The 57,671-nt window shown below is 31.0% G+C and carries 54 protein-coding genes and 1 other RNA gene (2 of these 55 cut by a window edge); 32 read left to right on the top strand and 23 right to left on the bottom strand.

Annotated features, from left to right (window positions below; translation table 11 throughout):
- The 3 genes in view from GN138_RS00540 to GN138_RS00530 are tightly spaced (at most 11 nt apart) and all read left to right on the top strand, a layout consistent with a single transcriptional unit that may run on beyond the window.
- A protein-coding gene (locus GN138_RS00540; RefSeq protein WP_157361367.1) for a peptidase domain-containing ABC transporter crosses the window boundary here: on the top strand, positions 1-948 show its 3' portion. Its footprint begins 711 nt before the window's first position; 948 of the gene's 1,659 nt are visible here — the last part of the coding sequence; the start codon falls outside the window, past its left edge; it ends in the stop codon at positions 946-948.
- 11 nt (positions 949-959) lie between these two features.
- Positions 960-2,309 (top strand): HlyD family secretion protein, encoded by a 1,350-nt coding sequence (locus tag GN138_RS00535; protein ID WP_157361366.1) that lies wholly within the window; start codon positions 960-962, stop codon positions 2,307-2,309.
- Positions 2,310-2,312: 3 nt separating this feature from the next.
- Complete coding sequence (locus GN138_RS00530) at positions 2,313-3,716, top strand: TolC family protein (RefSeq protein ID WP_157361365.1); 1,404 nt, start codon at positions 2,313-2,315, stop codon at positions 3,714-3,716.
- Positions 3,717-3,786: 70 nt separating this feature from the next.
- Here GN138_RS00530 and fabV read toward each other — a convergent pair whose 3' ends face one another.
- The 5 genes from fabV to GN138_RS00505 all read right to left on the bottom strand — a co-directional run bounded on the left by fabV (position 3,787) and on the right by GN138_RS00505 (position 9,710).
- Complete coding sequence (gene fabV / locus GN138_RS00525; protein ID WP_157361364.1) at positions 3,787-4,986, bottom strand: enoyl-ACP reductase FabV; 1,200 nt, start codon at positions 4,984-4,986, stop codon at positions 3,787-3,789.
- Positions 4,987-4,997: 11 nt separating this feature from the next.
- Positions 4,998-6,398 (bottom strand): dihydrolipoyl dehydrogenase, encoded by a 1,401-nt coding sequence (gene lpdA / locus GN138_RS00520; protein WP_157361363.1) that lies wholly within the window; start codon positions 6,396-6,398, stop codon positions 4,998-5,000.
- Positions 6,399-6,497: 99 nt separating this feature from the next.
- A complete protein-coding gene (locus tag GN138_RS00515; protein ID WP_157361362.1) occupies positions 6,498-8,102 on the bottom strand; it encodes a S41 family peptidase in 1,605 nt (534 codons plus the stop codon).
- Positions 8,103-8,395: 293 nt separating this feature from the next.
- Positions 8,396-9,166, bottom strand: coding sequence for a LuxR C-terminal-related transcriptional regulator (locus GN138_RS00510; protein WP_157361361.1), 771 nt, complete (start codon positions 9,164-9,166; stop codon positions 8,396-8,398).
- 85 nt (positions 9,167-9,251) lie between these two features.
- On the bottom strand, positions 9,252-9,710 hold the full coding sequence (locus GN138_RS00505) for an Lrp/AsnC family transcriptional regulator (protein ID WP_157361360.1): 459 nt from the start codon (positions 9,708-9,710) through the stop codon (positions 9,252-9,254).
- A 158-nt stretch (positions 9,711-9,868) separates the two neighbouring features.
- Between GN138_RS00505 and GN138_RS00500 the strand changes: the two genes are divergently transcribed.
- Positions 9,869-11,068, top strand: coding sequence for an aminotransferase class I/II-fold pyridoxal phosphate-dependent enzyme (locus GN138_RS00500; RefSeq protein ID WP_157361359.1), 1,200 nt, complete (start codon positions 9,869-9,871; stop codon positions 11,066-11,068).
- Between the two features lie 56 nt (positions 11,069-11,124).
- On the opposite strand, the gene GN138_RS00495 is transcribed toward GN138_RS00500, so the two are convergent.
- Positions 11,125-11,562 (bottom strand): hypothetical protein, encoded by a 438-nt coding sequence (locus GN138_RS00495; RefSeq protein ID WP_157361358.1) that lies wholly within the window; start codon positions 11,560-11,562, stop codon positions 11,125-11,127.
- 189 nt (positions 11,563-11,751) lie between these two features.
- On the opposite strand from GN138_RS00495, the gene nhaC reads away from it, so the two are divergent.
- From nhaC to GN138_RS00460, 8 genes are all read left to right on the top strand, one after another.
- A complete protein-coding gene (nhaC, locus tag GN138_RS00490; protein WP_157361357.1) occupies positions 11,752-13,239 on the top strand; it encodes a Na+/H+ antiporter NhaC in 1,488 nt (495 codons plus the stop codon).
- A 213-nt stretch (positions 13,240-13,452) separates the two neighbouring features.
- Entirely contained in the window at positions 13,453-14,097 is a 645-nt protein-coding gene (locus GN138_RS00485; protein ID WP_157361356.1) for a peroxiredoxin, read from the top strand.
- A 61-nt stretch (positions 14,098-14,158) separates the two neighbouring features.
- Positions 14,159-14,467, top strand: coding sequence for a thioredoxin family protein (locus GN138_RS00480; protein ID WP_157361355.1), 309 nt, complete (start codon positions 14,159-14,161; stop codon positions 14,465-14,467).
- A 2-nt stretch (positions 14,468-14,469) separates the two neighbouring features.
- Positions 14,470-14,727 carry a DUF6952 family protein gene (locus tag GN138_RS00475; RefSeq protein WP_020897037.1) on the top strand — a complete coding sequence of 86 codons (258 nt, stop codon included), beginning with the start codon at positions 14,470-14,472 and terminating at the stop codon, positions 14,725-14,727.
- A 166-nt stretch (positions 14,728-14,893) separates the two neighbouring features.
- On the top strand, positions 14,894-16,003 hold the full coding sequence (locus GN138_RS00470; protein WP_157361354.1) for a polysaccharide lyase family 7 protein: 1,110 nt from the start codon (positions 14,894-14,896) through the stop codon (positions 16,001-16,003).
- 146 nt (positions 16,004-16,149) lie between these two features.
- Positions 16,150-17,145, top strand: a complete 996-nt coding sequence (locus tag GN138_RS00465) for an alpha/beta fold hydrolase (protein ID WP_157361353.1) — start codon at positions 16,150-16,152, stop codon at positions 17,143-17,145.
- Between the two features lie 191 nt (positions 17,146-17,336).
- Entirely contained in the window at positions 17,337-17,660 is a 324-nt protein-coding gene (locus tag GN138_RS16280; protein WP_317162687.1) for a hypothetical protein, read from the top strand.
- A complete protein-coding gene (locus tag GN138_RS00460) occupies positions 17,636-18,244 on the top strand; it encodes an NAD(P)/FAD-dependent oxidoreductase (RefSeq protein ID WP_317162686.1) in 609 nt (202 codons plus the stop codon). The genes GN138_RS16280 and GN138_RS00460 overlap by 25 nt, the downstream gene beginning before the upstream one ends.
- 109 nt (positions 18,245-18,353) lie before the next feature.
- Here GN138_RS00460 and GN138_RS00455 read toward each other — a convergent pair whose 3' ends face one another.
- Both GN138_RS00455 and katG read right to left on the bottom strand, forming a co-directional pair.
- Positions 18,354-18,827, bottom strand: a complete 474-nt coding sequence (locus GN138_RS00455; protein WP_157361352.1) for an ankyrin repeat domain-containing protein — start codon at positions 18,825-18,827, stop codon at positions 18,354-18,356.
- Positions 18,828-18,898: 71 nt separating this feature from the next.
- On the bottom strand, positions 18,899-21,028 hold the full coding sequence (katG, locus tag GN138_RS00450; protein WP_231743036.1) for a catalase/peroxidase HPI: 2,130 nt from the start codon (positions 21,026-21,028) through the stop codon (positions 18,899-18,901).
- A gap of 311 nt (positions 21,029-21,339) precedes the next feature.
- Here katG and GN138_RS00445 point away from each other — a divergent pair, with 311 nt between their 5' ends.
- A complete protein-coding gene (locus GN138_RS00445) occupies positions 21,340-21,582 on the top strand; it encodes a putative signal transducing protein (protein WP_157361350.1) in 243 nt (80 codons plus the stop codon).
- Positions 21,583-21,754: 172 nt separating this feature from the next.
- Entirely contained in the window at positions 21,755-22,030 is a 276-nt protein-coding gene (locus GN138_RS00440; protein ID WP_157361349.1) for a hypothetical protein, read from the top strand.
- A gap of 78 nt (positions 22,031-22,108) precedes the next feature.
- On the opposite strand, the gene GN138_RS00435 is transcribed toward GN138_RS00440, so the two are convergent.
- The gene (locus GN138_RS00435) at positions 22,109-23,734 is read right to left on the bottom strand and encodes an ABC-F family ATP-binding cassette domain-containing protein (protein ID WP_157361348.1); all 1,626 of its coding nucleotides are present in this window, start codon (positions 23,732-23,734) and stop codon (positions 22,109-22,111) included.
- A gap of 342 nt (positions 23,735-24,076) precedes the next feature.
- Here GN138_RS00435 and GN138_RS00430 point away from each other — a divergent pair, with 342 nt between their 5' ends.
- On the top strand, positions 24,077-25,537 hold the full coding sequence (locus GN138_RS00430; protein WP_157361347.1) for a TlpA family protein disulfide reductase: 1,461 nt from the start codon (positions 24,077-24,079) through the stop codon (positions 25,535-25,537).
- A gap of 26 nt (positions 25,538-25,563) precedes the next feature.
- On the opposite strand, the gene fsa is transcribed toward GN138_RS00430, so the two are convergent.
- The 5 genes from fsa to ffs form a co-directional block, all read right to left on the bottom strand.
- Positions 25,564-26,217, bottom strand: a complete 654-nt coding sequence (gene fsa, locus GN138_RS00425; protein ID WP_157361346.1) for a fructose-6-phosphate aldolase — start codon at positions 26,215-26,217, stop codon at positions 25,564-25,566.
- A gap of 100 nt (positions 26,218-26,317) precedes the next feature.
- Entirely contained in the window at positions 26,318-26,686 is a 369-nt protein-coding gene (locus tag GN138_RS00420) for a hypothetical protein (RefSeq protein WP_157361345.1), read from the bottom strand.
- 95 nt (positions 26,687-26,781) lie between these two features.
- Positions 26,782-27,216 (bottom strand): hypothetical protein, encoded by a 435-nt coding sequence (locus tag GN138_RS00415; RefSeq protein WP_157361344.1) that lies wholly within the window; start codon positions 27,214-27,216, stop codon positions 26,782-26,784.
- Positions 27,217-27,245: 29 nt separating this feature from the next.
- Positions 27,246-28,049, bottom strand: coding sequence for an SDR family oxidoreductase (locus tag GN138_RS00410; RefSeq protein WP_157361343.1), 804 nt, complete (start codon positions 28,047-28,049; stop codon positions 27,246-27,248).
- 134 nt (positions 28,050-28,183) lie between these two features.
- Positions 28,184-28,282: signal recognition particle sRNA small type (gene ffs / locus GN138_RS00405), an RNA gene on the bottom strand.
- 99 nt (positions 28,283-28,381) lie between these two features.
- Here ffs and GN138_RS00400 point away from each other — a divergent pair.
- The 5 genes from GN138_RS00400 to GN138_RS00380 all read left to right on the top strand — a co-directional run bounded on the left by GN138_RS00400 (position 28,382) and on the right by GN138_RS00380 (position 33,105).
- A complete protein-coding gene (locus GN138_RS00400) occupies positions 28,382-29,410 on the top strand; it encodes a glutaminyl-peptide cyclotransferase (protein WP_157361342.1) in 1,029 nt (342 codons plus the stop codon).
- A 29-nt stretch (positions 29,411-29,439) separates the two neighbouring features.
- Positions 29,440-29,826: an acyl-CoA thioesterase gene (locus tag GN138_RS00395; RefSeq protein ID WP_157361341.1), complete on the top strand. Its 387-nt coding sequence runs from the start codon at positions 29,440-29,442 to the stop codon at positions 29,824-29,826.
- Between the two features lie 140 nt (positions 29,827-29,966).
- A complete protein-coding gene (locus tag GN138_RS00390) occupies positions 29,967-30,737 on the top strand; it encodes a hypothetical protein (protein WP_157361340.1) in 771 nt (256 codons plus the stop codon).
- A gap of 72 nt (positions 30,738-30,809) precedes the next feature.
- Positions 30,810-32,381, top strand: a complete 1,572-nt coding sequence (locus GN138_RS00385) for a hypothetical protein (protein ID WP_157361339.1) — start codon at positions 30,810-30,812, stop codon at positions 32,379-32,381.
- A 274-nt stretch (positions 32,382-32,655) separates the two neighbouring features.
- Positions 32,656-33,105, top strand: a complete 450-nt coding sequence (locus GN138_RS00380; protein WP_157361338.1) for a hypothetical protein — start codon at positions 32,656-32,658, stop codon at positions 33,103-33,105.
- A 96-nt stretch (positions 33,106-33,201) separates the two neighbouring features.
- Here GN138_RS00380 and GN138_RS00375 read toward each other — a convergent pair whose 3' ends face one another.
- A complete protein-coding gene (locus GN138_RS00375; protein WP_157361337.1) occupies positions 33,202-34,476 on the bottom strand; it encodes a serine hydroxymethyltransferase in 1,275 nt (424 codons plus the stop codon).
- 110 nt (positions 34,477-34,586) lie between these two features.
- Here GN138_RS00375 and fahA point away from each other — a divergent pair, with 110 nt between their 5' ends.
- The gene (gene fahA / locus GN138_RS00370; protein ID WP_157362619.1) at positions 34,587-35,882 is read left to right on the top strand and encodes a fumarylacetoacetase; all 1,296 of its coding nucleotides are present in this window, start codon (positions 34,587-34,589) and stop codon (positions 35,880-35,882) included.
- 274 nt (positions 35,883-36,156) lie between these two features.
- On the opposite strand, the gene GN138_RS00365 is transcribed toward fahA, so the two are convergent.
- On the bottom strand, positions 36,157-37,851 hold the full coding sequence (locus tag GN138_RS00365) for an RluA family pseudouridine synthase (protein ID WP_231743008.1): 1,695 nt from the start codon (positions 37,849-37,851) through the stop codon (positions 36,157-36,159).
- A gap of 122 nt (positions 37,852-37,973) precedes the next feature.
- Here GN138_RS00365 and GN138_RS00360 point away from each other — a divergent pair, with 122 nt between their 5' ends.
- Positions 37,974-39,158 (top strand): hypothetical protein, encoded by a 1,185-nt coding sequence (locus GN138_RS00360; protein ID WP_157361336.1) that lies wholly within the window; start codon positions 37,974-37,976, stop codon positions 39,156-39,158.
- 54 nt (positions 39,159-39,212) lie between these two features.
- Here GN138_RS00360 and GN138_RS00355 read toward each other — a convergent pair whose 3' ends face one another.
- Genes GN138_RS00355 through GN138_RS00340 form a run of 4 tightly spaced genes read right to left on the bottom strand, consistent with a single transcriptional unit; the run spans position 39,213 to position 43,460 of the window.
- Positions 39,213-39,734, bottom strand: coding sequence for a hypothetical protein (locus GN138_RS00355; RefSeq protein WP_157361335.1), 522 nt, complete (start codon positions 39,732-39,734; stop codon positions 39,213-39,215).
- A 3-nt stretch (positions 39,735-39,737) separates the two neighbouring features.
- Entirely contained in the window at positions 39,738-40,127 is a 390-nt protein-coding gene (gene ytxJ / locus GN138_RS00350; protein WP_157361334.1) for a bacillithiol system redox-active protein YtxJ, read from the bottom strand.
- A gap of 42 nt (positions 40,128-40,169) precedes the next feature.
- Entirely contained in the window at positions 40,170-40,580 is a 411-nt protein-coding gene (locus GN138_RS00345) for a response regulator (RefSeq protein ID WP_157361333.1), read from the bottom strand.
- Between the two features lie 3 nt (positions 40,581-40,583).
- Positions 40,584-43,460: a PAS domain-containing sensor histidine kinase gene (locus GN138_RS00340; RefSeq protein WP_197429294.1), complete on the bottom strand. Its 2,877-nt coding sequence runs from the start codon at positions 43,458-43,460 to the stop codon at positions 40,584-40,586.
- A gap of 286 nt (positions 43,461-43,746) precedes the next feature.
- Between GN138_RS00340 and clpB the strand changes: the two genes are divergently transcribed.
- Positions 43,747-46,356 carry an ATP-dependent chaperone ClpB gene (clpB, locus tag GN138_RS00335; RefSeq protein ID WP_157361331.1) on the top strand — a complete coding sequence of 870 codons (2,610 nt, stop codon included), beginning with the start codon at positions 43,747-43,749 and terminating at the stop codon, positions 46,354-46,356.
- Between the two features lie 114 nt (positions 46,357-46,470).
- On the opposite strand, the gene mqo is transcribed toward clpB, so the two are convergent.
- Entirely contained in the window at positions 46,471-47,958 is a 1,488-nt protein-coding gene (gene mqo / locus GN138_RS00330; RefSeq protein ID WP_157361330.1) for a malate dehydrogenase (quinone), read from the bottom strand.
- Positions 47,959-48,403: 445 nt separating this feature from the next.
- On the opposite strand from mqo, the gene deoC reads away from it, so the two are divergent.
- The 4 genes from deoC (at position 48,404) to GN138_RS00310 (ending at position 51,166) form a co-directional block, all read left to right on the top strand.
- Positions 48,404-49,066, top strand: a complete 663-nt coding sequence (gene deoC, locus GN138_RS00325) for a deoxyribose-phosphate aldolase (protein ID WP_317162703.1) — start codon at positions 48,404-48,406, stop codon at positions 49,064-49,066.
- A 194-nt stretch (positions 49,067-49,260) separates the two neighbouring features.
- On the top strand, positions 49,261-49,959 hold the full coding sequence (deoD, locus tag GN138_RS00320; protein WP_157361328.1) for a purine-nucleoside phosphorylase: 699 nt from the start codon (positions 49,261-49,263) through the stop codon (positions 49,957-49,959).
- A 15-nt stretch (positions 49,960-49,974) separates the two neighbouring features.
- Complete coding sequence (locus tag GN138_RS00315) at positions 49,975-50,367, top strand: hypothetical protein (RefSeq protein WP_157361327.1); 393 nt, start codon at positions 49,975-49,977, stop codon at positions 50,365-50,367.
- A gap of 277 nt (positions 50,368-50,644) precedes the next feature.
- Positions 50,645-51,166, top strand: coding sequence for a SixA phosphatase family protein (locus GN138_RS00310; RefSeq protein ID WP_157361326.1), 522 nt, complete (start codon positions 50,645-50,647; stop codon positions 51,164-51,166).
- Here the strand turns inward: GN138_RS00310 and GN138_RS00305 are convergent.
- On the bottom strand, positions 51,152-51,937 hold the full coding sequence (locus GN138_RS00305) for a DUF6503 family protein (protein ID WP_157361325.1): 786 nt from the start codon (positions 51,935-51,937) through the stop codon (positions 51,152-51,154). The genes GN138_RS00310 and GN138_RS00305 overlap by 15 nt on opposite strands.
- Before the next feature lie 146 nt (positions 51,938-52,083).
- Between GN138_RS00305 and smpB the strand changes: the two genes are divergently transcribed.
- From smpB to GN138_RS00285, 4 genes are all read left to right on the top strand, one after another.
- The gene (gene smpB / locus GN138_RS00300; protein ID WP_157361324.1) at positions 52,084-52,542 is read left to right on the top strand and encodes an SsrA-binding protein SmpB; all 459 of its coding nucleotides are present in this window, start codon (positions 52,084-52,086) and stop codon (positions 52,540-52,542) included.
- Positions 52,543-52,621: 79 nt separating this feature from the next.
- Positions 52,622-53,458, top strand: a complete 837-nt coding sequence (locus GN138_RS00295; protein WP_157361323.1) for an SH3 domain-containing protein — start codon at positions 52,622-52,624, stop codon at positions 53,456-53,458.
- Positions 53,459-53,665: 207 nt separating this feature from the next.
- Positions 53,666-56,131: a DUF5686 and carboxypeptidase regulatory-like domain-containing protein gene (locus tag GN138_RS00290; protein WP_157361322.1), complete on the top strand. Its 2,466-nt coding sequence runs from the start codon at positions 53,666-53,668 to the stop codon at positions 56,129-56,131.
- 9 nt (positions 56,132-56,140) lie between these two features.
- Positions 56,141-56,662, top strand: coding sequence for a hypothetical protein (locus GN138_RS00285; protein ID WP_157361321.1), 522 nt, complete (start codon positions 56,141-56,143; stop codon positions 56,660-56,662).
- A gap of 20 nt (positions 56,663-56,682) precedes the next feature.
- Here the strand turns inward: GN138_RS00285 and GN138_RS00280 are convergent, their stop codons facing one another.
- On the bottom strand, positions 56,683-57,324 hold the full coding sequence (locus GN138_RS00280; RefSeq protein ID WP_157361320.1) for a protein-L-isoaspartate(D-aspartate) O-methyltransferase: 642 nt from the start codon (positions 57,322-57,324) through the stop codon (positions 56,683-56,685).
- Between the two features lie 310 nt (positions 57,325-57,634).
- Between GN138_RS00280 and GN138_RS00275 the strand changes: the two genes are divergently transcribed.
- Positions 57,635-57,671, top strand: the 5' portion of a protein-coding gene (locus GN138_RS00275; RefSeq protein ID WP_157361319.1) for a Gfo/Idh/MocA family protein. The gene runs 923 nt beyond the window's last position; the window shows 37 of its 960 coding nt (coding positions 1-37); its start codon is at positions 57,635-57,637; its stop codon lies beyond the right edge, outside the window.

Here is a 57,671-nt window from a genome sequence, read left to right as displayed (position 1 = left end):
GAAAGTCACTTTAGTGTTTTAGTCATCCAATTTATACAGATGATTGGATTTAAAGTAATTGTTACAGCTGGCCTATTGCTTATTGGTGGATTATTAGTTTTAAACCAAGAAATGAATATTGGACAATTTGTTGCTGCAGAAATAATTATTTTATTGGTTATTACCTCAGTAGAAAAACTAATTTTAGGTTTAGAATCTTTCTATGATGTATTAACATCTTTAGAGAAAATGGGACAAATAGTTGATATGGAACTAGAAAACCAAAAAGGCGAAAAACCCGAGTTTAAAGAAAATTTTAGTATTGAATTAGATAATGTCTCTTTTGTGGTACCAGATAGAGAGGCTCCTATTATAAACAACGTTTCTTTAACCATAAAACCTAAAAGTAGACTTTTAATTAGAGGAGAAAGTGGTTCTGGAAAATCAAGTCTACTCCGATTAATTGGTGGAATATTAGAACCCTCAAAAGGAAAAGTATATTTAGATAAATTTATGCTAAACAACATAAACCTGAACCATTACAGATCTAACATCGGTATGTCTCTTATTGACGAAACTCCATTTGAAGGCTCAATTAGAGAGAATATTACATTTGGTAATAAAAACGTCTCTGATGAAGAATTAATGTGGGCAATTGATATTTGTGGGCTTTACCAATTTGTTAAAGAAAGTCCTCAAGGTTTAAATACTATACTATACCCAGAAGGTAAGCAAATATCCTTTACCATTGCTAAAAAAATAATTTTAGCAAGAGCAATTTTAGGCAATCCAAAACTCTTAATTTTAGAAGACCCATTAGACTATTTTGCAGAAAGAGAGGTTAAAAAAATCATTAAATTTTTAACAGACCAATCTAACCCGTGGGCTTTAGTTGTTGTCAGTAGAGCCAATGAATGGTCAGGCAGTTGTACGCAAGTTGTAACATTAAAAGACGGCGAAATCATTTAAAAAAAATAATCATGTTAAATATTTCTAATAATCAATTACATAAAACAGTTGACCTAATTAAATTTAAATCTGGTGAACGCGTATTTAAACATAGTTATTACAAAAATTTTAATCGATTTTTAATTGTATTTTCTATTATAGGTGTTATTATTTTGTTTTTACCATGGACGCAAAATATTACAGGCCGTGGCAATGTAACTACATTAACACCAGATCAAAGACCTCAAACAATTCAATCTCCAATTCCAGGACGTATTGAACAATGGTATGTGCGCGAAGGTGATTTTGTTTCAAAAGGTGATACAATAATGAAAATTTCAGAAATTAAAAGCGAATATTTCGACCCAAATTTAGTACAGCGTACTGCAGCACAACGAGATGCAAAAGCACAATCCGTTGGTTCTTATAGCGAAAAAGTAAACGCTTTAAATCGTCAAATAATTGCATTATCTAATGAGAGAAATTTAAAATTAGAACAAGCAAAAAACAAACTTATACAATCACGTTACAAAGTAGAAAGTGATAGCATTGACCTCGAAGCCGCCATTACTAATAAGAAGATTGCAAAACTTCAATTTGACAGAACGGTTACACTGCAAGAGGAAGGCTTTAAAGCCACAAAGGATGTAGAAGACAAGCGTTTAAAGCTACAAGAAACTGAAGCCAAATTAATTTCGCAAGAAAACAAATTGTTGGCAAGCAAGAATGAAGTTATTAACGCACAAGTTGAAATTTCTAGAGTTAATGCCTCATATGCAGACAAAATTTCGAAAGCACAGAGCGATAAATTTACAGCACAATCTAGTCAGTTTGATACAGAAGCACAGGTTTCAAAATTAGATAATCAATATTCTAATTATCAAATGCGAAATGATTTAAGGTTTATTAAAGCACCTTTTGATGGTTATATAAATAAAGCTATACGAGGTGGTGTTGGCCAAACGTTTAAGGAAGGAGAAGCTTTAGTTGGAATGATGCCTGCACAAGTAGATTTGGCTGTAGAAACCTTTGTAGAACCTATAGATTTGCCTCTAATAAAAATTGGTGCTAAAGTACGTGTACAATTTGATGGTTGGCCTGCAATTGTTTTTAGTGGCTGGCCAGATATTACCTACGGAACTTATGGTGCAGAAGTAGTGGCTATTGAAAACTTTATTAGTGATAACGGAAAATTTAGAGTGCTATTAGCACCAGACCAAGATGACTTCGATTGGCCAAAAGACATTAGAGCTGGCTCTGGCGCATACACTATGGCACTATTAGAGGACGTGCCAATTTGGTTTGAACTTTGGAGACAACTTAATGGTTTTCCTCCTAATTATTATCAGCCAAAAAACACTACTAATTCTAAAAAGAAATAAACTATGAGACATATAATTACTCTTGTATTTTTATGTTTTACCTTTTATGGATTCTCCCAAGCATCAGATTTATCAAATGTTTTAAGATTTGATGAATATTTAGGTTTTGTAAAAAAATTTCATCCTATTGTAAAACAGGCAGAACTAGTTATAGATAAAAGTCAGGCGAAATTATTAAAATCTCGTGGTGCTTTTGACCCCAAAATTGAAGTTGATTATAATCGTAAAAAATTCAAGAATACAGAATATTATGACAAACTAAACGGCACTTTTAAAATACCAACTTGGTTTGGTGTGGAATTAAAAGCTGCATTTGAAGAAAATTCTGGTGAATATCTTAATCCAGAATCATACGTACCAGAAGATGGTTTATACAGTGCAGGCTTATCTGTTCCGTTAGCACAAGGCTTATTAATTAACAACAGAATGGCCTCTTTAAAACAAGCCAAACTATTTAGAGAACAAGCTAAAGCTGACAGAGATATTTACGTTAACAATTTACTTTATGAAGCGTCTTTAGTTTATTTTAAATGGTTACAAGCCTATAATGAATTGCTCTTATATAAAAATATTTTAGCCAACGCAGATTTAAGATTTAGAGGTATAAAAAAAGGGGTAGACGTTGGTGAAAATGCTAAAATTGACGAAACCGAAGCACGTATTGCTTTAAATAATAGAAAATTAGGCTTAGAACAATCTAAAGTAAAATTGATGAAAGCAGCTTTAGAATTATCTAATTTTTTATGGTTAGAAAATAACATTCCTGTAGAGCTACAACCAGAGGTAATACCAGATGTAAATTCAGAAGCTATAATTGATGCTACCTTTAGTATTAATGCTTTGCAAACAGAAGCTATGGCATTAGAAACACATCCAAAAATGCGCTCTTTAGATTATAAATTACAAAGTTTAGAAGTTGATAAACGCCTAAAAGCAAATAAACTTTTACCTAAAATAAATCTTGAATATAATTTTTTAACAGAAACACCAGAATCTACAAATACCTTTAATACCGCTGATTACAAGAGTGGTTTAAATTTAAGTTTACCTTTGTTTTTAAGAAAGGAACGTGGCGAATTAAAATTAGCAAAACTAAAAGTAAAGGATACAGAATACGAAAGAAATGCTACGCGTGTAACACTAGAAAATAAAATTTCAGCCTTAAAGCAAGAACTAGAATCTTATATAATTCAAAATGAAATTACTACAAAAATGGTAATAGATTATGAGTTAATGCTTACTGCAGAAGAACGTAAATTTCAACTAGGAGAAAGCTCCTTATTTATGGTTAACTCTAGAGAATCTAAACTAATCGATGGCCAGTTAAAAGCCATAGCTATTCAGAATAAGTTTTTTAATACTAAAGCAAAATTATTTAACAGCTTAGCAGTAAACCCAGATTTATAATTAGATACTTTTAAAAATAAAAAAAGCGAAAACCTCAATAGATTTTCGCTTTTTTAATTATTCTATGCTGTTAATTAGACTTGACTTGTAATCCAGGGATTTCAACCATTTCATTGACATCTTTATCATAATCAATACCTTCAACATTAAAGCCAAATAGGTTAAAAAAATCTGTTTTATAGCCTTCCAAATCACCAATATCTGGTAAAGTTTCAGTAGTTGCTTGTTGCCAAAGTTCTAATACTTTAGCTTGGATATCATCGCGCATTTCCCAATCGTCCACTCTAATCCTTCCAGCTTCATCTAACTGTAAATCGGCATCATATAAACGCTCATTAAATAAGCGTTCTATCTGCTCAATACAACCTTCATGTATACCTTCTTCTTTCATCACTTTATATAATAATGAAATATACAATGGAATTACAGGAATTGCAGAACTCGCTTGTGTAACTAAGGCTTTGTTTACAGACACATAGCCTTTACCATTAATAGCCTTTAACGAATCTGTGATTTTAAAAGCGGTAGCTTCTAAATGGTCTTTTGCTCTACCAATAGTTCCTTTTCTATAAACCGCTTCAGTTAATGAAGGGCCAATATAAGAGTAAGCAACGGTTTTAAAATCTTCAGATAAAACGTTTTCAGACTTTAAAAGATCAATCCACATTTGCCAATCTTCGCCACCCATTACAGCAACTGTATTGTCTATTTCTTCATCTGTACAAGGTGCAATTGAAATCTCTTTTACTATACCTGTATGAAAATCTACCGTGTTATTAGTAAACGTATCTCCTATGGGTTTTAAAACCGATTTGTAACGTTTCCCTGTATCTGGATGCGTTCTTACAGGTGAGGCTAAACTATAAATTAGCATATCTATTTTACCTAAATCTTCTTTGATGAGATTTAAGGTTTGTGCCTTAATTTCGTGAGAAAATGCATCACCATTTATACTTTTAGCATATATACCGTCTTTATGTGCTTGGGTTTCAAATGCTGCAGTATTATACCAACCTGGTGACGCTGGGCGACCTTCTGTTGGTGGTTTTTCAAAATACACGCCAATAGTTGAAGCATTAGAGCCATACGCACTGGTAATTCTTGAAGCTAAACCAAATCCTGTTGATGCACCTATTACAAGTACATTTTTAGGACCATTTTTGGTTGGCTTAGACTTAATATATTCAATTTGATTTAACACATTTTTCTCACATCCTTTGGGATGTGCTGTTAAACAAATAAATCCTCTAGTCTTTGGTTCAATTATCATATTTATTAAATCTAAACGTGTAAAGCTCTATCATCTGTTGCTGCTAAAGCGGCTTCTTTTACAGCTTCTGCAAATGTTGGATGTGCGTGAGACATGCGAGAAATATCTTCTGCAGATGCTCTAAATTCCATAGCGGTTACAGCTTCTGCGATTAAATCTGCACAACGTGCACCAATCATGTGTACACCTAAAACTTCATCTGTAGATTTATCTGCTAAGATTTTTACAAATCCGTCAATATCACCACTTGCTCTAGCTCTACCTAAAGCTCTAAATGGAAACTGACCTACTTTATATGCTACATTATCTGCTTTTAATTCTTCTTCTGTTTTACCAACTGCTGCAACTTCTGGCCAAGTATAAACAACGCCAGGAATTAAATTATAATCTATATGTGGTTTTTGTCCTGCAATTGTTTCCGCAACAAACACACCTTCTTCTTCAGCTTTATGCGCTAACATTGCTCCTTTAACAACATCACCAATAGCGTATATATTAGACACATTAGTTTGTAAATGTTCATTTACCTCTACTTGTCCTCTATCGTTTAATTTTACACCTGCAACTTGTGCATTTAAACCAGTTGTATATGGTTTACGCCCAACAGAAACTAAACAATAATCGCCTTTAAACTCAACAACTTCACCTTTTTTATTTTCAGCTTTTACGATAACCTCATCACCATTTCGCTCAACTGATTGAACTTTGTGAGATAACATCATTTTGCATTTTGCTTTCTTAAAGACTTTATTTAACTCTTTAGATAAACCAGCGTCCATAGTAGGTAAAATTCTGTCCATATATTCTATAACAGTAACCTCTGCACCTAATCGACGGTATACTTGCCCAAGCTCTAAACCAATTACACCTCCACCAATGATAATCATGTGTTTTGGAATTTCTTTTAATTTTAAAGCTTCGGTAGATGTTATAATACGCTCTTTATCTAAAGTGATAAATGGTAATGTTGATGGCTTAGAACCTGTAGCTATTATAATTTTTTTAGCTTCAATTTCTTGAGCATCTTTACCTTCAATTGTAATATGAGTTGCATCTTTAAAAGACCCTAAACCTTCAAAAACATCGATATTATTTTTCTTCATTAAGAAATCAACTCCACCTGTAGTTTGGTCTACAACAGCTTGTTTACGACCAATCATTTTTTCTAAATTCACTTTAATGTCACCAGGAATTTCAATACCATGGTCTTCAAAATGTTTAGTAGCTTCTTCGTAATGATGAGAAGAGCTTAATAAGGCTTTACTTGGAATACAGCCTACATTTAAACATGTGCCACCAAGTGTAGAATATTTTTCAATAATTGCAGTTTTCATGCCTAATTGTGCGCAACGGATTGCTGCTACGTATCCACCAGGTCCAGAACCTATTACTGCTACATCATATGATTTCATAAAGATAATTTTTGTCTAATTAGATTTAATACAAACAAAAATACAATTTACATTACTGATTTACCAATTTTAAAACCGCTTAATTAAAGAACTAAGTATTTAGTGCTTTGCTTCTAAATCTTTTAAAACCCATTCTAACTCTGGATCTACATTATTTAATCGGTCTAGGTATGTTGGTATAATTTCAACATCTGGTATAATACCATAACCATCTGGCGTAACTTTACTAGGTGCATCTATATGTGCTAAACCTATTCTTGCACGTACTTTTGTATTTGGTGCTTCGTAAATTTTATAAATTCCGGCAACAGTTCCGTTATAAGCGCCTCCTGTTTCTTCGCCAACAAATGTCGCTCTTTTAGCACCTCTTAGTTTTGTAGATAATACTGAAGATGCAGAAAAAGAATTTCCATTAATTAATACATAAACTTTTCCTTTATAATTTAGAGATTTGGCCTCTTGCTCTTTAGATGGTTTAAAATTATAATATAATTTACCATCCTTTTTTTTGGTTTTAAACAAATCTATGGTTACCAAAACTGGCGACAAAAGCCCTCCTAAAACCTTAAGAGAATTTGGTGTTGTATTAGCCATTAAACTTTTTAATATAGGTGTTCTAGTATTTACTTCGCTTGGATTTATCATCACAAAGTTTTCATTTGTTAAATAACTGTACAAGTAAGATATTTCACTAAGTCTTCCTCCAAAATTATTGCGTAAGTCTATAATTAAGGCTTCACTTTTTAATGAATCTAAGGTTTTAAATGTTTCATCATAAAAGTCTTTATATTTATTGTTAGAAAAGCCTCTTATCTTTAATAACGCAACCGTACTATCTTTACCAACAAAGTTTAAATTTCTGGTGTATTCATCTCTAGAAGCAATGTAACCATATTTTGCGTTGTGTTTTCTTTTAGCCTTTCGTTCTATTTTTTTAGCTTTTTTTTCGGCTTTAGTTAGTTTTATTTTTTTTACTTTATTTAAAAGAGAATCTGGTAGAATTGAGTCCTTTTTTAAACTTGTTGTATCCTTTTTTAAGGTACGCTTATAATGCTTAACAAAGGTTGAATCTGAATTTCTTAAGGTGAAACTAATACTATCAAAACGTCCTTTGTCATTGGCGTAATATCTTAAAAACCGATTACCAGCTACACGTTGATGAAACGTAGTGTTAAAGCCATCTGAAGCTATTATTTTTTCGTACTTTTTTATTAAATCTTGAGGTTTTTCATTTTCAATTTTTAATACTTCCGCATTAATTAATATGGAATCGTCTTTTCTTGCGTTTACTATAAATAGTGTATCATCTAAATATTCGAAATCTAAATTAGAGATATCGAATTTGGTTTTATTTAACGCCTTTCTTTCTTTTTTAGAATAACGTAAACTCGGTGGAGAAATTGACATATGACCCTGACCAACATATTTAGTTACTGCTGCCAATTGCTTATAAAACGTTCTACTATCCATTGGTTTATTAATGGCTTGTTTTAGGCTATCGAATTTAAAATCTAACGTTTCTTTTGGAGTAAATTGATATAAATGAGGATGATGGCGCTTTAACTGTGTATATACTTTATCTACATCTTCTCTTAAATCTTCTACAGAATGGAGTTTTGTAACTTGTAAATTATGTTTTTCAATGCTTTTGCAAGATGCTAAGAAGCACGTGATAAAAAGGACTAATACTATTTTATAATTCATATTATTGTCTTTTGATTATTAATTTTGATTGATTGAAATTAACCGTTTATAGTAAAGACGTATAAATATAAAGAATGGTTGCTTGAGAATATAAAAATATTCTTAAAAAGGAATCTAGCGTTTAGATTATTCAAATTAAGAAAAATGATAATTAGATAACAAAAAAAGTCCAATCTCTTAAATTATAAATAAAATAAAAGAATGGACATATTTTTCCCTAAGTTGCTAATAGCACTTCAAAATTGCATATTAACGGCCATTTTTACAATACTCAATTTGAGTATTTTGTTAATTTATAACCAGTGTTGTTTTGTTTTTAACATTCCTATTAGTTCTCCTGTAGAGGAAATATTGAGTTTTTTTAAAATATTTCTCCTATGTGTATCAACCGTATGGGAGCTAATATTAAGTTTATCTGAAATCTCTTTACTTGTTTGGTTTAATACTAATAACCTAATAACATCGCGTTCTCGGTTGCTAATACCATCGCTTAATAACTTCTGAGAATAATTATTGAAATAAATGGTTTCGTACTCATTGTGCATATTTAAAAGTTTTGCTGAAGCTGTAATTTCCATTTTAATGTTAGCATCTAAAATAGTATAATGCGCTAAACCAATAACGGGTTTACCAGCAGAATCAAAAACTAAAGGTGTTGTATTCTGAATAACATTTACATAAACACCGTCAGCATTTTTTAGTCTAAAATTCCATGTATAATTGGCATCCTTTCTTTTATCTACGGTAATATTGCTTAATGTAAATTCCATCAGTGAATTGAGGGCTTGCAGCCAGGCATCTATATCGTCTGGATGTATTCTTTGCCAAAAATACCGCATACCTTTTGCCTTTAATTCCTTAGCATCAAGACCTAAACACGCATTATAGTTTTTACTTACGTACTCAAAAGTTAAATCTTGTGTGTTGGTAACACAGAAAAAAGTAGAACTGTATGGAAGATATTCATCTAACTCCATAAACTTTTTAATATGCTGTTTTAGAAATGGTTTGTCATAAGATTTAAATATAAACTTGTATAAATCTTTAATATGGGATTGTGTCATATTTTAATTTTATGAATTAAATAACATGAAAAATAAATAATAAACTAAAATTAAATAAAAAATTAATAAACGAGTATTTAGATTTCTATAATGCAATAGCTGTAGTATGTTTAACTTCATTTATCATAAACATACTATGTGTACTACCTATATGGTCAATTTTAGTTAACTTTTCTACCATAAACTCTCTAAAAGACGACATATCCTTTACTAAAACTTTTAGTAAATAATCGTAATCTCCACTAAGGTGGTAACATTCTAAAACCTCGTTTAGAAGATTCACTTCACGCTCAAACTTTACTACATATTCTTGTGAATGCTGCACTAACTTAATGTGGCAAAAAGCCACAAAATCTTTTTGAACTTTACTTTTATCTACTAACGCAACGTAATTTTTTACTATTCCGTTTTTTTCAAGTTTTCTTATGCGTTCATAAACTGCTGTTACGGAGAGATTTAACTGATTTGCTAAAGCTTTGTTAGTTTGCTTACTATCGCTCTGCAGTAGAGACAATAGTTTTCTATCTATATCATCAAATACCATACTTATCTTTTTTCCGAAATAATATATAATTTACTAAAAATATAGAAAATATTACCAAAATTTAAAATTTTTTTAGATAAATTATCTAAAATTTAAACACATCATTGACATTTACTCTATAATAAACGATTTTTGAATACACACTAAATTAATTTAAAATGAAATTTAAACCGGCAAATAACATTCAAGATTTACAATATTTCGGAGAATTTGGAGGTGTAAACCCGTCCATTTCAGATTCATCTACTTATACCTTTTTATCAGCAAAAACCATGTTCGATACTTTTGAGGGAAACGCAGATGGCTGTTATTTATACTCGCGTCACTCCTCGCCTTCTAACTTATATTTAGGTGAAGCATTAGCAGCTATGGAAGGTACGGAAACAGCAACTGTTACGGCTTCAGGAATGGGAGCAATTACGCCTGTTTTATTGCAACTTTGCGATGCAGGAGAACATGTAGTAAGTAGCAGAACAATTTATGGAGGTACGTACGCATTTCTTAAAAACTTTACACCACGTTTAGGTATTAATACCACCTTTGTGGACATTACTAAATTAGATACCGTTGAAGCTGCTATAACACCAAAAACTAAAGTACTTTACTGCGAATCAGTTAGTAATCCCTTACTAGAAGTAGCCGATATTAAAGGTTTGGCTAATTTGGCTAAAAAACATAATTTAAAACTCGTAGTAGATAACACCTTTTCTCCACTATCAATTTCACCAATAAATTTAGGTGCGGATATTGTTGTGCACAGTTTAACAAAATTTATAAACGGGTCTTCAGACACTGTTGGAGGTGTTGTTTGTGGTACCCAAGAATTAATAGACGATCTAAGAAACGTAAACAGTGGTGCTGCAATGTTACTTGGTTCTACAATGGATAGCTTAAGAGCGTCCTCGGTATTAAAAAACTTAAGAACATTGCATATTAGAATGATGCAACACAGCCATAATGCAACATATTTAGCTGAGAAATTTGAAAAAGATGGTTTAAAAACTGTTTATCCTGGTTTGGCGTCTCACCCATCACATAAATTATTTAAATCTATGATGAACGAAAAATATGGCTTTGGAGGAATGCTAACCATTGATGTTGGTTCTTTAGATAAAGCCAATGCGTTAATGGAATTAATGCAAAAGCGTAATTTAGGCTACTTAGCCGTAAGTTTAGGGTTTTATAAAACATTATTTAGTGCCCCTGGAAGCTCTACATCTTCAGAAATTCCAGAAGAAGAACAAAAAGAAATGGGATTAAGCAATGGATTAATCCGTTTTTCTATTGGATTAGATGCAGATATAGAGCGCACTTATGATATGATGAAAAAATGCATGATAGAATTAGATATTCTGTAAATCAAATAAAATATTAAAAAGCCTGATAATAAAATCTCAGGCTTTAGCATTTATTTTTATACTATTTGTAATTTAGATCTGTAAAAATTGATTTTTGCCGTAAGTCTAACAACATCCAATTGAATATTTTTCTTTAAGTTAAACAAATCTTTAAAATTATCCTTATCCGTTTTTAACTGAATCTCCATTTCAGCGATATATTTTAAAGTTTTTAAACTACGGTTTAGTTGTTTATTATACTTATTAAGCAAATCTTTAGCTTTTAATTGTTCATGGCTTAGTGCGTTGATTATTTTTTCCTCATTACTACTTATTGAAGACTTTTGTCTGGTAGAAAACAAATCTTGAAATTTTATTCTCAAGTTAGAAGTGTAAGAATTCTGATCATTAACTATATAATTAAAATCATTTACTGTATTTAAATTATAAAATAAATCGGTAACTATTGTAAAAAATACTAACGAAAGTAAAAGCAGGTAGATATTAAGTGTCATAATTGGGGAATAATTAATTAATATAATTTTGTTAAACACTTATATGACACGTGTTTAGTATTATTTGGTCACATTTTTTCGATAAACGACACGTTTTTCCTATTACTTAAACTAAAAGAGTTCTCTCAAATTTGTAGAAAAATTAAGATTATTGTAACATTACAATTCAAACTAACTAACAAATATTAAATGGAAAGTAAAGATATTAAACCAACACAGCCAAAAGACCAACAAATTGTTGAAAATAAAGAACTTAATATTTGGGAAGCTCTTATACCTGTGTTTGCTTTAGTTGGAATGCTTGCTTACAATGTTTTAGTATATGGTGATAATGCCTTAAGTGGTAGTAATCAGTTTGTTCTTTTATTAGGTGCTGCAGTGGCTGCACTTATTGGTTTTTTTAATAAGGTTTCTTTTGAACAAATGATAGAAGAAGTTGCAGAAAATATTAAATCTACTGCAGGAGCTTTATTAATTTTATTAATGGTAGGTGCGTTAGCTGGAACATGGCTTATTAGCGGAATTATTCCTGCAATGATTTACTATGGATTACAAATTTTAAATCCAACCATATTTTTAATGGCATGTGTAATAATATGCGCTGTAATATCTGTGGCAACCGGAAGTTCTTGGACAACTTCTGCTACTGTAGGTATTGCATTAATTGGTATAGGAGATGTTTTAGGTATATCATTAGGAATGACTGCTGGAGCCATTTTATCTGGAGCCTACTTTGGAGATAAAATGTCACCTTTAAGTGATACTACAAACCTCGCACCTGCAATGGCAGGTGGTGACTTATTTACACATATAAAATACATGTCTATTACCACTGTTCCAACTATAGTAGTAACATTAATTGTGTTTCTAATATTAGGTTTTACTCAAAGTCCAGAAGGTACAGCAGACACATCTGCACTTATCAATGATTTAGACAAAACATTTAACATTAATGGTTGGTTATTTTTAGTACCTATTTTTGTTATTGTGTTAATCGTCAAAAAAACACCTCCTCTTATTGCTTTGCTTGTCGGTACGTTATTAGGTGGCATATTTGCTTTAATTTTTCAACCTCAAATTGTTGCTCAAATTGCAGGTGTAGAAAAACTAACTGTAAGTACAGCTTATAAAGGTGTAATGGATGCTATAACGGTAAAAACAACTATTGCTACAGATAATGAAACTTTAGCAGGATTATTTTCTGCCTCAGGAAAAGGAATGGCTGGCATGTTAGGAACCATTTGGTTAATAATTTGCGCTATGGTTTTTGGAGGTATTATGGATGCCATTGGTGCATTAGCAAGAATAAGTAAAGCCTTATTAAGTTTAGCAACAACCACATTTGGATTGTTTGCGAGTACTGTTGCTAGTTGCTTAGCCCTTAACGTTACAGCTTCTGACCAATATTTAGCCTTAGTTGTACCAGGAAAGATGTTTAAAAAAGCATATGAAGACAAAGGGCTTGCTCCGGAAAACTTAAGTAGAACATTAGAAGATTCAGGTACGGTAACCTCTGTACTAGTTCCATGGAACACTTGTGGTGCTTATCATAGTGGTGTTTTAGGTGTTGGCGTTGCAGAATATTTTGTATTTGCTATTTTTAATTGGCTAAGTCCTTTTACTACTTTATTATTTGCAGCATTTAGAATTAAAATTAAAATGTTAACAAATAAATAATAGGTAATACACAAGAGTTTTCTATCCTAATTTATCAGGTTGATATTTTTTTACAGGTTATATTATGATAATGATAATATTTAACCCACATTTTTGATACCATATAGACTTACTATTTCACTATTTCATAACATAATCAACACCTATTAGAAAGTACGATACTACTTACTAAATTTGCCGTAGAAATTAATTAACAAATTAAAATATAATAACATGGCATTAGTAGGAAGACAATTTCCAGATTTAACAGTAAACGCAATGAACGATATGGGCGATACTTTTAAAGTAAACGTTCTAGAGGAAGCAAAAAACAACAACAAAAAAGTGGTTTTATTCTGGTACCCAAAAGATTTTACTTTTGTTTGTCCAACTGAATTACACGCTTTTCAAGCTGCTTTAGGTGAATTCGAAAAAAGAAACACTATTGTAATTGGTGCATCATGTGATACGGCAGAAGTTCACTTTGCATGGTTAAGTACAGCAAAAGATAATGGTGGTATTGAAGGTGTAACATATCCAATTTTAGCAGATTCTAACCGTAACTTAGCTTCTGCTTTAGGTATCTTAGATACTTTTAATGAGCAATTTGATGAAGAAACTGGTTTAGTAACTGTAGAGGGTGATAATGTTACTTATAGAGCAACTTATATCATTGACGAAGAAGGCACTATTCAGCACGAGAGCGTTAACAACATGCCGTTAGGTAGAAACGTAAATGAATATTTAAGAATCATTGACGCATTAACACACGTACAAGAAAAAGGTGAAGTTTGTCCTGCAAACTGGGAAGAAGGTAAAGAAGCTATGCAAGCTAATGCACAAGGTACTAAAGAGTATTTATCTACTCAGTTAAACTAAAAACAAATTATTAAACCTATCAGGTTTTGAAAAGCTTGATAGGTTAATAAAACCAAGGATTATGATTCAAGAATTAGATCAAGATAATTTACAGAATATCATTTCAGAAAATGATACTGTAATCGTTCAATATTCGGCCACTTGGTGTGGAAATTGTAGAATAATGAAACCTAAATTCAAGAAATTATCAACGGAAAACGAAGGTGCTACTTTTGTTATCGCTGATGCAGAAAAATTTCCTGAAAGCAGAAAATTAGCAACGGTAGATAATTTACCAACATTTGCGACATTTAAAAACGGTGAATTTAAAGGTCAAGTACAAACTAATAAGTTCGATGTTTTAAAAGAACTTGTAGAAGAAGCTATTTAAGTATGAAATTACCTGTAATTAAACACTTAACGCAATTCATTGAAGATAATGACGAAGATTATATCATTGAAACTATTGAGACATTAGAAGCATTAACTGAAGTTCCTTCCCTAAAAGACGAAGAATTAGACGTTATAGGAGAATTAATCTCTAACATGTATGGCGCAATAGAAGTAAACAAAATGATTAAAGATGGTGCTACTAAAAAAGATGCGGTTAATAATTTTATGAAACGTGTTTTAGGCTCTATTGACAAATAGACATATAGAAAAAGAAAAATAAGTTTTATTAAGCCACTTTGCGAATGCAAAGTGGTTTTTTTGTTTAATTCAATAATTGGTTAACCAAATTTTTCCTACCTTAGTTAAGTGATAAAAAACAACTACATTCACAACACTAAATAAACCAATTTTAAACAACAATAAAATGAAAAAAACACTGATTAAATCAGTTTCAACTTGTCTTGTTTTTGGAGCCTTACTTACACTAAGTAGCTGTAAAAACGAAACTAAAGCAACTGAAACTACAACAACCGAAAGCAAAAAAGAAACACCTAAAACCGTTTACGCTAGCGACGTAATTCCGTTTTTTGATAATTGGAAACTCATCTTAGGTGATGGCTCTAACGTAGGTGTCCCAATTAATTTTGAAAACAAAGACTTCTTTTACACCACTAATGATGGCGAAAATAATTGGGTAGTGTTTAAAGCGCCTAATGGCGGTAACACACACGGTACATCTAATAATACAAGAACTGAATTAGCTCAGATTAAAAAGTGGTACCCAAAAACAGCAGATGATAAATTAACAGCAACGCTTAAAGTAATGAATGTCTCAGCTACTGGTGACGCTCGTGTTGCTGCAACCCACGCTGTAGTAGTAGGGCAAATACATAGTGCAGATGCCTTTGAAAATGAACCGCTTAAAATATTCTACAAAAAATATCCTGGACAAGATAAAGGGTCTGTGTTTTGGCATTATGAAATCAACACTGCTGGTGACGATAATTCTAAACGTTGGGATTATTCTTCTGCGGTTTGGGGAAATGATTTCTCTGTGGTTGGAACTGATGCAAACACATACCCTGAAGAACCGGCTGAAGGTATAAAACTAGGAGAAGAATTTAGTTATACTATTGAAGTTAAAGATGGCATTATGAACCTTACATTCTTAAGTCCTGGACATGAGACTAAAACATTCACAAAAAACATAGTAGAATCTGAATATACAACAGTAGCAGATATACCAGAGCAAACTAAAGAATTATTCTTTCCATTAGGTCAAGATGGTGTAGAGCGCAAAGAGGCGTATACAGGTGAAGGTTGTTTCTTTAAATTGGGTTGCTATAATCAAACCAACGGAAAATCTCCAGAAGTTAATAAAAACTGGTGTTCTGGTGCAGAAACACATGGTGGAGATATACAAAAACAATACGCTGATGGTAATTATGCAGAAGTTTGGTTTAAAACTGGAAGCATTTCTGTAAGTGATACTGCAATTTCAAACGAAGGTTACTTTACTAAAAACGACAAATAAATTACCCCTAAAATTAATAGAAACCACTTGGCAAAAGCTAAGTGGTTTTTGTTTTAAAAGAATTAATAAAACTAAAAATTTAATATTTTATTAAGGCAATAACCTCTAAGAAAAATATACTTTCGTTGAGTAAAAATATAGCATCAATGAAAAAAATAATTACACTTCTGTTAGTTCTTTTAGTATCAATTCACATAAATGCTCAAGGAGATACTTTACAATGGTTAGATTTACAATTATCAAATTACCAATATCCTTTTCCTGTTGATACCTTAAAATTAGACATTCAAAATCAAAAACTAGAAATGGTTTATATGGATGTAAAACCAGAAAATTATAATGGTAAAAACATACTTTTATTACATGGAAAAAATTTTAATGGTGCTTACTGGAAAACAACTATTGAAGCATTAACCGAAGAAGGCTACCGTGTGATTGTACCGGACCAAATTGGGTTTGGAAAATCATCAAAACCAGAACATTTTCATTACACGTTTCAGCAGTTAGCACAAAACACAAAAACCTTATTAGATACCTTAAAAGTAAAAAAAACATCAGTATTAGGTCACTCCATGGGTGGCATGTTAGCGACAAGATTTACCTTAATGTATCCTGATACAACTGATAAATTTATTTTAGAAAATCCTATTGGTTTAGAAGATTGGAAACTAAAAGTACCATACAAACCTGTAGAATGGTGGTATGCAAACGAGCTTAAAAAAAGTTATGAAGGTATAAAGAAATACCAATTAGTTAATTATTATGATAATAAATGGAAGCCCGAGTACGATCAATGGGTGAATTTATTGGCTGGTTGGACACTAAATTCTAGCTACAAAACCATTGCATGGAACAATGCCTTAACCTACGACATGATTTTTACACAACCTGTGGTCTACGAATTTGAAAATATCACAGCTCCAACTCTATTAATAATTGGAACAAGAGATCGCACCGCTTTAGGAAAACCATTAGTTAGTAAAGAGGTAAGAAAAACAATGGGTTTATATAGCGAATTAGGAAAGAAAACACAGAAAGCCATACCAAATGCCAAGCTTGTAGAAATTGAAAATGTTGGGCATTTACCACATATTGAAAAGTTCGATAGTTTTATACAACCGCTACTTGAGTTTTTAAAATAACTACAGCTTATAAATCAAAGAAGGCCTCATTTAAAAATTTTATAGAGGCTTTTTTATTTTAAAGGGTTTCAACTTTAAATAACCCGTCTATCTTAAAGAAAGCCTGTAGGAGAATCATTATTATAAAAAAATTAATGCAATTATGTCGCATTAATAAAATTATTATAACTTTGCTCTGTAAAACAAAAGCCTTGAAAACAGAAAGAGATATAGACGTTATAATCATTCGAGGTAGTTATACTGGCTTATCTGCAGCGATGACTTTAGGACGTTCGCTTAGAGAGGTTATCATTATAGATGCAGAAGAACCTTGTAATAGCGCTACACCACATTCGCAAAACTTCATTACTCACGATGGTGAACAACCTCACATAATAGCAGAAAAAGCAAGAGCACAAGTTTTAAAATATAATACTGTTAAGCTTATTAATGATATTGCTATTGATGCAGAAAAACAACCAATGGTTTTAAAATCAGTACAACATCTGGAGTGTTTTATGAAGCCAAAAAATTAATAATAGCCACTGGAATTAAAGATATATTACCAGAAATAAAAGGCTTTAAATCGACTTGGGCTAAGTCAGTAATACATTGTCCATATTGCCACGGTTATGAATTTAGAAATAAAAAAACAGCTATATATTCTAATGCAGAAAAAGCGCTTCATCTTACCCAAATAGTCCATAACCTTACAAAAGAATTAACAATAATTACAAAAGGTACTGCTGACTTTTCAGAAGAACAAAAAGCAAAATTAAAAGAAAACAATATTCCTATAGTAGAAAAAGAAATTACGGAAATTATACATGATAATGGCGCTGTTAAAAGTGTTATTTATAAAGACGGAAAAACAGAAGGTTTTGATGCTATTTATGCCCAATTGCCTTTTGAACAACACACTAAAATTCCTGAAACATTGGGTTGCAACCTAACCGAACACGGTTACATAAAAGTGGATGAATTGCAAAAAACAACTATTCCTGGAATTTATGCTTGTGGAGATAATGCTAACAGATTTAAATCAGTTGCAAATGCTGTACGGTCTGGCAATATTGCTGGTGCAATGTTAAATATGGAATTAGCTCAAGAATTATTTTAAGTTTTTAAAATCAAATATCTTAAACTTAATAAATTAAATAAACCTCAGTGTTTACTGAGGTTTTATTATTTCTAACAACTATTAAAATGCTAACTAGGATAAACCTCTGTTATTTTAAAAGCGATACTAGTTCTGTGAAACCTTTAGCTTTTGCGTGCGCTAAAGCAGTTTTTCCGGAGTTATCTTCTATTGTTTTATCTGCACCATGCTCTAATAATAATTTTACAATGTCTATTTTATTGTATTGTGTTGCAAAACTTAACGCAGTCGTTCCGTCTTTATTAACTGCATTTACATCTGCTCCATTAGCCAATAACGTGGTAGATAAAGACATATTTCCTTTAAAACATACACCAATTAAAGCTGTATTACCTGAGCCATCTTTTGCATTAATATCTGCGTTATTTTCAATTAGCATTTGCGTCGCAATTTCATTATCAAAATAAGTGGCTAAAATTAATGGTGTAAAACCTCTTGCATCAGTTTCATTCACTAATTGTGGATTTATACACATTAAGGCTTTTAGTCGGTCTTTGTCTCCTACCCTTAAAGCTTCAAAAAAAACATCAGAATCCCTTTTCATTTTCAAAATATTTTAAAATAAAAAGGAACGTCCGTAAGTCCATTCCTTTTTATATAAATGTTTATTACTAATTATATATCAAAACGATTTGCGTTCATTACTTTTGTCCAAGCTGCAACAAAATCTTTTACAAACTTTTCTTTACTATCATCTTGCGCATATAATTCTGAATACGCACGTAAAATAGAATTAGAGCCAAATACTAAATCTACACGTGTTGCAGTGTACTTAACTTCACCTGTATGACGATTTTTAATTTCGTAAATACCATTGTCTAATGATTTCCACTCATAAATCATATCGGTAAGATTTACAAAGAAATCATTAGTTAAAGCGCCTTCATTTTCAGTAAACACCCCATGTTTTGTTCCACCATAGTTGGTTCCCATAACACGCATTCCGCCTACTAAAACGGTCATTTCTGCTGCTGTTAATCCAAGTAACTGCGTTTTATCTAATAAAATTTCTTCTGGACTAACAACATACTCTTTTTTCTGGTAGTTTCTATAGCCATCAGCTACTGGCTCTAAAGATTCAAAAGACTCTACATCTGTCATTTCTTGTGAAGCATCACCTCTACCGGGAGCAAAAGGTACGCTTACACTCAATCCTGCATTTTTAATTGCTTTTTCTACTCCAACATTACCCGCTAACACAATAGTATCTGCAACACTAATACCAAATTCAGTCGCAATTGGTTCTAAAACTGCAAGTACTTTTTGTAATTGAGCAGGTTCATTAGCTTCCCAAGCAATTTGTGGCTCTAAACGAATACGTGCACCATTTGATCCACCTCTAAAATCTGAACCTCTAAACGTTCTTGCACTATCCCAAGCTGTAGATACTAATTCTGCAATACTTAAATCTGTACTTTCAATTTTAGCTTTAACAGCTTCTACATCATAAACTTTATTTCCTTTAGGAACAGGATCTTGCCATATTAAATCTTCTTGTGGTACATCTGGTCCAAACCAACGGTCTTTTGGTCCCATATCTCTATGCGTTAATTTAAACCAAGCACGAGCAAATGCGTCAGAGAAATAATCAAAATCATTCATAAATTTTAATGAAATCTCCTTATAGATTGGATCCATTTTCATAGCCATATCTGCATCAGTCATCATTGGATTATGCTTTGTTGTTAAATCTTCAACATCTACAGGCATATCCTCTTCTTTTATACTAACAGGCTCCCACTGTAATGCTCCTGCAGGACTTTTACGTAATTCCCACTCGTGGTTAAATAACATTTCAAAAAAGCCATTATCCCATTTTGTAGGATGCGTAGTCCATGCACCTTCTAATCCACTAGTAACTGTATATCTACCCTTACCTGATTTTGTAGGATTAGACCAACCTAAACCTTGCTCTTCTACATCTGCACTTTCTGGATCGGGTCCTAAAATACTAGCATCACCATTTCCGTGAGTTTTTCCTACCGTATGTCCACCAGCTGTTAAAGCAACAGTTTCTTCATCATTCATTGCCATACGCTTAAAAGTCTCACGCACCTGCTCTGCTGTTTTTAATGGATCTGGTTTTCCGTTAACACCTTCTGGGTTTACGTAGATTAATCCCATTTGTACAGCTGCCAATGGATTTTCCATAGTATCTGGCTTGTCAACATTAGCATAACGCTCATCACTTGGTGCTAACCATTCTTTTTCTGCTCCCCAATAAACATCTTTTTCTGGGTGCCAAATATCCTCCCTTCCAAATGCAAAACCATAAGTTTTTAAACCCATACTTTCGTAAGCAATTGTACCTGCAAGAATTATTAAATCTGCCCAACTTACTTTATTGCCATATTTCTTTTTAATAGGCCACAGTAAACGTCTAGCTTTATCTAAACTTACATTATCTGGCCAAGAGTTTAATGGAGCAAAACGCTGGTTACCTGTTCCACCACCTCCACGTCCATCAGCTAATCTATATGAACCTGCTGCGTGCCATGCCATTCTAATCATTAAACCGCCATAATGCCCCCAATCTGCCGGCCACCAATCTTGAGAGTCCGTCATAAACTCATGTAAATCTTTCTTAAGAGCATCTACATCTAATTTTTTCAATTCTTCTTTATAATCAAAATCTGCACCTAACGGATTAGTCTTAGTATCATGCTGGTGTAAAATGTCTAAATTAAGCGTGTTTGGCCACCAATCTGTAACTGTTTTTTCTGTGGTTGTAATTGCGCCTTGCATAAAAGGACACTTAGTAATATCTGACCCAGTGCCTCCATGTGGATTTAATTCTTGATTTTCTGCATGTATTGAATCTGCAGAATTGTTAGCTGTGTTTTCCATATTATATAATTTAAACTGTTTTTCTGTTATAAAAATATAAAATAATGAATTTTTAATAGAATCTATAACATTTTATTATACAATATTTTAATAGTCAAAAACTATTGTTTTAAAAAAAACCATAGTTAACGCTAATAAATTAAGAATTATTTAGGATTAGATATCAAATAAATTTTGTAACTTATCTTAAATATTTAAAACTAATTATTATGAGCACTACAGAATATACAAAAGTTTATTACGGCAATTTTATTTTAGCAATACGAATTAAAGAGGAATTAGAGCATGTTGGCATAATTCCTATTATTAAAGATGAAGGTGAATCTCAAAGATTGGCTGGTTATGCTTCATTAAATCAAGGTATTCAAGAAATTTTTGTTCACAACGACGAATTAGAAACAGCAAAAGCTATTGTAACACGTGTTGAAGCAGAAATGGAATCAGCATCTTAATATAGAATGTTCACTATTCTAGTACTATAATAAAGTTAAATAGAGAGAAAATAATTTTTAACCCTTTTTCATATATTTGTTTTATATCCCAATAAATCTATAAAACTTTTTTCTGCGTTGTTATATTAATAAAAATGTTTAGCAATAAACAGAACCCTTAAAAATATCCCTTATGAAAAAGAAATTATCTGATTTAAAATTGGAAGTAGAACTTTATGCTAAAGAATCTAATTTAACTGAAATACAAGTCTTAGAAAAATTGAAAGATTTTTACTTTAATAAAAATGTAAATGAAAATTTAAAGCTTTATAAAAAAAAGACTAAAAAAGTAAAAGAAATAACGAGAGACTTAGGAATTTCTCCTCGAAAATTTTACGCCATTTTAGAAAAGAAAAAGATTGAACATAAAAAGTACAAAAAAAAATCAGAGCAAACAGAAAACGTTTGATTTTGAGTTAAATAAAAGAGAAAACAAAAATGCTGGTATCAAAAACACCAGCATTTTTATTTTTAGTATGACAACATATTACAAGCTCTTGCCATACATTTTTTCGCGTTGTTCTTTAATCTTTTTATCACTCATGTACTCATCAAAAGTCATATAGCGGTCAATAACACCGTTGGGTGTAAGTTCAATTATTCTGTTACCCACAGTTTGTGCAAACTCGTGATCGTGCGTTGTTAACAAAATAGTACCTTTAAAATTCTTTAAAGAATTATTAAATGCAGTAATACTTTCTAAGTCTAAATGGTTTGTTGGTTCATCTAACATTAAGACGTTAGCTCTGGTCATCATCATTCTACTTAACATACAACGGACTTTTTCTCCTCCAGATAAAACATCTGAAGTTTTTAATGCTTCTTCTCCACTAAAAATCATTTTACCAAGAAAACCTCTAATATGTACTTCTTCTCGTTCTTCTTCTGTTGTTGCCCACTGACGTAACCAATCTACTAGAGTCAATTTGTTATTAAAAAATTCACTGTTATCTAATGGTAGATAAGATTGTGTTGTGGTAACACCCCAAGCAAACTTACCTGAATCGGCTTGTTCTTTACCATTAAGAATTTGATAAAACGCTGTTGTTGCTCTAGAATCTTTAGAATACATCACAACTTTATCACCTTTGTTTAAGTTAATATCAATGTTTTTAAATAAAACTTCTCCTTCTAAGCTTGCGCTTAAACCTTCAACATTTAGTATTTGATCACCAGCCTCGCGATCACGTTCAAAAATAATGGCAGGATAACGACGACTAGAACGTTTTATATCTGCTATATTTAATTTATCTATCATTTTCTTTCTACTCGTTGCTTGTTTTGATTTTGCAACGTTTGCAGAAAAACGACGAATAAATTCTTCTAACTCTTTTTTCTTTTCTTCTGCTTTTTTGTTCTGCTGAGCATGTTGTCTTGCTGCTAATTGAGAAGACTCGTACCAGAATGTATAATTACCAGAAAAGTGGTTTATTTTTCCGAAATCTATATCTGAAATATGTGTACATACCGAATCTAAAAAGTGTCTATCGTGAGATACTACAATAACACAATTGTCATAATTAGCTAAAAAGTTTTCTAACCAAGTAATAGTTTCGTAATCTAAATCATTGGTAGGCTCATCCATAATTAATAAATCAGGATTTCCAAATAGTGCTTGTGCTAACAACACTCTTACTTTTTGTTTACCATCTAAATCTTTCATTAAAGAATAATGCAAGTCTTCTTTAATTCCTAAATTAGATAACATTGCCGCTGCATCACTATCTGCATTCCATCCATTCATTTCTTCAAACCGAACTTGAAGCTCTCCTATCTTCTCTGCATTCTCATCTGTATAATCCGCGTAAAGGGCGTCAATTTCTGTTTTAAGTTTATATAATGGTTTATTACCCTTTAAAATGGTCTCTAAAACGGTATCTTCATCATGTAAATTATGGTTTTGTTCTAAGACAGACATACGTTTTCCTGGCTCTAAATGTACGCTACCAGAGGTTGGGTCCATTTTGCCAGCAATAATTTTTAAAAACGTAGATTTTCCGGCACCATTAGCGCCTATAATTCCATAACAATTACCATTATTAAATGTTGTATTTACTTCATCAAAAAGTACACGTTTTCCAAATTGAACCGAAAGGTTAGAAACTGATAACATAATTTTAAACTTTTTTCTTGTTAACCTTAATTTACTTAAGGTGTTTTTTTTGAGATTGCAAAAGTAGAAAATTAAACGCAAACTCAACTAAATATCGAGACGTGGAATATTAAATATTACCTAAAACATTGTAATCCTATACGTTTAGCTAAGATATTGAGGTGTAAATCCTAAAAAACACATCCTACAAATGCTTATTTTGCCCAGCAAACAACACGTAAATCGTTAAAATTTAATTAATTAACACATTAAGCTAAACTAACCCTTAATTTTTAACGAGGTATTAACAACAGATCAGCTAAGCAACGTATATTTTTGTTACACAAACTTATACAATAATATATGCTTAATCGATATACTGTAATTGCTCTTACTTTACTGTCTGTTACTTTTGGATGCCAATTTAAAGGTAATAATACTAATGAGTATGCTTATATTGGTGGTGAAATTATAAACCCTAAGAATAAAAGTATAGTACTATTTAATACTAAGGGCAAAATTGTAGATTCTATTACTTTAGATGACAATAATAGATTTATTCATAAAATAGACAACCTTCAACCTGGTTTGCATTCTATTACACATGGAGGTGAATACCAGATGATATTACTAGAACCAGATGATAGCATAATGATAAGATTAAATACTTATGATTTTGATGAATCTTTAGTATTTACAGGTAAAGGGGCTAAAAAGAATAATTACCTGCTAAAAACCTATTTATCTAGTGAAAAAGAAGCTAAGAAATTGGTAGAATATTCTAAGATGGAACCTGAAGATTTTCATGAATTTGTTGAAAATAGACGATTGAAACAATTGGAAGATTTTCATGAATTTTTACTAAAGAATAAAGAATCTGAATTTTTTAAGTCTATTGTAGAAGCCAATATTAACTATAACACCTACGCTGATAAAGAGATTTATCCTTTTGCTTATTTCGGTAATAACAAAATGATACATATTAAGGATTTACCAGAAACATTCTTTAACCATAGAAAAAATATTGATTATAACGCCAATCACTTAAGTCATTTTTTTGCTTATAATCGATTTCTGTTTTCTAACATTGATAACTTAGCTATTAAAGATTATTACGAAAACAATCCGTACCATAGTAAATTTAATAGACATGCAATGTGCTATAATAAAAACAAGCTAGACTTAATTGATAGTATAATAAGCGATACTGCTATTAAAAATAATTTACTAAAATATAAAGCTAGAGAATATATTAGTAATAACCATACTGAGGATGAAGCTAATGAATTACTTAATCATTATTTAGCAAAAAGTACTAATGAAGACGATAAATCTTATATGAAAGAGTTAGTATCTTCCTTAAAACTCTTAAGACAAGGTAATCCTTTGCCAAATATTGAATTGGTTAATTACAACGACACACATCATTTTATAGATTCTATAATAACCAAGCCAACCATTATATATTTTTGGTCTTCTAATTCTAAATCTCAATATAGAAATAGTCATTACATGGTAGAAAAGTTAAAGTCTAAGTATCCGGAAATGGACTTTATCTCTATAAACGTAAATGATAATGACGATAAATTTTGGAAAAACATAATAAATAATTACAACTTTCCAACGATTAATGAGTTTAAGTTTAAGAACTCTAAAACAGCCAGAAAAACGTTAGCAGTTAACTATCTTAACAAGTCTATAATTGTTGATGAGGATGGCATTATACTGCATCCTAATGTAAATATCTTTAGGTCAGATTTTGATGAAACCCTAAAGACTTTACTACAAAAAAAGCACCTTATTGTAAAACAAGATGCTCTTTAATTAGTCTTAAACGTTTATATATAAACTTAATTTCCCTTGTTATAATCTGCTAAAAACTTAGCTAAACCAGCGTCAGTTAAAGGATGCTTTAACAAGCCTGTTATAGAACTTAAAGGCCCTGTCATTACATCTGCACCTAATTTAGCACAATCAATAACATGCATGGTATGACGAACGGAAGCTGCTAAAATTTCAGTTTCAAAAGTATAGTTATCATAGATATGTCTAATTTCTGCAATAAGATTTAATCCATCCGTAGAAATATCATCTAAACGCCCAATAAAAGGAGACACATAAGTAGCTCCTGCTTTTGCAGCCAATAAAGCCTGACCAGGAGAAAATACTAACGTTACATTTGTTTTAATACCTCTATCTGAGAAATACTTACAAGCCTTTACTCCATCTTTGATCATAGGTAATTTAATTACAATCTGATCATGTAATTCTGCCAAAGCTTCACCTTCTCTTACCATACCTTCAAAATCTGTAGAGATCACTTCTGCAGAAACATCGCCTTCTACAATATTACAGATGTCTACATAATGTTTTAATATATTATTGGTACCAGTAATACCTTCTTTTGCCATTAATGATGGGTTTGTAGTAACACCATCTAAAATACCCATATCTTGAGCTTCTTTAATCTGCTCTAAGTTTGCTGTATCGATAAAAAATTTCATGAAAATTTATTTTGAATTGTTGTGTTTTTAGTTGCCGCTAAAGTACGATTTTCAATTATTTTAAATGTATATTTTTATAGATTTAATTATCTATAATACATCAATTGATTAGAATAGTAAATTCTTTAGAAGTTGAATGGGAACACAAATTATCTTCCCACTCTTGAGAATCTTCATCATAATACTCAGGCGGATCTACATACAATTGAATTGTAAATGTAAAACTCCCTGAGGTTTCTGGCACGCCTTCTATAGACAGGGTTCTATAATCCGTATACAAATCTAAACCGTCTGGGAGATTTCCATAAACATCAAAATAATAGTCGTAGTAATTATCGTTAGGTTCATTTTTAATTTCTGCTGTTATGTCGTCTTGATAGTAATAACCAATATTTCCTACCGTAAAGGATTTGTTTGGAATCTCAGGTCTTTTATTAATAATACAGTCTACAATAGTATCGCAACTCAAGGATAGCAAACAAACTAATAGAATTGAAATTTTTAATGATTTAATGATTGATGATTTGTGCGTAAGGTCACAAATAATGTACCAATGCTATCTTATTAAGGAATAGATTTCCTTTTATTCAAACTCATTAAAGTATAATAAACTAAAAATAACGATGCTATTATGAAAGGAACACTTGTAATAAATGAAATTGGATATAAACCATCGTAGCTCCAATTTCCTGAGGTAAGTATATAAACGGAAATCCATAATACTATAACACCAACTAAATTAAGTGTATTCTTAAATATTTTACGTGAAACAAAAAAGCTAACAATTAAAATAATTTTACCAATGAAAGAAATTAAACCAACCAGCTCTAATCTATCTTGATAGTTACCACTTAAATTAAAAATTATTTCGTTGTTAAATAAAGATTGTACACTTAAATAATCTAAAACCAGTAAAATGCCTATACCATGTCCTACTCCTATTATTATAAAGCAATGAATAAGAATTGTATAAATTTTAATCTTTTTTAAGTCTTTCACAAATCCTTATCAACTTTTAGATGTTTAACTTATAACTTATAATGATTCATCAACATTTTCTCATAAACCGTATCTGGAAGAATTCGTTTTAAAACAATTGAGAATTTCTGTAAAAAAGCACCAACCTTATAATGGATTTTAGGGTTCTTTGATTCAATGATTTTATAAATAGCCTCTGCCATTTGTTTAGGGTCACTACCGCTATCAACGTGTTCGTCCATCATACGCAACGTTTTTCCGTAGGTTTCCTTGTATGGTGAATTTTCTAAAGCTGGTGCATGGTAACGACCTGCTGCGATATTAGTAGCAAAATCACCTGGTGCTACATTGGTCATGTTAATATTAAAAGCTTTTAATTCCATTCTAAAAGCTTCGGTAATTAACTCTAAAGCACCTTTACTTGCGCTGTAAACGCCTCTATACGGTAATCCCATATAACCAGCTATTGAGGTAACGTTAATTATTAAACCAGAATTTTGTTGACGCATTGATGGTAAAACAGCCTTTATAACATTGATTGGACCAAAAAAATTGGTTTCAAAATTACGTTTTATTTCAGCTTCAGGAATTTCTTCAATAGGACCTGTAATTCCTGCACCTGCATTATTAAGAAGGATATCTATTTTAGATTCTTTAGATAAAACATCAAAAATACATTTAGAAATAGTTTCAGGTTTAGTCACATCTAAAGCCACAATTGGGAATTTACTATTAGGATAATTATCAGGATTTCTGCTTGTGCCATAAACTATAAAACCTTTGGTTTGCAAAAACTCACCAACCGATTTTCCTATTCCAGATGATCCTCCTGTTATTAATACAACTTTAGACATACCTTATTATATATTATAATTTCGAAAATACAAATTACTTAATTAGTAGAATTTTACTTGCGCTTTATTTTTTGCTTTTAAACAAAAAAATCCTGATTAGCCATAGCTTTCAAGATTTGAATTTATTGCATAAAAAAAGGCAAGCTACCTACATCACACCGCTACAACCGTTTACCTTTGCTGCGTTCCCGCCCTGGAGGATTCAACAGGAGCTGGTTGTGTAGGACTTGCCGGCTGCAAAGATACAACCTTTTCAAACTTTCACAATAATTAATTAGAGATTTTTAAACTGAATTTAATTTAATAACTTGCTAAAAAATCAAATCAAACCTATGCACCTTTCTAAATATTTAATAATCTTATCATTAGCTTTAATTTTAACCAACTGTGGCGGAAATAATACTTCAAAAAATTCTAGTTTATCTATAAAAATTAATGAACAATCGTTAATGTTAGGTGATACACTTCAATTATCTATAAATAACCCAAAGAAGTTAGATATCTCTGGTGTTACTTATGAAATGAATGGAAAATCAATAAAAGACAATACCATACTTAACGACGTAACACTTGGTAAAAAGACTATTACAGCAACCGTAAATGTTGAAGGAAATACAGAAACACTTTCTAAATCGGTTGTAGTATTTAATAATGTAATACCAACTATTTACACTTTTGAAATTATAAACACCTACCCTCACGATATTACTTCTTATACCCAAGGTTTAGAGTTTTATAATGGTGAATTATACGAAAGTACAGGGCAAAGAAAAGAATCTAAACTTAGAAAGGTAAATTTTGAAACTGGTGAAATTTTAAAAAACATAGATTTAGAAGATCAATATTTTGGCGAAGGATTAACCATACTTAATGATAAGATCTACCAACTAACATGGCAATCTAAAAGAGGGTTTGTTTACGATGTAAGCACCTTTGAAAAACTAAGCAGCTTTAATTATGGTGCCAGTAAAGAAGGTTGGGGAATTTGTAACAATGATAAAATACTCTATAAATCTGATGGTACAGAAAAAATCTACCTTTTAGACCCTGAAACATTAATAGAACAAAACCATATTGAGGTTTATACACAAAAAGGAAAAATACCTAGTCTAAATGAATTAGAGTGGATCGATGGAAAGATATTTGCAAATATCTACCAAAGAAATGGTGTTGCCATTATTAACCCAAAAACAGGTGGTGTTGAAGGTGTTATTAATTTTGAATCTTTACGAAAATTAGTAACACAACATGCAGAATTAGATGTACTAAACGGAATTGCTTACCATCCAGAACGCAAAACTATTTTTGTTACTGGTAAAAACTGGGATAAACTTTTTGAAGTAAAAATTTTAGCTCAGTAATTCTTAGCCTTTAGTAAGAAAAATTAAGGATGTACATATTTGAGAAAACAATTACCGTTAAACAAGATGATATTGATGATCTTAACCATGTAAATAATGTTCGTTATGTGCAATGGGTTCAAGATATTGCCAAAGAGCATTGGCTCGCTTTTGCAACAAAAGAAATTTTAGAGGCTTACTCTTGGTTTTTAGTCAATCATTATATTGAGTATAAAAGTCAGGCATTGCTTGGTGATACTTTACATCTTAAAACATACGTGTCAGAAGTTGAAGGTGTATCAACGATTCGGCATGTCGAAATCATCAATGCAAAGACCAACAAATTAATTGTAAAGTCTAAAGCAAAATGGTGTCTTATAGATAATAAAACGCAGCGACCTACAAGGATTATTACAGAGATTAGAAAACTCTTTTAATTTCAATTTTCAATCTACTTATAACACATTTTGTAAATACCTCTAACGTAAACTTAACATTTATTTAGGTTAAAGTTTATTTAATGAGATATTGATTATCAATTGAATCGCTTTTCTTTAGAGCATCAATCAAAATCAATATGAAAAAAACTACACTACTCCTCTTGGTGTTATGCTTACCGTTTATGCATAATGCTCAAACTCTAAATGGAAAAATTTACGATGCAAAAGGCATTGTTAAAAACATCAAAATTTACAATAAAACACAAAATCGATTAACCTTAAGCAATGCAAATGGAGATTTTAGCATACAAGCAGAAATAAACGATAGTATTTCATTTGAATCTTTATTTTATCATAGCAAAACAGTTATTTTAAAAGACTTTCACTTTAATGGTGTAGCTGTTTTTGAATTAGACGAAATCTTAAACCAACTCGATGAAGTTGAAATTTTAACAGAACCAGAACAACCTGTTTTTAAGGAAGAAACCTATAATAATGACCTTCAAAACATTATTAAAGAAGACATTAAAAACAATCCGCATTTATACAAACCAGCTGGCGCTAATGGTGCTGTAGATATCTTAGCAGTTATTGGGTTGGTTGCTAAACTATTTAAAAATAAGGATAAATACGTCGCTCCTATTTATCAACCCATTTCTTATACCCAAATGGATTCTTTATTTAATAAAAGTGATTTTTTTAATAAAGACTTAATGATCAAAGATTTAAATATACCTGAAGATAAAACCTATCTTTTTTACGATTTCTGCGAAGCAAAGCAGATAAGCTCTGAGTTATTAAAAGACGTAAATAAAATGATGTTGCTAGAGGAGTTAGTGTTAAATAGTCAACTATTTTTAATATTATTAGAACAGTATGGTGAAGAACCTATAAAAAGCAAAGATTAATTTATACCAAAACTATAATAAATCATAACTTCAAAAGTTATATTTTTAAGCCTTAATTATATAAACCACTTTATGAAGCGATTGCTCTCATTTATACTTTGTTTCGGAATCTTATTATTTTGGAGTTCTTGTCGTGATGATTTTGAATTTTCTCCAAGCACAGGAAACTTAGAATTTGCACAAGACACCATTTATTTAGATACTGTTTTTACTGATATTGGATCAAGTACATATAGCTTAAAAGTCTATAATCGTAGTGATGATGATATTGTAATTCCGACAGTACAGTTAGAAAACGGTATTAATTCATTTTATAGAATGAATGTTGATGGCCAAACAGGTTTAGAAGGCGAACAAGAAGGTAAGTTTTTTGAAGATGTAGAGTTACTAGCAAATGATAGTTTATTTATTTTTATTGAAACCACTATTGATATTTCTACACTTAGCAGTTTAGAGAATCAATTTTTATATACAGATAAAATTCTTTTTGATTCAGGAAGCAATCAGCAAGACATTGATGTGGTTACCCTTGTAAAAGATGCCGTTTTTATATATCCTGCAAGAGATGAAGATACTAACATTATAGAAACCCTAACTTTTGATGTAGATGGCGACGGAACACCAGATGAGACTACATTACAAGGACGTTTTCTTAGCGATGAAGAACTCACTTTTACTAATGAAAAACCTTATGTTATTTATGGTTATGCAGGTGTTGGCACTGGTAAAACTTTAACCATGGAAGCAGGTGTACGTGTACATTTTCATGCAGATTCTGGTATAATTGTAACCGATGGTGCTACTTTAAATATTAATGGCGACATCAGTTCTGATCTAGATACTTTAGAAAACGAAGTGATTTTAGAAGGTGATAGATTAGAACCACTATACGAAGATATTCCTGGTCAATGGGGAACAATTTGGCTATATAATGGAAGCGAAAATAATACCATAAATTATGCTACCATTAAAAATGGAACTATAGGTGTTTTAGCTGAAGGTAACCAGAATGATGTAAATGATAAACTAACTATAACAAATTCTCAGATTTATAACTTTAGTAGTTTTGGGGTTTTAGGACGTGCAACATCAATAAATGCAGAAAATTTAGTTACTAACAATTGCGGACAATCTTCAGTTGCAGCAACTTTTGGTGGAAAATACAATTTTACACACTGTACCATTGCCAATTATTGGAATAGTAGTTTTAGGGATTATCCTGCATTACTTTTAAATGATTATGTCGTAGACGACGATAATACTGTATTTACAAACGATTTAATAGAAGCTAATTTTAATAACTGTATAATATATGGTAATGACAATCCAGAATTCACAATAGAAAGTGCTGGAAGTGTCTTTAATTTCAAATTTAATAATTGCTTATTAAGGTTTAATAATAGTACACTATCTGGTACAGATTTATATGATTTTGATGATGATTCATTCTACGAAAACAATGTTTTTAATGAAGACCCAGATTTTGAAGATGCCTTTGAAAACCTAATGCGTATAGGTGAAAATTCTGGAGCAATTAATATTAATACCACAACATTTGGTGTAGATAATGATATTCTTGGCAACTCTAGAACTTCAAATTCAATTGATGCTGGAGCATATATTTTTACCACTTTTGAAGATTAATTAAGTTATTTTGAAATCTAAACTAAATTACTCGAAATTCGCTATAGAGATTATTAAAAATCTATGGCTTACATTTAATTGTTTGGCCTTAATTCCTTTTGTTCTTGTTATCATAGAAAAAATAAGAAGACCTTCTTTTAAAAATTTAACAACAGGCCAACTAATTATTATTGGTATTATTTTGCTAGTTTCTTTTAGTTTAAATTTTTTACTAATCTATAAAACAAAATCTTCTAAAAAAGTTAGTACTTCTGCAAAAGAATAAGTTTAAAATATGTTTCAAAAATTAACAATTTCATTAGTTTTTATTTTTGGTGTTTTTCAAACGGTTAATAAACCTCTGTGCACATGTGTTTTTAATTACCAAAAAGCGTTCAAACATTACACCACTGTTTTTAGTGCAAAAATTACATCGGTAAAAGACGCTACAAACCAAAATTATAATAAAGAAGCGATATTAGAAATAATTAAAACCTATAAAGGAGAACCAGAAACAATTATATTGTCTACAATTAAAGGCTGTAGCACACCTTTACTTAAACCTAATAAAGAATGGTTATTTTTTACGTCCAAAGAAAATGGAATCCAAGTATTAGAATCTTGTAACCCTTCAATAAAACTATCTCCTAATAAATATGAATTAAAAAATTCTGATAAACTAAAAAAATGGCAACAAAAAACAGATAAAAATATTAAACTAATTGACTCTTTATCATTACTTTAAAAAAGCCTTTCAATGCAATTTTGAAAGGCTTTTTTTATTATTTAAATATATAACACATTCTATCAAATGAAACACGTTATATCTATTTAGTAATACCTAAACATTAAAAAGAGGACGTCCTCCCATTAGTTTATTCACTTTTTCAGCAATACCTTCTAATACCGTATCATTTTCGTAATTCTTAAGTACTTCATCAATTAAATCTACAACATAAGACATATCCGTTTCCTTTAATCCTCTTGTAGTAATTGCTGCTGTACCTACTCTAATACCAGAAGTTACAAAAGGAGATTCTGTATCAAAAGGTACCATGTTTTTATTTACTGTAATATCTGCTTTTACTAAGGCGTTTTCAGCATCTTTACCTGTAATATTTTTATTTCTTAGGTCAATTAACATCATATGGTTATCCGTTCCTCCAGATATTAAGTTATAATCTTTAGCTACAAACGCCTTAGCCATAGCATCAGCATTGTGCTTCACTTGTAACATATAATGTAAAAACTCATCAGTTAAAGCTTCTCCAAAAGCAATCGCTTTAGCAGCAATAATATGTTCTAAGGGTCCACCTTGGTTTCCTGGGAAAACACCAGAATCTAATAAACCAGACATTTTACGAAGTTTACCACTCTTTAAAGTAATACCAAATGGGTTATCAATATTTTCACCCATCATAATCATTCCACCTCTTGGGCCTCGTAATGTTTTGTGTGTTGTAGTTGTTACAATATGACAATGCGGCATTGGATCGTTTAAAATACCTTTTGCAATTAAACCTGCAGGATGCGAAATATCAGCTAATAAAACAGCGCCAACACTATCAGCAACTTCTCTAAACTTAGCAAAATCAATATCTCTAGAGTATGCAGAAGCACCAGCAATTATTAATTTTGGTTGCTCTTTTTTAGCTTGGTCAGCTAACATATCGTAATCAATATAACCCGTATCTTTTTTTACTCCATAAAATGTAGGACGATATAATTTACCCGAAAAATTAACAGGAGAACCATGCGTTAAGTGTCCACCATGAGACAAATCAAATCCTAATATAGTATCGCCTGGTTTTAAACACGCATGAAAAACAGCCGTGTTTGCCTGACTACCAGAGTGAGGTTGTACGTTTGCATATGCAGCTCCAAACAATGTCTTTGCTCTTTCTATCGCAATATTTTCAACCTCATCTACTACTTCACAACCTCCATAATAACGCTTCCCAGGATAACCTTCAGCATATTTGTTAGTTAATACAGAACCTGCAGCTTCCATCACTTGGTCGCTAACAAAATTCTCAGAGGCTATTAATTCTATTCCATCAACCTGGCGTTCCTTTTCAGCGTTAATGAGTTCAAAAATTTGTTCGTCGCGTTGCATATATAATGTATTTATTAAATCGACACAAAAATAGTGAATACATTAGTTTAAATATCAAAAATTATGTAGGTTTGAATGAAATTAATGAACATTTAATCAACAATAGTAATATGCCTTTATCAGCCAATAATCCAGACAGAACCTCTTGGTTACATGTCGGTAAATCTTCAGACTTCCCAATTCAGAACATTCCTTTTGGTGTTTTCTTAACCAGAGACGACATTATTACAATTGGAACTAGAATTGGAGATACTGCAATTGACCTTGGTGCATTACATCAATTGGGCTATTTTGAAGGTATTCCGTTAACCGACGACATTTTTTTACAAGATACCTTAAATGATTTTATTGCTGATGGTAGAAAAACGTGGCGTTTAGTTAGAAATAGAATTGCAGAAATTTTTGATGCCGAAAATGATACCTTAAAAAATAATGTTCCTCATAAAGAAACCATTTTATTTCGTTTGGATGAAATTGAAATGCAATTACCAATACAAGTTGGTGATTACACAGACTTCTACGCAAGTAAAGAACATGCAACCAATGTAGGTGCTATGTTTAGAGACCCAGACAATGCATTGTTACCAAATTGGGTACATATGCCAGTTGGATATCATGGTAGAAGTTCTTCTATTATACCTTCGGGAATTCCTATTCATCGTCCACAAGGTCAAACCTTACCAGAGGGTGCCGACAAACCTGTATTTGGACCTTCTAAATTGGTAGATTTTGAATTAGAAATGGCGTTTATCACTACTGATGCTAATGATTTAGGAGAACCAATCCCAATTGAAGAAGCTGAAGAATATATCTTTGGTTTAGTATTATTTAATGACTGGTCTGCACGTGATATTCAGAAATGGGAATATGTGCCTCTTGGACCATTCTTAGGAAAAAACTTTGCCTCTGCTATGTCGCCTTGGATTGTAACACTAGATGCTTTAGAACCTTTTAGAACAGAAAGCCCAAAACAAAACCCGAAGCCTCTTGAGTATCTTCAAACTAAAGGAAAAAAGAGCTTTGATATTAATTTAGAAGTAGGAATTCAGCCTAAAGGCGCTAAAGAAACAACGGTTTCTAAATCTAATTTTAAATATATGTACTGGAACATGTCTCAGCAATTAGCACACCATACTATAAATGGCTGTCCGGTGAATTCAGGAGATATGATGGGCAGTGGAACCATTTCTGGTCCAACACCAGATTCTTACGGTTCAATGTTAGAACTAAGCTGGAAAGGCACTAAACCAGTTAAATTAAAAGATGGTACCGAACGTAAATTCATTAATGACCACGATACTGTTATTATGAGAGGTTATTGTGAAAAAGATGATATTAGAATTGGTTTTGGTTCTGTAAAAACAAAATTATTACCTGTTTTTGATTCTAAGAAAAAGAAGAAGTAAGCAGTGTTCAGTGTTCAGTGTTCAGTGTTCAGTGTTCAGTGTTCAGTGTTCAGTGTTCAGTGTTCAGTGTTCAGTGTTCAGTGTTCAGTGTTCAGTAATCTAAAAAATATAGAAGGAAGATTAGAGTAAAATAACTTTAATCTTCTTTTTTTATTAAACATATTTCAACTAACTAAAACTCTAAACTTTTTACTAATCACAAGTCACGTTTAACTTTACACTTTAAACTTATTACTTTCTACTTTACAATTTTTATTCTCAACTGAGACTAAGACTAAAACGAAGCCTCACAACTAAAACTAACCCACTCTTTCTTTACAGGATGCTCAAAACTCAAACTCTCGGCATGAAGGTGTAATCGGTTTGAAATTCTTCCGTATAAATCATCGCCAACTATTGGCATATTTAGTCCTTTATGATGCGCAGCATGTATACGCAACTGATGTGTTCTACCAGAGATTGGATAAAAATGAATCCTTGTTTTATTATCTACGACCTCAACAACTTCAAATTTTGTTGTGGCTTTTTTACCGTGTTCGTAACAAACCAATTGCCTTGGTCTGTTGTTTAAATCTACTCTTAATGGTAAATCAATAAGGCCTTGTTCAACATTTAAAACTCCATCTAACAAAGCCACATAGCACTTTTTTACAGTGCGTTCTATAAACTGTTTTTGTAGCTTTTTGTGTGTTCTTTCATTTTTAGCTACCAATAATAATCCTGAAGTGGACATATCTAAACGATGCAACAATAAAGGACCTGTTGCATTTGGTAAATACGCTTGCATTCTTGTTAAAACAGAATCTTTAATAGTTTTACCTGGCACTGATAGAAACTCATGTGGTTTGTTTACCAGTAGTAAATAATCGTCTTCATAGATTATCTCAAGTTCGCCATTAAACACACCAGCCAATTCAATAGGATTTGGTTCTACGTCTAAACCTTGCATCATGTGTCCTAAAATAGGTTCGCATCGTCCTCTGCAAGATGGATAAAACTGACCATGTTTTCTAACTTCTTTAGTTGGCGCAATTCCCCAATAAAATTCGGCCATTGCAATAGGCTTTAAATTATTTTGATATGCATACTGAAACAACTTAGGCGCAGCACATTCGCCAGCAGCTGAAGGTGGTTTTCCTAAGTCTGTATTATTAAATATTGTGATTAAATCTTTGGTTTCGCCTTTAGCATTTAAAAATTTATAATGCTCGTGAATTTCTTTTTGCAAACGAGCCGACAATGTTTTTCGTTCTAATTTTAAAGCTTCAATTGGGTTTTGTAATTGGGCTAAATTCTTTTCTGCTTTGTTCAGCGCATCTTCCAGATGTAGTTTTAAATATTTTAAATCTATATTACTCTGAATACTTTGTTGTTTTAATTCTTCAAAAAAAAATGCTTTTTCAGTATCTGTAAGATTTAGCTCTGCTTCTACTCTTCGTTGTTTTCTTTTTTGCTTTTCGGTTTTTGCATTGGCTTTAAAATCTTGAAGTTTTTGAATCTTTTCAAGCTTTAATTTTTTTAATTTTTCTAAGGCTTTTTCAATTTCAGGATTTAGTTCTAGTTCTTCAATTCTAGCCGTTAAATCATTTAAATATGCTTCATTTTGTTTGTAAAAACCTTCTGTATTCAAAGTATCATAAACAGGCGGAACAAAGCCTTTTAAATGATTGCTTTCTGCTAATTTTCCCGAAAATGCAGCTAGGAATCCTAATTGTTCATCAAAAGTTTCAACTAACATTACACCAAACATTTTCCCTAGTTTTAAACCTTTCTTTGATTTGTCTAATCCAAAATTATGTTCAAAATCTTGCTGAGCAGATAAGTATGATTTTACTTCATCTGCAGCTTTAATACAAAGCGGATGTGGTGTATAATAAAACGGAAATGTAAACTGTTCCGGAAGTTTTTCCGAATGTATTTCTAAAGGATGAAAACAACCGTTTTCCGTATTAAACATAGTACTTTCCATTGATTTGCAAAGAAACGAAATAACCTTTAAACTATTCAACATTTAAACTTTAAAACCCACTAAAAATAAGTTTGGCATCATAATTGGATTTACCTATTACATAACCAATAAAACCTAACATTATGAAAAGATTTTTACTTTTAACAGTCCTTGTTTCAGTACTAATATCTTGTAGTGCTAAAAAACAAATTGAAACCGCAATTAGCCATGGTAATTACGACCAAGCTATTTCTGAAGCGTTAAGAAAACTTGAAAACAATAAAGACAAAAACCGAAAGCAAGATTATATTGTAATGCTTGAGGAAGCGTACTATAAAGTTTTAGAAAAAGATTTAAATGCTATTGCGCATCTTAAAAAAGATGGTAACCCAGAACAATACAAAACCATTTATAACATTTATATAGATTTAGAAAAAAGACAAAACGCAATTAAACGTGTAATGCCTTTGCAGATAAATGGTAGAACCCTGGATTTAGAATTTAACGATTACAGCTCAGAAATTGTAGATTACAGATACAAAACCTCTGAATATTTAATTGGCCAAGGAATTTCATTATTAGATTCTGGCGATAAATATAATGCAAGACAAGCACATGGTATTTTCAGTTATATTGAAGAAATTAATCCTAATTTTGAAGAAAACAGAAGCTTAATTACAGAAGCACATGAAGCTGGTATGGATTATGTACATGTTTCTGTACAGAATCAAACACAACAGTTTATTCTACAACAATTAGAAGCGAATTTAATTGATTTTAATACCTATGGTTTAAATGATTTCTGGACAACATATCACGCTAATACTAGTGAATCTATAGATTACGATTTTGCTATGCAATTGCAATTAAAGCAAATAAACATTTCGCCAGAGCGTATTAACGAAACACAACTTTTAAGACAAAAGCAAATTGTTGATGGTTGGGAATACCAATTAGATAGAAACGGAAATGTGAAAAAAGACAGTTTAGGTAACGATATTAAGATTGATAAGATTATTAATGTTAAAGCACGTTTTACGGAAGTTTTACAAACGAAATCTGCACAAGTAATTGCTGATGTAATTTATACAGATTTAAAACATAATCAAATTATAGATGCCTTTGAAATAGATAGCGGATTTGTTTTTGAAAATGTATTTGGAACTTATAGAGGCGATAAAAGAGCGTTACATAAAAACGATATTTCACTTATAAACCAAAGACAAATGCGTTTCCCTACAGACGAACAAATGGTCTATGATACAGGTGAAGATTTAAAACTAAAGCTTAAGGATATCATCGGTTCTTATGCGTTTAGAAGAAGTTGAAATATCAAAACTTAGTATATAAAAACTCTTACTTAGGTAGGAGTTTTTTGTTTTCTAGGATTTCTTTTTGCCAACCTTAAAAGACTTTTTAAATCGTTTTTGCTTTTTACTCGGAGCAGATGCTAATATATCTTTTTCTCTTTTAAATTTTTTTAAAGCTTCAATTAAATCCGATTTTACCAATCTTTCTAACACGTCTTTTCGTTTTACAAAACTATAATAACTCCCAATTAATAAAAACAGACTTCCAGCAATCTCAATGGCACCATTAGAAATTAGGGGAAATTGCGTGAATAAATTAACACCTACTAAAGCTTCTGTATAAAAGAATTTATATAAACCAATGACTAAACAAACAATACCTAATGTAGATAATGTATAGATACTTGAATTAATTTGTTTATTTCTTTTTTTAACTAAAGTTGCTAGGTACAAGTCACTTAAAAGCGGGTTTTCTTTTTGTTTTTCTTGGGCAAGAAATTCCAAAAACACGTCATCTAAACCAGAAAAATGAATACCATAACTACGTTTTTCTAAATCTTTTTTGGTAATCTTAAATCTATTATATAAACTCAAGACTTAACTATATTTTTCTAAGTCTATTTCGTTAATACTTCCGTGGCTAGCGGTTGTAACAACTACACCATTCTTTATTACCAATAGTTGAGGAGACTGATGCATTACCTGAAATTTATAACCCACTTCATTAGACACGTCTCTGTAACTCAATAAATCTAGATAATATAAATCTGCATTTAAATCTAAATTATAGGCTGCTACAAACTGATTCATTACCATTCTACTAATACCACATCTGGTAGAGTGCTTAAAAATTATTTGAGTTTTTAAATTAGATTTTTCAGCAATATCTTCTAATTGAGACACATTATTTAAAGGTTGCCATGCTAAAATCTTTTCTTCTTTAGATGCTCTATCATTACCTCCAAACATTTTATTAAATAATCCCATTTATTGTTTTTTATTGGTAAGTCGTTAAAAAAATTAAAACTTTCAATTATCACTATACAAATTAGTAATGATTGCTCTTAATTCTCCAGGTTTTATTGGTTTTATAATATAATCTGATATTTCACTAATATTTTTTGCCTTCTCTATATCTACTGGGTCTACAGAAGAAGAAACCATGTAAATTGTTATCTTTTTACCTACTTTAGGTTTTATTTTTATATACTCTTCCATAAACTCAAAACCATCCATTATAGGCATATTAATATCTAAGAAAATAACGTCTGGTAATTCTAGCTCATTATTTAAGTTATTAATTAAAAAATCAAAAGCTTCCTCGCCATCTGCAAATGCTTTTATGTTTTTATCAAAGTCTAATGCTTCTAATGTTTTTACTACTGTAAATTTGTAAATTTCATCATCATCTACAATACAAATATTTAGTACGTTTCTCATTATTTAGTTAAAGTTTATTATAAATTTGGTGCCTTGGTCAACAATACTTTCTGCTTTAATACTGCCTCCCATCGATTCTATTTGCATTTTTGTCATAAAAAGGCCAACACCTTTAGCATCTGGATGTCTATGAAACACTTTATTTAGCCCAAATAACTTTTTTCCATGCCTCTTTAAATTAATTCCCAACCCATTATCTGTTATTTCTAATTTAATTTTACCATCAATAGTGTAAGATTTTACATGTATTTCTGGCGTTCTATCATTAGATTTATACTTTATTGAATTTTCTAACAAGTTAAGAAAAATACTTTCAATGTAGGTTTTATTGAAGAATATTTCATCTATTGCACTAAAGTCTGATGTTATTCTTGCATTAGATTCTATAATCTGAGGAGCTAATTTAGCCTCTGCATGCTTAAATGCTGAAGTTAAACTAATATTTTGTTTCTCAACAACTTTGTTCTTGATTTTTAAGGCATCTATTAAGTTATTCAACGTATTGGTAAGATGAATTACTACTTTTTCAAATTTCTCAAAAACCATAGCTTTTTCACCCTCTTCTGTAGACATTTGGTACATGTCTATAAGAGAATTAAGATTACTAACAGGTGCTCTTAAATTATGCGATGTTATCTGAGCAAAATCCGCCAATTGCACGTTTTGGTTGGTTAATTTTAACGCGGTTAATTCTAAATTTTTATTAGATTTCAAAATCTTATCTTCATATTCTTTTTCATTGGTAATATCCCTAATTGCAATTGAAATTAGTAAACCATCTTCTGTCTGCAATGGACTTAAACTAATATTTATAGGAAATTCTCTTCCATCTTTGTTTACACCAATTAACTCCTTTACCTCACTTAAACGTAATTCTTCTGGATTATCTATAAATTGTTTTTGAATCGCTTCTAAATTAGCTTGAACAGATTTTGGAACTAATACCGATATTGGTTGCCCTAACAACTCTGTAGAAGAATAGCCAAATATACGCTCTGCTTGCTTATTACTTAAATGAACAATAGAATCTTTATTGATAATTACCATAGCATCTGGTGCAGACTCTAATAATCCTCTAAATTTAATCTCTGCAGTTCGTTGATGTGTTATATCCTGAAATGTTCCTATAATTTCTATAATTTCTCCAGAACTATCTTTAAATAATTTACTTAATACCTGTATTATTTTTACTTTACCTTTGGCTGTAATTATTCTATAAATAATATCCTGATTAAATTTATTATCCATAAACTTACTCTCAAAATGTTTTGAGACCATTTCAAAATCATCTGGATGCGTAATCTCAAAAAATGTTTCTGGTGTAACATTTGCAGTTGCTTCATCCATATCTACTATTTTATAGAGGTTTGAAGACCATTTTACAGAATTAGCTTTCACATTCCATTGCCAATGTCCTGTTACGTTCATTTCTTCTGCAAAATTTAATAATTGATTTTGTTTTTTTAGTGCATTTTCTGACTTCTTAAGAACTGTGATATCCTGAAAAACACCGTATAGTCTGATACATTCTCCATTTACAAATTCGGCTTGCCCTATATCTCTTATCCACTTTTCTTCGCCATCCATATCCATAATCTCTAATTCTAAATCAAAGGGCTCTCCAGTTTTTATTAATCGTTGTATAGCATTTACAATTTGTGTTCTACTAACTTCAGTATTATAAAAATGTAAACTCTTTTTAGAATAAACTTCATAATCTTCAGGTAGTTTTAAAATTTCTTTAGAAATATCACTAAAAAACATTTTATCTGTTTTCATATCAACTTCCCAAGCGCCTATGCGAGCAACTTTAGTTGTACTCTCTAAAATTTGTTCTACTCTAAGTTTAGCAATTTCATCGTTTTTTAGTTTTGTTATATCCCGAGAGTACATTAACAATCCTCCAATTTCATTCTCAGAAAGATACCAAGGTCTTACATCCCAAGACAGCCATTGTACAGTTCCATCTTTTCGTATAAAAGGTGCCTCATCACATATATCTATTTCTCCTTTTAAACATTTTTGGTGTAGTGCTTTCCAATCGTCTGTTATTTCTGGAAAAATGTCATAATGAGATTTACCTATAATATGCTTATCAGTAATTTTATAATCTTCTTTCCACTTTTCTGAAGCTGCAATATATTTCATGTCATTATCTAACATGGCCATAGAACTAGGAGATTGTTCTATAAAAATTCTATTATATTTTTCCTTTGCTAATAAACTAGATTTTAAGTCTGTTAATACTTTATTTGAACTTAATAAATTATCAAATACAGGAATTAAGATGATGAAAAAGCCACCCAAAACAAATAAGCCAAACAAAATAGCAACAATAACAATTACCTTTTTTAAATCATCTAATCTTGTTTTTATAACATTTTGTTGATGAATTAAAAGTGTATTCATAGCATGAAGATAAGTTGCTTCTGCCTCATGAAATTTGTTATCAATATTGGGTAAATTTTGTTGTCCTTTAACTAATGCATTAGAAATTGTATTTATTTTTTCAATACTAGAGTTACTTATTGAAAAAATAGAATCTATGTAAAAACGATTTTTAGAACTACTATTTTCATTCTCGAGTACAATTTTTTTATAAATAGACTTATGGCTACTAATAAAACCATTACTGTAAGATTTAAAATCTTCTAGTCTCTTATAATCTGAAGCATTAGAGTAATTATCAGAAATAAAATGTATTTTATTAACTACATTACGGCAGGTTAACATTTGTAACTCCAGCGCCTCTGTAAAATTTACAATTCTTTTTTGCTCCTCAACATAACTTTGAAATATGGCAATGACAATAATTACACAAACTACTATTGTAGCTATAAATAAGAAATAACGCTTCTCAATTTTTTTCTGAATTTCCATCATTTAAATGAAATAAAATATGGTTAGGGTCTATATTATTTCAATTCGAAATACTAAAAAAGGAAAATTTAATGACAATTTATATAAATAATTAATATTTATTTCTATTTTATTTTCGGTATAAATAATAATAAATCAGTTAAATAGCACCGACACCCAGACAAAACGTCATATCTACATCAACACATTGTGCCTTTTTGTCATAATTATACTACAAATCAACTTTGGTAAGAATGTTGAATAGTACATTGAAAACAATAACATAACAATAAGAACAAAATAAAAGATGAACTTTAATAATTATACAATTAAATCACAAGAAGCCATACAGCAAGCACAACAGCTGGCTCAAGGTTTAGGTCATCAACAAATAGAAAACGAGCATATTTTTAAAGCTTTATTTAACGTTGATGAAAACGTTTTACCATTCTTACTAAAAAAGTTGAATGTTAACGTATCCATGCTTCATCAAATTTTAGAAAAAGAACTAGAGCGTTTCCCTAAAGTTTCTGGAGCAGATATAATGATATCTCGTGAGGCGAGTAAAACCTTAAACGAATCCTCAATTATAGCTAAAAAAATGAATGACGACTACGTTTCCGTAGAACATTTAGTTTTAGCCATTTTTAAATCTAAAAGTAAAATTGCTCAAATTTTAAAAGACCAAGGCGTTACAGAAAAAGGCTTAAATGCTGCAATTGAAGAATTAAGAAAAGGCGATAGAGTAACCTCTCAAAACCAAGAAGAGACCTATAACTCACTTAATAAATACGCTAAAAACTTAAATCAGCTTGCAGAAGATGGTAAGTTAGACCCTGTAATTGGTAGAGATGAAGAAATACGAAGAATTCTTCAAATTTTATCTCGTAGAACAAAAAACAACCCCATTTTAGTTGGTGAACCAGGTACTGGTAAAACCGCTATTGCAGAAGGATTAGCGCACAGAATTATTGATGGCGATATACCAGAAAATCTAAAAGACAAGCAAATTTTTGCTTTAGATATGGGAGCACTTATTGCAGGTGCAAAATTTAAAGGTGAATTTGAAGAACGTTTAAAAGCCGTTATCAAAGAAGTAACAGAAAGTAATGGAGATATCGTTTTATTTATAGACGAAATTCATACACTTGTGGGTGCAGGTGGTGGACAAGGTGCCATGGATGCAGCTAATATTTTAAAACCTGCTTTAGCACGTGGCGAATTAAGAGCTATTGGTGCCACTACTTTAGATGAATACCAAAAATATTTTGAACAAGACAAAGCTTTAGAGCGACGTTTTCAAATGGTAAAAGTAGATGAACCAGATACCGAGAGTGCCATTTCTATTCTTCGTGGTATTAAAGAAAAATATGAAGCGCACCATAAAGTTAGAATTAAAGATGAGGCCATTATTGGTGCGGTAGAATTATCGCAACGCTACATAACAAATCGATTTTTACCAGATAAAGCCATAGATTTAATGGATGAAGCTGCTTCTAAATTACGTATGGAAATTAACTCTAAACCAGAAGAATTAGATGTTTTAGACCGTAAAATTATGCAGCTAGAAATTGAGCATGAAGCCATTAAGCGCGAAAAAGATGAAACAAAATTAAAAAGCTTAAAAGCAGATTTAGCTAATCTCAAGGAAGAACGTAATGAACTCAATGCTAAATGGAAATCTGAAAAAGAAGTCGTAGAAAATGTTCAGAATATAAAGCAAGAAATAGAAAATTATAAACTTGAAGCTGAACGCGCCGAACGCGATGGCGATTACGGAAAGGTTGCCGAAATCAGATATGGGAAAATTAAAGAGGCTAATGAAAAGTTAGAGAAATATCAGATTGAGTTAGCAGAACAACAAGACACTTCATTAATTAAGGAAGAAGTTAATTACGAAGATATTGCAGATGTTGTAGCCAAATGGACAGGCATACCTGTCACAAAAATGTTGCAAAGTGATCGTGAAAAACTCCTTAAACTTGAAGACGAATTACACAAACGTGTTGTTGGGCAAGAAGAAGCTATTGAAGCCGTTAGTGATGCTGTACGTAGATCCAGAGCAGGACTTCAAAACCCGCAAAAACCATTAGGTACCTTCTTATTTTTAGGAACTACTGGTGTGGGTAAAACAGAACTTGCAAAAGCATTAGCAGAATATCTATTTGATGATGAAAACGCCATGACGCGTATAGATATGAGTGAATATCAAGAACGCCACGCGGTAAGCAGGTTAGTTGGCGCACCTCCTGGATATGTTGGTTACGATGAAGGCGGACAATTAACAGAAGCAGTAAGACGTAAGCCTTATTCTGTAGTTTTATTAGATGAGATTGAAAAAGCGCATCCAGACACATTTAATATTTTATTACAAGTATTAGATGAAGGTAGATTAACAGATAATAAAGGTAGAATTGCAGATTTTAAAAACACTATTATAATAATGACCTCTAACATAGGAAGTCATTTAATACAAGAGCGTTTTGAAGCTACTAAGGATATACCTTCTGCTATGGAAGCTGCAAAAATAGATGTCCTTGCTGTTTTAAAACAAAGTGTAAGACCAGAGTTTTTAAACCGAATAGATGATACCATTATGTTTACACCGCTTTCAAAAGAGAACATTGTAGATATTGTAAGCTTACAACTAAAAGGTATCACCAAAATGATAGCAAAACAAGGCATTACTTTTGATGCTACACCAGAGGCTTTAAGCTATTTGGCAGAGAAAGGTTATAACCCAGAATATGGAGCAAGACCTGTAAAACGAGTTATACAAAAAGATGTACTCAACCAGCTAAGTAAAGAAATACTAGCAGGAAAAGTGACTACAGATAGTATTATTTTATTAGATGAATTTGATGGGCAGCTAGTCTTTAGAAATCAAGGAGATTTAGTTGCAGAAGAATTACAATAAAACTGTAACAATTTAGACTAAAAACAGTCTTTATAATGATTGGTTGGTTAAGAGCAACACAAATTCCAAGCGCTTGGAAGGCGTGTTGCTCTTCCTGTTTAATATAAATAATTATTACAATTTTAATGCAATCTTTGATTTTTTAAGTTGAGTTTCAAACAACTCTTGGGTTAATTCTGATTTCCACATAGGTATCATAACCTTTAGTAATTGCTTTCCTTTTTCAGAATTAAGAATTTCTGGAAATGCCTTTTCTATAACAGTCATCATTACATGCACTGCTGTAGAAGCTCCAGGCGAAGCTCCTAAAAGGCACGTTATACTGCCGTCTTTACTACTAACTACTTCTGTACCAAATTGCAACTTTCCACCTTCAAAATCGTCCTTTTTAATAATTTGAACACGCTGACCTGCCACCAATAACTCCCAATCTTCACGCTTTGCATTTTTGTAAAACTTACGTAATTCATCCATGCGATCGTCATGGCTCATACTTACTTGTTCTACCAAATACCGAGTTAATGGCAAATTATGCCAAAAAGCACCTAGCATTGGCGACAAATTATCAAATTTAATGGACTTTACTAAATCTAAGTAAGACCCTTCTTTTAAAAATTTAGGACTAAAACCTGCAAATGGACCAAATAGTAATTCTCGTTTACCATTAATATATCTTGTATCTAAATGTGGTGTAGACATTGGTGGATCATTAGGGCCTGCTTTACTGTAGACTTTAGCGTTGTGTTGATTAATTATAGCTTCATTTTTACAAACCAACCATTCGCCACTTACGGGAAAACCGCCATAGCCTTCCTTCTCCTCTATTTCAACTTTTTGAAGCAACAACAAACTTGCACCTCCTGCACCTATAAAAACATGCTTAGATTCTATTTGATGAATAGTTTTTGTTTCTAAATCTTTTAATTCAACCGTCCAATCTATATCTAAACTAGGATCTACATCTTGCACTTCAATATTGCAATGAACAGGCGTATTAAACTTAGTTTCTAAAATTTGAAAAAGTTGCTGAGTAAGATTGCCATAATTAACCTCTGTGCCTCTACTAATACGAGATGCTGCCATGTCTTCATTAACAGACCTATCACTGGCTATTAAAGGAAACCACGATTTCATTTTTTCAACATCTCTTGTAAACTCTATTGTATCAAATAAATAGTGTTTTTTAAAAGCTTTGTAGCGTGCTTCTAAATAATCTGAATTTTCCTTTCCAGTTACCCAACTGTGATGTGGTACATTTTTTATAAAATCTTCAGGGTTTTCAATTAAACCTTCATTAACTAAAAAAGACCAAAACTGTTTTGAGACTTCAAACTGTTTACAAATCTCTATGGCTTTATTAATTGAAACATGGCCATCTTTGCCTTGTGGACAATAATTTAATTCACACAAAGCAGAATGGCCTGTGCCTGCATTGTTCCATGCTGCAGAACTCTCTTGTGCAACATTATTTAACCGCTCAACAATTAGCACCTTTAATTTTGGTTGTAATATTTTAGAAATTAATGCTAAGGTTGCGCTCATTATACCACCTCCTACACAAATTAAATCGTATTCTATTTTAGCATTTAGTTTTTTGGTCATTTCTTTGTATTTAATGCTTCAATATAATAAGAGGATTTCTTCTGGCTACTTTATTGTAAATAAAATTTAAATTATACGTAATTAGGTTTATCATTGTAGCGTTAATTTTACTTTAATACTAACGCTTATTAATGATTGATTAAGTATTTTTTAACACGTTTAAACAAAGAAATACACATCTAACATTTTCTTACAAAGAGTTTATTTATTCTTAATTCTTAATTAACTGACTATCAAGTGCTTATAATTTTATAAAAATATATTCGACGAAATGCACAATATTTTTCCAACGTTTTAATGCTTTTTAACGGATAAATATTAACTTTGTCGAGCTATTTAATTCTAACGTTACCTTTTAAGTTTAATCAATATTTGTTGTGTTCCCATGACATAATACGGGAATTATTGCAATTAATTTTAAGTACAAAAGCCCTAACTTTTTATGATAGAATTAAATAAATTTATTGACCATACTCTATTAAGCCCTTCAGCAACCGAAGCGGACATCCTAAAACTTTGTGACGAAGCATTAAAATACCGTTTTTACTCTGTTTGTGTAAACAGTAATTATGTTGCATTAGCTAAACAAGCTATAGGTCGTTCTAATGTTAAAATTTGCTCTGTAGTTGGTTTTCCACTTGGTGCAATGTCTACAGAAGCCAAAATATTTGAAGCAAAAAATGCTATAGACCAAGGCGCAACAGAAATCGATATGGTTATTAATATTGGTCGTCTTAAGAGCAAAAATTACCTTGCTGTTCTCAAAGACATCAGTAAAGTAAAGAAAGCCATAGGTTTTACAACGCTAAAAGTAATTTTAGAAATCAGTGAACTTTCTAAAAACGAAATTGTAAAAGCTTGCGAAATCTGTATAGATGCCAAAGCCGATTTTGTAAAAACATCAACAGGATTTTCTAAAAGCGGAGCAACATTAACTGCCGTGAAAATTATGAAAAAAACGGTAAGAGGTCAGCTTAAAATAAAAGCTTCTGGCGGAATTAGAGATGCTGAAACAGCACTAAAATATATAGAAGTTGGCGTTTCTAGAATTGGTGCTTCTGCAGGTGTTGCAATGATGAATGACGAATATTCAACAGCAGCCTATTAGAAATTATACACTAATTACCTTAATAAAAAGATTTAAGCTTTTTTAATTTCGAATTATATTCAAGTTAATTTAATGCTCTCAGTTTCTTATGTTAAATTTTAATAACATAAGTCATTCGAAAAAATTAAGACCAAAGACAAGAAATTTGATATAAAATAAAAAACTTAAATCACTTCTTTACCTAACTTTGCAATATGAGTGTACATATTGAAGCTAAAAAAGGTGAAATAGCAGAAACTATTTTACTACCAGGAGATCCTTTAAGAGCTAAATGGGTTGCTGAAACATTTTTTAAAAAACCGGTTTGCTTTAACAAAGTTAGAGGAATGCTAGGCTATACTGGCACCTATAATGGCAAACCAATTTCTGTAATGGGAACAGGTATGGGAGTTCCAAGTATATCTATTTATGCCAATGAATTAATAACAGAATATGGCGTAAAAAATCTCATTAGAGTTGGTAGTGCTGGCTCTTACCAAAAGGATATAAAAATTAGAGATATTGTTTTAGCTATGTCTGCGTCTTCTAATTCTGGTATTAACAAATTACGTTTTGGTGGTGCTGATTATGCACCTACAGCAGATTTTAGTTTGTTTACAAAAGCTGTAGAAGCAGCGCGCGAAAAAAACATAGAGATTAAAGCAGGTAATGTTTTATCTTCAGATGAGTTTTACGAAGATGATAAAGAATCCTTTAAAAAGTGGTCTAAATTTGGTGTACTTTGTGTAGAAATGGAAGCTGCAGGTTTATATACCGTAGCTGCAAAACATAATGCAAATGCTTTAGCTATTTTAACCATCTCAGATTCTTTAGTTACTGGAGAAACTACATCGAGTAAAGAACGTGAAACTACGTTTAAAAACATGATAGAAATCGCTTTAGAATTGGCGTAATAACACTATTAATAGATGAAATATTTCATTGCAATTATTATCTTATTAAGCAGTTTAATTGCATTTCAATTATTGGATACATTCTATTCAACTTACCTCAATATTTCAATTGTTGTTCTCATTTATCTTACACTCATTATTTGGGAATTATCAATTTTTAAAAACAACTTTAATAACGAATATAAATTCCGTAGTCAAGGTAAATCAATTGATGTATTTGATTTAATTTTCGCCATACTAATTTCCGTTTTATATATCTTGCAAGGCAACATTTCAGAATTTGAAATTTTATTTATTTTATGTTTATGGTCTATACCAATTGTAAACTTTGTAATGTGGTTTATTTATAAAGTAAAAACGCCATATACGAGGATAAATTATATCTTAATCAACGTTGGTTTAAAATGAGACTTTTGCCCAATCTAATTCAGATAAACCATAATAGAATTACTAAAACTTTGAATTTAGAATTCAAGATAAAATCAGATATATCTATCAACATTAAAGATTATAAGCCTGAAGATATCCAAAAACTTTTAAAGCTATTACTAGAAAAATCTGAACACAATGTAATTATTCCTACTAATTTAAAACTTAGTAAAAAAGTAATTTAAAATCTACAATATAAATCACTAAATTCGTAGTACGCTATATAGTAATACTTAATCAGATTCTTTTATCTAATATGAAAAAATTAATACTAATACTTCTCTTAACTTTAGTAGTATTTCCCTCTTGTAAAGAAAAAGAAACTGAACAAAATGAAAATGTAATTGCTACATACTACTTAATAAGACATGCCGAAAAAGATAGAGGTGATAAAAAAAATAAGGATCCACATTTAACTTCTTTTGGCCGCCAGCGTGCCAATAATTGGAATAAACACTTTAAAGGTATTAAATTTGACGCTGTTTATTCTACAGATTATAATAGAACAAAAGAGACCGCAACGCCAACTGCAAAGGCAAATGATTTAGTGATTCATTTTTATAATCCTTCTGACTTTAAAATTGAAGAATTTAAAGAGAAAACAAAAGGTAAAACCGTATTAATTGTTGGTCACAGTAACACTACACCAAAATTTGTAAATGCTTTAATAAACGAAGAAAAATACGATGATATTGAAGATCATAATAATGCCAACTTATACAAAGTAACCTTCACAAAAGATGGCAAAAAAACGTCTGAATTATCAGTTGTTAATTAACTGTACTTCTACATTCTCTAATTCAATTTTAGACAATAATTCTAATTGATTATTTTCAAAGTCTTTACCTAAATCTTCGAGCTTTATTTCTGTATCTTTTGTTTTATAGTTATTATAATCTACAAAACGTAAACCGTTAATATAACGCTCATTATAGGCTTCTCTAAAACGCATTCCCACACCAAATGCTTCGTTATATGAGTATGCTAAATAATCCATCTTAAAGTTCTGCTTATCAAACCAATACACAAACACATCTTCAAAATCTTCTCCTCCTCCATTTTTATTAAAAGTCACTTTTACTTTATAATAATCTTTGCCCTTTATTTGCTCATCAGCTAATAATGTTTTGTTCACAGCCTCGTCATTTAATCCATAAGGTAAAACTGAAAAATAATGTACAGAATTTACAGAGGCTTCGTAGGTTTTGGCAATAGAATCTTCAAGCTTTACGAAGTCTTTATTGTCGTAACGTTCAAAACCAACATTACTTAACATATCAAAAATAGAATCGTTATCTTTTACTAAAATTCTAACTAAAAGAAACTCATGGTTTTTACGAAGTGCTTGGTAATAAACATCTCTAAATTCAAATTTTAAACTCGATTGTTTAAACTTTTCACCACCAGAAACTTCAATTGATTTGTTTACAATATCATTTGCTGTCAATTTCGTTTTATGCCCTTCAATAACAGATGTATCAATTGTAGTATTTTCATTTTTACAGCTAAAACAAACCGCAATTAATAGGAGTAAAATATAATTTTTCATGGGTTACTTATTTTCTAAAAACACAGTCGCAAAACTAAAGTTTAGATTTCAAATTAATGACGTATTAACAAATTCTTAATTCATAGAGAAAACATTTCAAGCTTTAAACTTTTACAATTTTCACTAAAAACCTATCTTTGCCAACCATGCAAAATAAGGTCAACATACTTAATAAGAAAGCCAAATTTCAGTACGAAATATTAGATAAATATACGGCTGGAATTGTTCTTACCGGCACAGAGATTAAATCTATTAGAGCCAGTAAAGCGTCTATTGCCGAAAGCTTTTGTGAGTTTAATGACCGTGGAGAGCTTTTTGTTATTAACATGACGGTTGAAGAATACGCTTACGGTAATTACTACAACCACAGACCAAAGGCAGAGCGCAAATTACTTCTTAATAAAAAAGAGCTTAAAAAGCTTAAAAAAGAAATTGACGTTAAAGGCAATGCCATTATTCCTTTAAAACTTTTTGTTGATGATAGAGGTTATGCCAAAATGATTATTGGCTTAGGAAAAGGTAAAAAACTCTACGATAAGCGCGAAACTATTAAAGATCGCGACAACAAGCGTAATTTAGCTCGTATTAAGAAAGATTTTAGGTAATAAAAATCCCTTTTTATATCTATTGTTTTCTATTTCAAATTAAACCTATTTTATTATCTTCACTTGTAAATAATTCAAGATGAAAAAGATAATATTATTAGTATTTTTTATTTGCAACATTGTTATTGGCCAAAATTCTAGTCAATTTGAATATGATCAGGAATTTAAAATCAATCAAACTGTTTTTCTTTTTGGAGACAATGTAAAATTAAGAAATGAGCCATCTACAGATGCTAAAACTATTTCACTTTTAAAAATTGGAACAACTCTAAAAATAATTGAAGTTACAGATAAAACTTACCTATACAATGGCATTGAATCTCCATGGTATAAAGTAGAATATAACGATAAACAAGGGTATCTCGTTGGCGGTTTAATCTCTATAACTGAAAAGAAGAGTAACGAAACTAGATTTTTATTTAGTTTTAAAATGGATAACTCTAAATTGTACGTCATTACACGAGTTTTAACAAATAAATCTTCTGACTATTTAGAAAACATAACGGAATTTAAGGGTGACAATTACCTTTTTAGAATCTTCTTACATGATAATCTAGGAATTGAAAATGTAAATCATATTCTCTACTTTAATTATTTACCTGAATCTTGTGAAGCAAATACAGGTGGTTTTTATCTATTTTTAAATGACAGTGGTTTACACAAAGTTTTAGATTTAACTTCTAGTGCAGATATTGGGTTTTGGGAATCCGAAATATTAATTTTTCCTAATAATCCTAACGGAGAAAAAGACAAGATTTTATTTTTGAAAGAACATGGACAATTCCCTGAAGATATAGAATCTAATGATGATCCTATTTGGGAAGAAACTAATTCTATTAAAATAAATTTAAAATGGGAAGACAATAAGCTCACTCCAAATCCTAGAACAATTTTAAATAAAATTGAAAACTATTAACCTCTTTATTTTCATTTATTTAAATAACTTTAAGATTCCTATAACTTTTTCGTTTTATTTATTAGCCTAAGTTTGAAGACAGCATATAAAATTTTACAATTAAAGCAACCTTTTTTAATATAATAACGTCTTTAATTATAAAAGGCACAAAGTTTGTGATGTAAAATCAATCTTAAAACCATTACCTAATCATCAATCAATTAGTTTATGCAAAAAAAACTACTCTTCATCTTTCTAATCGCGATCAGTTCTTCAATTTCGGCACAAATCACCGGAAACATCACAGACCAAAACAATAATCCATTACCTTTTGTAAATATTTTAATAGAAAATACATACAAAGGGACAACAAGTAATGACGATGGTTATTACGAACTCAACATCTCACAACCCAAAGACTATGTAATTATATATAGTTATTTGGGTTATAAGACGGTTAAAAAATCGGTGTCAATTTCTAAATTTCCATATCAATTAGATATTGTCTTAGAAGAAGAATCTGTTTCTCTAGGCGAAGTTTTGGTAGATGCCACTAACGATCCTGCCAATGCTATAATGCGGCAAGCTATGGCACAACGACAAGCTAATCTCGATAAAATTGAATCTTTTAAAGCCGACTTCTACTCTAGAGGTTTAATTAAAATTAAAGATGCTCCAGAGAAAATAATGGGTCAAGAAGTTGGCGATTTAGGAGGCGGATTAGATTCTACAAGAAGTGGCATTATCTATTTATCTGAAACCATTTCTAAAATTCAGTTTTTAAGTCCAGATAAACTTAAAGAACGAATTTCTGCTTCAAAAATTAGCGGAAACAGTAATGGATTTAGCTTTAACACAGCATTAGAAGTTGACTTTAATTTTTATAATAACACCATTAATTTTGGAAACGAAATTATATCTCCAATTGCCAACAACGCCTTTAGTTACTACAAATACAAACTAGATGGTGTTTTCTATGATAACAGAGGCAACCTCATTAACAAGATTAAAGTAACACCAAAACGTAAAAACGACCCTGTTTTTTCAGGCTTTATTTATATTGTAGAAAATCAATGGGATATTTATGCTTTAGAGTTAGATATTACAGGCATACAAGCAAGGATTCCGGCTGTAGATGTGATTTCTTTACAACAAAGTTTCTCGTATTCTGAAAGCGATGATATTTGGGCGAGAATATCTCAAAGTATCGATTTTAAGTATGGTTTATTTGGCATTAAAGGCGATGGACGTTTTACGGCAGTTTACAGTAATTACGAGTTCAATACCTCGTTAACAAGAAAAGATTTTAATAAAGAAATTGTGTCTTTTGAAGATGAAGCCAACAAAAAGGATTCAATTTTCTGGAACAAAATTAGACCTGTTCCATTAACATTAGAAGAACGTACAGATTACATCACCAAAGACAGTATACAAATAGTAAGAGAATCTAAACCTTATTTAGACTCTATTGATGCTGTAAAAAACAAATTTAAACTCGGAAACATTTTAGGTTATACCTATCAAAATTCATATAAAAATTATCGATTAGGATTTAACATTCCTCCTACTTCAACACAATTTAATACGGTTCAAGGATACACCATTGGTGCAAATGTTTTCTACACAAAAGGGTTTGATGACTATAACAGGTACATAAGTGTTAATGGCGATTTACAATACGGATTTTCAGATGATAGATTGCGTGCTACAGGCGCAATTACATACAAATTTAATAATACCTCCTACCCTTTTTTAACATTATCAGGAGGTGTAATTACATCTCAATTTAATCCTTCAAACCCAATTACACCCTTAATAAATGGTGTGAGTTCTTTGTTTTTTGAAGATAATTATATGAAGTTATATGATAAAAGCCACTTATCTTTAAACTATTCAGAAGAACTTTTTAACGGTTTTAGATTATATGCAGGCATAAGTTATCAAAGACGAAAAGCATTGTTTAATACTTCAGACCAAGTTTACATTAATGATGATAATGATGCTTACACAAGTAATAATCCGTTAAATGAATTGGCCTATGGCATTGAACCATTCCAAACCCATAATATTTTAAAAGGAACCATAAACGCGCGAATTAACTTTGGACAAGAATACATGAGTTATCCAGATGCTAAATACAATATTGGTAACGATAATTACCCTACTTTGTATTTAGGGTACGAAAAAGGATTTGGAGCCACCAACAGTGCCTATAATTTTGACCAAATTAAAATACGTTTAACACAATCTTTCAACGTAAAAGATAAAGGTAGATTTAACTACAATCTAAAAGCCGGAAAATTCTTTAATGGAGAAGACATCGCTTTTGTAGACTACCAGCACTTTAATGGCAACCTTACGCATGTGAGTACAGAAGGTAATTACACCAATGTATTTAATAATTTAGATTATTATGGCGCAAGTACAAACGATTCTTATTTTGAAGCACATGCAGAACACGATTTTAATGGCTTTATACTCGGAAAAGTACCTTTATTAAACAAACTAAATTTTAATTTAGTAGTTGGGGCACACGTCTTAGCACAGCCAGATTTTAAACCTTATCAAGAATATTCTATTGGATTAGATAATATTGGCTGGGGAAAATGGCGTTTCTTAAGAGTCGATTATTTACGATCTTACCAAAGCGGATTTATAAGTGATGCGGTTGTATTTGGTTTAAAATTCTTTTAAGTTTATAACATGAAAAAAATCACATTAATCCTATTACTTTTTTCAATTAGTCTCTCTGCACAAGAAGAAAAAAAAGATTATTCAAGTAAAGTTGCAACAATAGATAGTACAATTGCCACATTATACTCCGTAATATCAGGAGATAAAGGCGTTAAACGCGATTGGGATTTATTTAAGCACCTCTTTCAAAAAGACGCAAAGCTCATTGCTACTAATAAAAATAAAAATGGTGAAAGCGTTGTTAAGTATATGTCTCCAGACGATTACATTTCTACTGCAGGAAATTGGCTAGTAGAAAACGGTTTTCACGAAGTAGAAATCAGCAGAAAAACGCAAACCTTTGGTAATATAGCTCATGTTTTTACAACCTATCAAGCCTTTAAAAGTAAAGACGACACAACACCTTTTATGAGAGGTATTAATAGTGTTCAGTTATTTAACGACGGTAAACGTTGGTGGATTATTAATATTTATTGGACTCAAGAATCTGAAGAAAACCCAATTCCTGAGAAATATTTAACTACGGATTAATACCTTTTTTAGAATATTCTTTAATTCTTATCCTCTAACATTGGAACAAATCTAAAATCACCAAATTCGTGTTTTTCAAATTCTTTAGAACCTTTTCTTATAAACATAGTCATTACTTGCACATCTTCACCAACTGGGATTACCAAACGTCCTCCAACGGCTAACTGACTAAGTAATGGATTAGGAACATAAGGTGCACCAGCTGTTACAATAATACTTTGAAAAGGTGCCTCATCTAACAGACCTTTATAACCGTCACCAAAAATTAGTTTTCTAGCACGATATCCTATTTTAGGCAAAAATTTAGAGGTTTTTTTAAACAATTCTTGCTGTCGCTCTATACTATAAACTTTTGCGCCAAGTTCTAAAAGCACAGCGGTTTGGTAACCACTACCAGTACCAATTTCTAAAACTTTATCGCCTGGTTTTACTTGTAATAATTCAGATTGAAATGCTACAGTATAAGGTTGTGAAATCGTTTGGTCAGCAGCAATAGGAAATGCTTTATCTTGGTAAGCATGGTCTATAAAGCCAGAATCCATAAACAAATGTCTAGGAATTTTATTTATTGCCTTTAAGACGTTTTGGTCTTTAATTCCTTTTTTTACAAGCGTATCAACAAGTTGTTGGCGCATTCCTTGATGCTTAAATGTATCTTTCAAAAGCGTAGTTTAGTTTAAGGTAAAAATACTTCAAAATATTACAATTTTCAAATTGAAAGTTCCAGATTTTTTCAATCATAGTGCATAAAAGTCTATAATCACTGTAGTACATTTTAGATTACAAACTGAGTTTTAAATTATTAGAATCACTTCATTTTAATTCAAAATTAAAGTCAATTAAAATTGAATATTGAAAACATAAATATTTTGAATTTCCAATAATTAAAAGCCTTATGAATTTCGCATTATTTTATATTTTCTTTTTTCAATTTCTAATCGAAAACATTTATTTTTGGTAAAAATTGATAATATGCTAAAAGCTGGAGTTCTTGGTGCTGGACACCTTG

Origin of the sequence: Winogradskyella endarachnes (assembly GCF_009741275.1) — a bacterium.
Taxonomy (GTDB): domain Bacteria; phylum Bacteroidota; class Bacteroidia; order Flavobacteriales; family Flavobacteriaceae; genus Winogradskyella; species Winogradskyella endarachnes.
Note: the sequence above shows the minus strand (reverse complement) of the source record. Positions and strands in the feature narration are given on the sequence as shown.

Bases quoted from the DNA above. Each gene is read 5' to 3' on its own strand.
- GN138_RS00295 (WP_157361323.1), top strand. From the start codon at position 52,622: ATGAAAAAGATAATATTATTAGTATTTTTTATTTGCAACATTGTTATT.
- GN138_RS00345 (WP_157361333.1), bottom strand. From the start codon at position 40,580: ATGAGAAACGTACTAAATATTTGTATTGTAGATGATGATGAAATTTAC.
- GN138_RS00475 (WP_020897037.1), top strand. From the start codon at position 14,470: ATGAAATTACCTGTAATTAAACACTTAACGCAATTCATTGAAGATAAT.
- lpdA (WP_157361363.1), bottom strand. From the start codon at position 6,398: ATGAAATCATATGATGTAGCAGTAATAGGTTCTGGACCTGGTGGATAC.
- GN138_RS00470 (WP_157361354.1), top strand. From the start codon at position 14,894: ATGAAAAAAACACTGATTAAATCAGTTTCAACTTGTCTTGTTTTTGGA.
- katG (WP_231743036.1), bottom strand. From the start codon at position 21,028: ATGCAAGGCGCAATTACAACCACAGAAAAAACAGTTACAGATTGGTGG.
- GN138_RS00495 (WP_157361358.1), bottom strand. From the start codon at position 11,562: ATGACACTTAATATCTACCTGCTTTTACTTTCGTTAGTATTTTTTACA.
- fabV (WP_157361364.1), bottom strand. From the start codon at position 4,986: ATGATAATTGAACCAAAGACTAGAGGATTTATTTGTTTAACAGCACAT.
- GN138_RS00535 (WP_157361366.1), top strand. From the start codon at position 960: ATGTTAAATATTTCTAATAATCAATTACATAAAACAGTTGACCTAATT.
- ytxJ (WP_157361334.1), bottom strand. From the start codon at position 40,127: ATGGGATTATTTAATAAAATGTTTGGAGGTAATGATAGAGCATCTAAA.
- GN138_RS00365 (WP_231743008.1), bottom strand. From the start codon at position 37,851: ATGGAAAGTACTATGTTTAATACGGAAAACGGTTGTTTTCATCCTTTA.
- GN138_RS00430 (WP_157361347.1), top strand. From the start codon at position 24,077: ATGCTTAATCGATATACTGTAATTGCTCTTACTTTACTGTCTGTTACT.
- GN138_RS00465 (WP_157361353.1), top strand. From the start codon at position 16,150: ATGAAAAAAATAATTACACTTCTGTTAGTTCTTTTAGTATCAATTCAC.
- GN138_RS00375 (WP_157361337.1), bottom strand. From the start codon at position 34,476: ATGCAACGCGACGAACAAATTTTTGAACTCATTAACGCTGAAAAGGAA.
- deoD (WP_157361328.1), top strand. From the start codon at position 49,261: ATGAGTGTACATATTGAAGCTAAAAAAGGTGAAATAGCAGAAACTATT.
- GN138_RS00340 (WP_197429294.1), bottom strand. From the start codon at position 43,460: ATGGAAATTCAGAAAAAAATTGAGAAGCGTTATTTCTTATTTATAGCT.
- GN138_RS00510 (WP_157361361.1), bottom strand. From the start codon at position 9,166: ATGACACAATCCCATATTAAAGATTTATACAAGTTTATATTTAAATCT.
- GN138_RS00445 (WP_157361350.1), top strand. From the start codon at position 21,340: ATGAGCACTACAGAATATACAAAAGTTTATTACGGCAATTTTATTTTA.
- GN138_RS00410 (WP_157361343.1), bottom strand. From the start codon at position 28,049: ATGTCTAAAGTTGTATTAATAACAGGAGGATCATCTGGAATAGGAAAA.
- GN138_RS00310 (WP_157361326.1), top strand. From the start codon at position 50,645: ATGAAAAAATTAATACTAATACTTCTCTTAACTTTAGTAGTATTTCCC.
- GN138_RS00395 (WP_157361341.1), top strand. From the start codon at position 29,440: ATGTACATATTTGAGAAAACAATTACCGTTAAACAAGATGATATTGAT.
- GN138_RS00290 (WP_157361322.1), top strand. From the start codon at position 53,666: ATGCAAAAAAAACTACTCTTCATCTTTCTAATCGCGATCAGTTCTTCA.
- GN138_RS00400 (WP_157361342.1), top strand. From the start codon at position 28,382: ATGCACCTTTCTAAATATTTAATAATCTTATCATTAGCTTTAATTTTA.
- GN138_RS00500 (WP_157361359.1), top strand. From the start codon at position 9,869: ATGAAATTTAAACCGGCAAATAACATTCAAGATTTACAATATTTCGGA.
- smpB (WP_157361324.1), top strand. From the start codon at position 52,084: ATGCAAAATAAGGTCAACATACTTAATAAGAAAGCCAAATTTCAGTAC.
- clpB (WP_157361331.1), top strand. From the start codon at position 43,747: ATGAACTTTAATAATTATACAATTAAATCACAAGAAGCCATACAGCAA.
- GN138_RS00305 (WP_157361325.1), bottom strand. From the start codon at position 51,937: ATGAAAAATTATATTTTACTCCTATTAATTGCGGTTTGTTTTAGCTGT.
- GN138_RS00390 (WP_157361340.1), top strand. From the start codon at position 29,967: ATGAAAAAAACTACACTACTCCTCTTGGTGTTATGCTTACCGTTTATG.
- mqo (WP_157361330.1), bottom strand. From the start codon at position 47,958: ATGACCAAAAAACTAAATGCTAAAATAGAATACGATTTAATTTGTGTA.
- GN138_RS00315 (WP_157361327.1), top strand. From the start codon at position 49,975: ATGAAATATTTCATTGCAATTATTATCTTATTAAGCAGTTTAATTGCA.
- GN138_RS00385 (WP_157361339.1), top strand. From the start codon at position 30,810: ATGAAGCGATTGCTCTCATTTATACTTTGTTTCGGAATCTTATTATTT.
- GN138_RS00455 (WP_157361352.1), bottom strand. From the start codon at position 18,827: ATGAAAAGGGATTCTGATGTTTTTTTTGAAGCTTTAAGGGTAGGAGAC.
- GN138_RS00435 (WP_157361348.1), bottom strand. From the start codon at position 23,734: ATGTTATCAGTTTCTAACCTTTCGGTTCAATTTGGAAAACGTGTACTT.
- GN138_RS00505 (WP_157361360.1), bottom strand. From the start codon at position 9,710: ATGGTATTTGATGATATAGATAGAAAACTATTGTCTCTACTGCAGAGC.
- GN138_RS00485 (WP_157361356.1), top strand. From the start codon at position 13,453: ATGGCATTAGTAGGAAGACAATTTCCAGATTTAACAGTAAACGCAATG.
- fahA (WP_157362619.1), top strand. From the start codon at position 34,587: ATGCCTTTATCAGCCAATAATCCAGACAGAACCTCTTGGTTACATGTC.
- fsa (WP_157361346.1), bottom strand. From the start codon at position 26,217: ATGAAATTTTTTATCGATACAGCAAACTTAGAGCAGATTAAAGAAGCT.
- GN138_RS00530 (WP_157361365.1), top strand. From the start codon at position 2,313: ATGAGACATATAATTACTCTTGTATTTTTATGTTTTACCTTTTATGGA.
- GN138_RS00480 (WP_157361355.1), top strand. From the start codon at position 14,159: ATGATTCAAGAATTAGATCAAGATAATTTACAGAATATCATTTCAGAA.
- GN138_RS00285 (WP_157361321.1), top strand. From the start codon at position 56,141: ATGAAAAAAATCACATTAATCCTATTACTTTTTTCAATTAGTCTCTCT.
- nhaC (WP_157361357.1), top strand. From the start codon at position 11,752: ATGGAAAGTAAAGATATTAAACCAACACAGCCAAAAGACCAACAAATT.
- GN138_RS00440 (WP_157361349.1), top strand. From the start codon at position 21,755: ATGAAAAAGAAATTATCTGATTTAAAATTGGAAGTAGAACTTTATGCT.
- GN138_RS00360 (WP_157361336.1), top strand. From the start codon at position 37,974: ATGAAAAGATTTTTACTTTTAACAGTCCTTGTTTCAGTACTAATATCT.
- GN138_RS00380 (WP_157361338.1), top strand. From the start codon at position 32,656: ATGTTTCAAAAATTAACAATTTCATTAGTTTTTATTTTTGGTGTTTTT.
- GN138_RS00515 (WP_157361362.1), bottom strand. From the start codon at position 8,102: ATGAATTATAAAATAGTATTAGTCCTTTTTATCACGTGCTTCTTAGCA.